The following is a 55,566-nucleotide window of genomic DNA, read 5'->3' as shown; positions in this document are numbered from 1 at the left end:
TTTGAAGCGATGTTCGGCAATGCACAACACGGCACGCACCCCCGGCAACGAGCTAGGCGCCATGCCAGATCGAATCACTATGCCAACGGGGACGATGATCTGGAGGCAGCCTACAGCGGCGCGCAATACTCCGCTCCTGGACGAGACCACCATGCCAAGGTTGTGATCGAACTGGCTGATGCCTATCGTGGGGCGCAGCGCGCGCTCTCGCTGCAAATGCCAGCCATCGATGCGCAAGGCCATGTCGCACTGCAATCTCGAAATCTGAACGTCTCTATTCCGAAGGGTGTGCGGGCTGGGCAGCATTTGCGACTCACCGGCCAGGGAGGCGCAGGGTTGGGAGGCGGATCCGCCGGTGATCTGTATCTGGAGATTGTCTTTCGCGAACATCCGCGTTTTCGCGTTGACGGGCGCGATATTTCCCTTGACGTGCCGGTGGCACCCTGGGAGGCGGCACTCGGCGCAGAGGTCACCGTACCGACGCCCGATGGCTCTGTCGAAATGACCGTGCCCGCGGGATCCACCGGCGGCCGCCGGCTGCGCCTTAAAGGAAAGGGAATTCCGGCGAACCCGCCGGGCGACCTGTACGTGGTGTTGAATATCGTACTGCCACCAGCCGACACCGACGATGCAAAGTCGGCTTATGACACGATGCGGCAGGCGTTCAACTTTGACCCACGCGAGAATTTTCACGGGTAATGGACCATGAAAGAAACGATGTCTACCTTCGTGGAAGGCGAGATTGTCGAAGAAGAGGTTGAGTTCACGTTCGTCGAACTGTGTCGAGTCAGCGGCGCATCCGAAGAGCAGCTGACGACGTGGATTTCAGAAGGCGCGTTCGAGCCGAGAGGCGTCCGGCCGGAGGAATGGCGGTTTAGCGGCACAGCGCTACGCCGTGTGCGGTCCGCCCACCGGCTCGCACGCGATTTCGAGATTAATCCCTCGGGAATTGCCCTTGTTCTGGATCTTCTCGATGAAATCGACGCCATGCGGGCGCAGCTCAAACGCATGAACCAATAGAGCGTCAATCGACTGCTGTCTGCGCATGTTCAGAAAAGCTACCATAACTGAATGAACGGCCTTTCTCGCGGTCAGCAAGATGGCGACCAAAAAGCTGACAAGCGGGATAGCTTATGTTGCGAGTGAGTAAATATGCTCGGCATGAGTTAATGCGACGCCACGGTCTTCCATGGCCCTTAGCGATCGGATGCATGAGTTCGATGCCACTCAACAAGGATGGGGGCAGAACGAAAATTCTAGAGTGCGTCGCTTGATCGCCCGATGATCTTGCTCAAGAGCGTTTCTGGCGAGTCTTGATCGGTGTGTTCCGCTCGGCATTGAGAGCATCCAGCGAGGCCAGGTTCGCACCACATTTTTCGATTGTCGCCGTCTCTGGCTCGCCATGTTGGTCGACTTACTTTTCGAAGCAGTGCCGCGCCGCGGATTCGTGCTCGCACGGTCGCCTGCGCGGCGATGCGCGTATGATGTCTATGCGAGATTGAAGCAATACGTGTCCGTACATAGACCGTTCACAGTGACTGCCGCCTGCAATAATTTGCCCCCGACTCGATTCAGCGTTTTCGTACGGATCAAGTCCAAGCTGCAGCGTACCGTGTCTGCCGACGACAGCTGGCCACCGATGCATGCCGCAGACCGGCGTAAGGGGTTGCATCATGATGCACTTTTTTCTGGCCAACAATCGCGAGGAGTTGATCGAACGGTGCCGCGCAAAAGTCGCGCAACGACCCCTCCGGTCAGCGACCTCCCAGCAACTCCAAAACGGCGTGCCGCTGTTCCTGGACCAGCTCATCCAGACACTGCGGACGGAACAGACATCAAAGCCAATGGACAGCCGCAGGATTTCAGCGCCTTCGGGCGGCGGGGCGTCGATATCCGAAATTGGGCAGGCGGCTGCCCTACATGGACGGGAACTGATGGCGCTCGGGTTTTCGGTCGATCAGGTCGTGCACGACTATGGTGACCTGTGCCAGGCGATGACCGATCTCGCCTACGAGCGCGACGCGCCATTTCAGATTGACGAGTTTCGTACCCTCAATCGGTGTCTGGACAACGCGATTGCCGATGCGGTCACCGAATTCAGCTACCAGCGGGATTTTGCCGTGGCAGACCGGCAGGCCAATGAAATGCATGAACAGCTGGGTTTCTTCGCCCATGAATTACGTAACCTTCTGCAGACTGCGACGCTCGCGTTCACCGCCGCCAAAACTGGCGATCTGAGTCTCTACGGCGCCACAGGGACGGTACTGGGACGAAGCCTGGACGGACTACGCGATCTGATCGCGCAGTCTCTGGATGAGGTCCGCACGGCATCCGACGCCTCTGCGCAATCCCGAACGTTTCCGGCTGCCGACTTCATCGCGGAAGTCAAACTGGCGGCCGACCTCGCCGCGCAGGTTCGTGGATGCGTTTTAAGGGTGTCGGCGGTGGACCCCCGACTCGCCGTCAGAGGAGATCGTGACCAGCTTTACTCAGCGTTGGCGAACTTGCTGCAGAACGCCTTCAAGTTCACGCACCCCCATAGCGAGGTGACGCTGGACACGTATGCCGTGTCGGATCGCATCCTGATCGATGTGAAGGATCATTGCGGCGGTCTTCCGCCTGGCAATGCGGAACGCATGTTCCTGCCGTTCACCCAGAACGGCGAGGATCGAACCGGGCTCGGGCTGGGACTGTCTATCGCGCGGCGCAGCGTCGAGGCAAATAACGGAACTCTGAGTGTGCGCGACGTCCCGGGCACCGGCTGTGTTTTTACGATCAGCCTGCCCCGGTACGCTACGGCGGCAAGGTAAGGGCATTCGACCTCTAGGCACCGAATCTGGCAAACAGCAAGATCCTTGTCTAAGGGGATACCACGACGGCGAGTGTCGGACCGGTGGTTCAAGCATTTATGCGGAGCGGCCAGACCACCGGTCCCACGATGGCGAGAAAGATCCACGCGATCGCTGGATGGACGTGTTACCCAACGTTTTTGCAAGGCGTCCGCATAATGGACTATTCCTTGTCAGATTCGGTCGGTTCCCTCACTACAATCAATAGCAGTCTTACCACTTGGACGTGGATCGAACACGACATGGCTTCGTCTAAAAAAGTCGACATCGAGGTCGATGGTCAGGCCGATTCGTGGTTTGCGAAGCTCGGACCCGGACTCATCACCGGCGCAGCTGACGACGACCCGAGCGGTATCGCCACCTATTCGCAGGCGGGTGCGCAATTCGGCTTTAACATGCTGTGGACCGTCCTGCTGACCTATCCGCTCATGGTTGCCATTCAGGTCGTGAGCGCCAGGATCGGTCGGGTGAGCGGCCATGGTCTGGCGACAAATCTGCGACGCCATTATCCGCCGTGGCTGCTGTACGGCACCGTTGTCCTGCTGCTGGGGGCGAACACAATCAATATCGCAGCCGATCTGACGGCCATGGGCGCGGCCGTCAATCTGCTCGTCGGCGGCCCTACGCACGCATACACGGTCGGATTAGGCGCGTTTTCGCTCGCGTTGCAGGTGTTCGTACCGTACCGCGGGTACGTCCGCGTGCTCAAATGGCTCACCCTGGCCCTGTTCGCCTACGTCGGCGTGATTTTCGCGGTCCAGATCCCCTGGACGACCGTGGCCCTACGCACTGTACTTCCGCACGGTTCGTCGAACGCTGATTACATCACGACCGTGGTCGCCGTATTCGGGACCACCATCAGCCCGTATCTGTTTTTCTGGCAGGCCTCGCAGGAGGTTGAGGAACTGCATGCGAAGAAGGGACAGCAGGCGCTCACCAAAATGCCGTCGCAGGGCCCAGCAAATCTGAGCCGCATCCGCCTGGATACGTCGATCGGGATGGCGTTTTCCAATCTCGTTGCGTTTTTCATCATGCTCACGACTGCGGTCACGCTGCATGCCCACCACATCACTGACATCCAGACTTCGGCACAGGCCGCCTCTGCGCTGAAACCGATTGCCGGGCAGTTTGCATTCCTCCTCTTTAGCCTCGGCATCATTGGCACGGGGCTGCTCGCGCTGCCCGTACTGGCCGGCTCGGCAGCGTACGCAATGGCCGGCACCTTTCGGTGGAAGAATAGTCTCGCGCTCGAACCGCAACTGGCGAAACGATTCTACGGCATCATCGCGCTCGCGACGATCGTGGGTCTCGCACTCGACTTCACATCGATCGATCCGATCAAGGCACTCTTTTGGAGCGCCGTCATCAATGGCGTCGCGGCGGTGCCGATCATGGTGCTGATGATGCTGATGGCGTCGAATGCGAAGGTCATGGGCACGTTTCTCACGCCCATGCCGCTGCGGATGCTCGGATGGCTTTCAACCGGGGTGATGAGCGCCGCCGTAATCGCGATGGTCGTTTTCATTTGAGAGGTCATTCAGATCGGCACCCGGTAGCCGAAAAATTCGTGATCCTCGTTGTAGCCACCCTGGCCCGCGCCAAGATCGGAAAAGCGTGCGCGAACTCGACGGCGGCAGTCCACTTGATCGTTTTGAAGCCGAGTTCATTTTCGCAACGCAGCCGCCACGACGCGCCATGCAACAGGCTCAGCCGCGCGCCGTTCATCTCGTAGGCCAGGATCGCCCGTTCGTGCCTCATGTCGGCGATGCTGTGCACGTCATAGTAGCGTGCACCGTCGGCGCCATCCGCCAGTGAATAGAACACCGCTTAACGGGCATCGGCGGCAAGCTTTACGGCTTCACCGGACCGAGGAGATGAGCATCGGAACGCCGCCCCACCTGGCAACGCCTGACCATCCCTGAATGCAGAAATGGGTGGTGATTTGTTCTGCTTCGGCATGGCTTTCATCTCAGCATAGGAGAGCTGTGCCGGCTTTTCGACCAGCCCATCGATTCTCAGCCAGTAATGCGTAAATCCGTCCTCCACGAGCCGGTCAACTCGTCCGAGGCTGACATCGTGCCGTTGGGCTAGAAGCACGGTAGGAACGTGGGCAACCTGCTCAACGACCGGCCGAGCGCCAGTGTGCGCCCCGCAATGCCGTGATTTCGTCGAGCACGTGAGGGAGAGCGCAATGCCAAGTGCGTTAATCAGAAATCCTGTGTGAGCTGCCGAGCGTCCGAACGCGCTTCCGCTGCACCGCTAGAGCGCCCTTCGCTGGACACGTGGCGCTTTGCAGTTCGCCGACGTCTTCTGCGATTCATATCCCCGCGCACCGGACCTCTTCGCAACCGTCCAGATCTCGCTGCACCGTGGCCATGGCAGCGTCCGGCCACCGCGACGATAGATGGTCATGCGCGCCTAGTTCCGGCATCAAGCACCTATCAATCCAGGCCTCATCCGAGCAAGAAGGTCTCCGTGCGGATCTATCTGGGAATCCCATTGCTTTCGCGGTCGTCGCTCCATACGGCCTACTATGCCGGCGCGCGGCAATCATTGAGCCTGGAAATCGACAAGCCGACGCCAATATTCATCTTGCCGCCCCTCGGGACTCCCCTCCTGCTGCCAAAGAACGTAGGCCCGCTCCCGAAGATGCTGATCAAGAGCTTGATGCCAGTACTCTTCCGCATGCCCTTCAGGGCGCCCGTCGCTCTCCCAGAGCAGATACGCGCGCTCCCGTACGGCCTGATCTAAACCGAGTTTCGTTTCCGAGTTTTTCTCCAGGTCATCGCCGTAGGGAGCCATCTGCCCACCCCGACTAGTATGCATCCTTGCCGTCAGAGTGCCGAGCTCAGCGTCGGGGACAAGCCGACCGTGGGCCGCCGCTTCCAGTGCCTTGGCACGATACTCGGCGTCGTCAGCAGCCTTGCCTGACTCACTCAAGGTAACCGGGTACGTGTGCAGTACGGTTCCGCTGCGATTTAATACGTCAACCAATCGATCCTTCATGACCGCCTTCATGGTGTGTGTCCGTTCGTTGTAACTGTCCGGACTGGTTTGCGGAGTCGTTCTCGATCGCGACGCTGTCGAGCGTCGCGGTTATCCTGCTGTGAGCACGCGTGCCCTATCGAAGACAGATGGCTCACGCGAGCGACAACGCCGTGGAGTCGACCGGCAATGGAGGGATGACATCGTCTGGTTGGATGAAGGCGACTCGAGACTTGGGAGTCACCGGTCGAGCCGGCGAGTTCGCCCTGTCAAGCGGCAACCGGCTTTGCTCGACCCAGTCCTCCTCATCGTCCACCCTCACGCCGAGTACCGGACCGTTACCGTCCGCTATCGTCGAGGATAGCGCGGTGATTTGCTATCGGCCTGCACTGAGTTCCTGCTGCAGCCGCACCCGAGCGTCTTCTTCTAAACGCGTCTCTTCAAGTTCCTGAAGTACGCCGTCGAGGTCGACCGGTCGGATGGTGGCCTTCACGCAGCCGGTCAGTTGGACATCGACATGAAGATCGCCTGCTTCAAACAGCGACCAGATCTCCGCTCCATACTCAGCGCCCAGAATTTGCGGTGCAAACCGACCAAAGTAGCTAGCGAGGTTATCAACGTCGCGCTTGAGCATCGAAGCTGCTTGGTTGTTGCCTGCGGCATCGACGGCCTGAGGCAAATCTATAATCACCGGGCCTTCAGCCGCCAGCAGGATGTTGTATTCAGACAGATCCCCATGGATGATCCCGGCGCACAGCATTCGCACAACCTGGTCGAGAAGCAGCGTATGCATTTCAAGCGCGCGCGCTTCAGTCAGATCGACGTCGTTCAGGCGCGGCGCGACGTTACCCGATCCGTCGAGCACGAGTTCCATCAGTAACACGCCGTCTGTACAGATATACGGTTGCGGCACTCGGACGCCCACGTTGGCGAGCCTGAACAGCGCGTCGACTTCGGCGTTTTGCCACGATTCTTCTTGTATCTGGCGGCCATAGCGCGTTCCTTTCTCCATCGCACGCACCTGCCGGCCGCTCTTGACTTTGCGGCCGTCCCGATAGGACGTTGCTTGCCGAAAGCTGCGCTGCTTCGCGTCTTTGTAGACCTTGGCGCAACGCGTCGAGTCGCCACAGCGCACAACGTAGACGGTTGCCTCTTTGCCGCTCATCAACTGGCCGATGACTTCGTCGATGAGTCCTTCCTCGAGAAGCGGTGCTAGCCGTTTCGGTACTTTCATACGGGCCCCGGGCGCGGCTTGCGGTGCGCGCGTTCGAGATTCGTGGAATCGTGACCATGCGACACGAGCAGCGTGGTTTGCGGCTTGTAACGCTCTTCGGCCGGGCGAAGCGTTAAGGATCCGTTAGCGAGACGCCGCAGACTTCATCCCGACGATGTCGCGGTGCTGTTCCGCGAGCCGGCGAGACCGACCTCGTCACTTGAAGCTTTTCCCAGGCGTAACCGTAGCTGTTTGCGTCGGCAAGATCGCCCCGGCCCGGAATCGAAGCCAGCGGCGCTCGCAGCATTGTGAAATCACTGACGCTTCGAAGCATCCTTCTTCAGCTTGCCTAACGGTGGTTTGACCGCGCGAGGGCGGTTCCGGCGAAGGGGTCATTCTTCCAGACCGCACCGGACTGCGTTGCCGGTTGGGCGGGTGCGCCCCACGGAAGCTCGAAGTGCCCGATGCTCTGTCCCGCGCTGATGGCCTGTTTTAGCCATTGAGGCGTCTCACCTTCGCCGCTCCATGTATCGCCGCCCGCGTTTCCGTAGCGACCCATATCCGATCCCGCAGGCCTCGTCGCCAGGAAGGAAGCGAGGTCATCCGGGCTGATACCAAAGTCTTCCATGCGGTGGCGGAGATACGCAATCATGCTGTCCCGTTTCCGTTCGTCCATCAGGCATTCCTGTAAAGTAATTTGCCGGTGCCCCTCTCACCCCATCCAGGCGGCGAGGTGCAGTGCGAAACCGCGCGTGTCTGCGGGCACTGGATGACGACGTGTTACAGATGCTGGACAGCCGCCGCGTAGGACTCCGCAGCTTCCTTCAGTTGCCCGGCCGCGGCCTGGACGCACGTCGGCAGCTCGCGGAGCGCGAGCAGGGTGTCCGCGCCGTCCAGTCGTCTGCGAAGCTCAATGACGAGATCGATCACACTGGCGTCGCCCACCCGCCGGCGATTGCTTTGTCTGGTGCTCACTATGGAGCAGTCGACGAGGCGATCAATCTTGCGGAAGTAAGCCTGGGCCGCTACGCGATGCCTCGCATACAGCGAGGCAACATTTGACTTTGAAAGACAGTCTTTAACAACCTCGGCATTCATGTTGAAATGAAGCTGCAACGCGTCGGCGGCATCCGCCCGGTGGAAACAGGCAACCTGATCGAACAGCGTCTCGCCGTCCCTGTCGATCAGATCGATCCACACCTCCCCGTCTTCAAGTATCTGGCCGGCGCGATGAATTACCCGCTCATCCTCGTTCGCGCAAGCGAGCATCCGGTGGCCGTCGACATCATCAACCGGCATCTCGAACACCTCCACCAGTTCCCGCTTACCGCGACTTGCATCACCAATAACGCCATCTCTTCTCCTTGCGATGCAAAAGACCCTTCGTGCGTTGCAGGCCGTGTCGACTTAACCGCGGCTGTCGACCCAGCCGCGCGCCCATGCGGTGGCGTGTCCCACCGCCTGTGTTTCACTATCGAAATAGTCGAGCGCATCGAAATGGTAGGAGACCGGTTCCTCACTGCAGGCGTCACCTCTTGTGAGCAGCAAATTCGCAGCGAACCAGCCGTCAGGTAACCGGTGGGCGGACGGCGAGATTAAATAACCGTCGTAATGGTGAACGTGTTTATGATTTTGCATAAGCGCTAACGACCGCACGACATCAGATCGTACAGGCTATATAAATTGAAAATGGGGCGAGACGGATCGTGTCGAAAGACAAATAACGCGCACGTTGAAATGCGGCGATCAGATCGGGAGCGCATGGCTCCGCACGAATGCTAGTCAGGCTGACAGGCAAAGGGCCGGCAGGCCGGCCCTTGAACTATCTTACTGCGGCGAGATATTCGCGGCCTGCATACCCTTCGGGCCGCGCTTTGTCTCGTAGCTCACCTTCTGGTTCTCGGCGAGCGTCTTGAAGCCGTCGCCGCGAACTTCCGAGAAGTGAGCGAACAGATCGTCGCCGCCAGCATCGGGAGTAATGAAGCCAAAGCCTTTGCTATCGTTGAACCACTTGACAGTACCGGTATCCATGAGAATTCCCTGAAATTAAAATAACAGCTCCGGTGCGGAGCGACAAAAACTTCAAGGAAGAAGAGAGGACAACGAGTACCGCGCAGACAAGGCGGAAAATGGTGATCAGCAATCGAGCTTCTTGAATATTTCGAGGCCCACAGTATAGCGCCGCACGGGGACTGTCAATGCTTTTCGTCATGAGCTCTCTAATCAGGCTGCCCGTCGGCGCAAATATATGTCAGGCCGCGACAGCCTTCCGACGAGCGCAAGGGCATCGCAAATTCCAATATATGGTTGAGCGAGGCTGAAGACTGATCTGCCGACGGCTCGAGGCAAATGTCATCACTTGCTTACCCGTTGTCCATTCCCTTCGCACCGGACCTTCCCGGACAGGGGGAATCACTGACTCTGGAACTCGAGAAACCGACGCCAATGTTCGTCCTGTCGCCCTTCGGAGTTGTGGCCTCAGTCCTGCCAGTGCGCGCGCAACGCGTCGATGGTCGCACGGCTTACGGGCACTGTGCGTTGCTTCCGACGCTTCCGCCCGAAACACTCAGTGGTTCGCATATTGACGAACTGAATTACGAAGTGAGATACAACGATTCAACGAACAGGATGCGCGCGCGCAACGAAGACCGTCACATCGTCGTGACCGCGTGCGTAGTCACGGTACAGCACCGCTGCAACGAGCGCTGGGTGATGGACGGCCAGCCCCGGATAGCGCGACAGATCCCAACGAGACACCAGCCCGTCCGAGTGCAACACGATGAGCGCCCCTTTCGCACAGGGCACCTGAAACTGCTGGACCCGACGATACGCCTGTCCGATCACGCCGTCATGCGAGGCGAGGTGCTTGTGCGACATTTCTGCCCACACGCTTGCTGCAACATTCCCAATGCCCGCAAACTTGACCTGCGACTCTTCCCGCTCACATATCGGAAACCTCGCCACGCCCACCGCCGCGCCAACCGTTGAACGCAGCGCATGGTGAGCGCAATCCACAATGCTTTCGAGCGGTGCGGCGCCGCTGGCCTTTAGTATTTTCGCCGCCTCGGTCGCTGCGCGATTGGCCATTGGTCCGTGACCGAGGCCGTCCGCGATGAGGACGGTGAAATTGTCGTCATCGGCGTGGCATGACCACGCGTCGCCGCTGACGAACTCACCGCGCAATGGGAGATTGACAACGCCGTAAAGTACGCGCGCATCCGTTACGGGGGCTTCCTCTGGACGCGTTGGCCGATTCCATAAAACGAAGCGCAGAACGGGGCCATGCCCCGGCGCAGTCCAGACGTCGAGTTCGTCCGACCACCGCTTCAGTTGTGATAGACGGGCCTGCATATCGGCTGCGCCCGGTCCGCTATTGATAGACAACACTTCAACCCCGTAGCGCAGCGCACCCGGCACTTTTGTTTCTGCGAGAGGACGCACCAGCAGCTCTCCATGCGCCTCACTCCTCAGTAAATGAGTCGCGCACTCGGTCACGAGCCGTGCAAGTTTTTCGAGCGCTGTCTCGCTAAAGCCGAGACCCCGTGCGAGGTTGCAAATTGAGCGGCACGCCACGCCGGAGTGAGTCGCTTCGGTGATTTCGTAGCGCTGCTGGACGACCACCAGTTCGACCTCTGACATTATCTTTTGAGCCCCTGAAACGCATCTTCGACAAACGGCTGTTGCGAGGGCAAAAACGCAATCGCTCCGGTGTTCTGGCTGGGTCCAGGTCGGCGCAGATCACGCCAAAGCGGCCCCCTCTCATGCGGAAATCCCGTATCAACCCAATGAATCGTACCTCGGCGTCCCGTAAGGCTGTTTCGCAGTAACGGTTCAACACCTGTGCAACGTCGACGACGCCCGCGTCTACGTTGCGAGCATGTCGGCCGGTGGCGCAAATTGTGGTTGACCACCCCTCGGACGAACTTGAGGTCGCACCCACCTCCAGGAACAGAGCCGTAGGCCGAAGCCGGACACTGAAGGGTCGGCCTCTTGGAGAAAAAACTCCAAGAGCGGAGCGATTAAAGACCGGCGCCGCCGGCCGGTAAGTTTCGCATCATGCGGGCGAACGTGGCAGATGCACGGTGAAGCGAGTTCCCTGTTCGGACGATTCCACGCTTATCGTTCCCTGATGCGCGGTGGTAATACAGCGGCAGATGTAAAGGCCCAGGCCGATACCGGCAGCCGTTCCGCTTCGGTTAGGCGAACTGGCCCGTGTCAGCGGGTCGAACAGCGTCGGAAGCGCGTGCTCCGGTATCGGATCGCCTTGGTTGGAAACGACCACGGTTACCTTCCCATCTTGACCTTTGGCTTCGACGACAATCGGGCCCGAGCCATATCGAACCGCATTCGTCAGCAGATTGACCATCAACTGTCCAAGCCGGCTGCCGTCCCGTCGGCCCTGGAGTTCGCCCGCAAGACGCAGGTCGATGCGCGCATCGGGGTAGGACGCGCGCACCTCGTCCGCCGCGTCGACACAGATGCGCCCCATGTCCTGTGGCGCAAAGCTGACCGGCATCGCGTCACCCAGACGGGTACGCGTGAAGATGAGCAAGTCGTCAATCATCTTTTTCATCCGCATGGCCCCGCGCTGTACGAATGCGACCGCTCTCACGCTGGCTGGAGACAGGCTTTCGTCGCGCAGCAGTACTTCGCCGGAATTTAGTATCGCGCCAAGGGGCGAACGCAGATCGTGTGCAAGCACGCCGGCAAACAGGTCCCGAATGCGCTCAGTCCGGTACGCGTAGTGCCGCACCGATTCGGCGAGCACCTGATCAATCGCCTCGTTGAAACGGATCATTTCCTGAAACGCCGATTCGCCGTCCGGAGAGGTTCTCAGCCAGCGACGCAGCACCGTCGCACGCAGGGCGCGAAACTCCGCCACCACAGCATTGATGCCGAAGCCATGAGAAAGGCGATCCTCTGCGTGTAGATGCGCCACCCGATCGAAGCTGTTTTCCAATTCGCGCCCGTCGCGCCGCGACTTGCTCTCCTGCTCCTTGGGGCTCTGCGTGTCGCGCATGTCGGCGGCAATCGAAGTCAGGATGTCGGCGGCCGAATCGCGCAATTGGGTCTCAGAGAGTTGGCTGCCCTCTTGGCTGAGCGCAAGCGCGTATTCTGCCCAGTCGTCGATCAAACCAGGAAGATCGCCTTCGATAAAATCTGCCAGGCTCATGGATCCCCCAAATAGGTCTGCGTCATGCCACATGGCGGCCACCGTGAGCCGCGGGAAGGAACGCCAGTCAATCGACACCGGGCGGCAGCCCCGGGTCTGCCGGTCTGGCTGGCGAGCCCGCCCAACGGCGAGATTGTAGCGCCGTCAGCCGTGGCCGTGCCGGTTCGCGTGTCGGCAAAGGGAGGGCCTGCCTTCAGCAGGCAAACATTCGAATTAAGGTGATCAGCTCGCCCGGCGGTCGGCCTTGCTGCACTTAACCGTCGAACTCATCCGCGGTGGCTTGCCGGCGCACCTCGGGCTCGTCCAATGCGGTATGGGCGACGATCGCGATACTGTCGGTACGCAGTTCCTGTCGCAGCACACGAGCGGCGTCGAAGCCGTTGCGTTCGGGCATCGAAATATCCATCAGGATGACGTGAGGGGTCCACGCGGTCCCGATCAGGTTCGCTTCCCGACCGCCGAAAGCCGTGCGGCACTGCATGCCCTCAAGCGTCAGGTAAGCGGCCAAGGCACGGGTATGTCGTCGGCACCGCAGTGCAGAAGCCACCTGTCCCCATTTGCGCTCGCGTAGCCTTTGATCACGTCATTATCCTTCTGAGGAATCCGGTGGAAATCGACCGCGGGACGGTCCTGACGGCGATTGGCAAACTGGCAAACTGTACTTGGAGCGACTTGTCGAAAATCTATTTAGTATCAAACTTTCAAGCGTCGTTGTCCGGCGGGCCGATGAGAAGGTCGATTGCTGCCTGTCCGGCACACTCGGCAATGAGATAGGACCAGGGGCTCGTGAACGGGCCGTTGTGAAGTGGGATGCGACGGCCAGCCGCGCCAAGTACGCTCAGATTGCTGCCTCCGAAAATCTGGAAGCTGACGTCGTAAAGGTCCTCCGACGAGGCTGCCAGGGTCACGTGAATTTCGAATCCGCGGTAAGGGATGATGCGAAACATGAGGCGGTCCTCGAAATGGATCCGGTGCCTCGATCGGGAATGGAGTGATGGAAACCTTGACAGCGTTACACATTCCGGATGGCCCCCTTCCGGACAAAGTCGTCGATCCATTCGCGAGCCCACGTCCGCGCGTACACAATGGCATCCTCGCGCTCATTGAAGCCGGCCAAGTCACCGCTCATGATGATTCGAGCCTCTTGCCCGTCGACGGCCGGCGTCGTGATTTTTGCATGCGCCATATACTCGCCGTCCGCCCTACGCGGCGTCGGATCGATGCCGAAACTCGTTTCGATCAGGTTCATCTCGTTCTCCGCTAGGTCGACCTACCGCCACGCCGTAGAGCGGCTAGACGATGAAGCTGTGTCAGCACCGATCGGTCCCGACTGGCCCGCAGCGAAGCAGAAGAGCGCCGATTTGATTTGCACCGGTGGGTGCTGACCTGCCCGAACAACGAAGACGTTCACATCGTCATGTTCGCGTGCGAAGTCGTGGTTAAGCACCGCAGCGATCAAGGCCGGGTGGCGCAAATACAGTCCAGGATAGCGCGAGGAGTCCCACCGACTTCAGTCCCTGGTCCCACCCGAACGGAGATGCCTCACCAACGGTTCCGGCGCCGATGCCGCTGGTCGACCGCCTTTTCCCGCGCAGCGCGTTAGTTCGATACGCGTTATCAGGCATCTGTTCGTCTTCCATGTCTCGATCGTTAAAGATAAGTCGCGTTGCTTTCCGGCGCCAAACCGAGGTGGCGGCACGCCGATTGCGCCGGTCGCATGCCGTATGCGCGATCGCGTTCCATATCGATACGTGCTAGTCGAGGTAGTCCGCGACCTCACCGCATTCCACTATGCACATCGGAGGCAAGCATGGCCGACAACGACCCCGCGCTCGACCCCGTCGACGCTTTGAAGACCGAACGAGCTGGCAGTACCTATGAATTTCCAACGAGCGCAAGCATGGCTTCTGGCGAACACAATCAAGCCTCCGCGAAAAGCGACGATCACAGTTTTCGTCAAGCATCCAAGTCGTGGGACGCGAGCGGCGACGGTTCGTCGTCGCGCGATTTACGCGCGAGCGCGAAGGACAGATTAGCCAACGTGCAGGACGCCATCAGCCAAAAGTACCGGATCGCCTCCAACACAACCGACGATTTCATGCATGAGAACCCGTGGAAAGCCATCACGATGGCCGCACTGGCTGGCGTGGTCGTGGGCATGCTGGTTTCGCGCTGAGCATGACGTTTCCCGTTCGATCAACATTCATCCACAGGAGAAGAGCATGAATGTTCCCGCTCCCGAAGAGCAGATCCGAGCACTCGCCTATCGGCTTTGGGAAGAAGCCGGCAGCCCGGATGACCGCTCTGGCGATTTCTGGGTGATGGCACAGGAGCAACTAGCGAACGAACCGGGCATGGGCAACAACACACGTGACCAGGCGTCTCCCGGCGGGGAACGAAGCGGACCCGCTTTGTGATAGCGCGGCCCAACCCATGCCGGGCCGCTAGCCCCACGAGCGCGCGGGCTGCTTGACGCCTCAACCGCAACACCGGCTGAGCGTCCGTCAACCATTCTTGAGGACGGAAGCACTGTCGATGGAGCTAGGTCCGTTTCCGGATCGCTTATTCGCGCTCGATGAGAAGCATGTGTACCGTCGCAGGTGGCTGCGCGCGATATTTCGATAGGACGCGCACGGTTAGCTAACAGGTGCGTCTTTCCAAATGCACGTTTCGATCGGGTTAGTCTGCGAAGTCGCGCATTCGGGATGATTGCCCAGATCTGCGCTCGCCGACAATCCGGCAATCGATACGTGCCGGTTCGTTTCGTGGGCACACCCTTTGCTCGATTGACCCCGTAACCGAGGCATTGAAGCCAACGCTCGGTTCGCCCTTGTACACCGGCGGCTTTGCCGCATCACGCCAGCGCGCATTCGGCGCGCTGAGGCTCGAAACAGCAAGACTGCAAGTGACGCTGCGGCGCTCCTCCCAGTCGTTTCGGGCACCCACATTTCATGAATCGACAACTGCGCAGTCCGCACAAGGACTTCGCTCGTCCCTACGAAAAGGAGCTTCTCCATGTTCGTGCACAACAAGCGCTTGCAATACACCGTTCGCGTTGCGTCTCCGAATCCCGGACTTGCCAATTTGCTGCTCGAGCAATTCGGCGGGCCGCAAGGCGAACTCGCCGCCGCTTGCCGTTACTTCACTCAGGCCGTCGCCGAAGACGACCCGGGCCGCAAGGACCTGCTCTTCGACATTGCCACCGAAGAACTCAGCCACCTCGAAGTGATCGGTTCGATCGTCGCCATGCTGAACAAGGGCGCCAAGGGCCAGTTGGCCGAGGGCGTCCAGTCCGAAGCGGAGATGTACCGCTCGCTGACCGGCGCGGGCAACGACTCGCACATCACCTCGATTCTCTATGGCGGCGGCGCGCCGCTGACGAACTCGGCGGGCGTGCCGTGGACCTCGGCGTATATCGACACCATCGGCGAACCGACCGCCGACCTGCGCTCCAACATTGCCGCCGAGGCGCGCGCGAAGATCGTCTACGAACGCCTCATCAACGTGACGGACGACCCCGGGATCAAGGATGCGCTGGGCTTTCTGATGACGCGTGAAATCGCGCACCAGAAGTCCTTCGAGAAAGCGCTGCATTCGATCCAGCCGAATTTTCCGCAAGGCAAGCTGCCGGGCAATCCGGAGTTCACGAGCGTGTACTTCAACATGTCCAAGGGCGACGACGCGCGCGGCCCGTGGAACGAAGGAGGCGACTGGCAGTTCATCGAGGACCCGCAGCCTGCGGTCGACGGCGGCGACGGCACGGCCACCGTGAACGTCTCCGAGCAGGACATCCAGACACTGCAAGCGATGGCGTCGCGCACGGCATCGGACCCGGCCGCGGACCCGACCACCGGCGCGGATCTGGGCGCCGGCAAAGCGAACCAGGTCTGATATCGCTTTGAATTGAAACTCGCAGTGCGGGGCGGCGACCGCTGCCCTCGCCCATTACGCAAGGATACGAAACATGAATACCGTGACATCCAAGGGAACCGTCGTCGTGCATAGAAGCCCGATCGACTGGATTGCAGGCGCGCTGGTCATCATCGGCGCCTTGAACTGGGGGCTTGTCGGCCTCGCGAATGTCGACCTCGTCGCGGCCCTCTTCGGCTCGGGCACGGCGGGCGCACGCATCGTCTACGTGCTGGTAGGACTGGCCGGCATCGTCATGTTGATCCGCGCTTTCGTCACGACCCGTCCTCACGGGCTCGCGCAGCGCTAAAACGTCCGGAACCGGCGCGATCCACCGGCTCTCATCCAGGAGAAATCATGCTTCTACCCACGCTAGCCCTGCCGGGCCTCGACCTTCCACGCGCCAACGTCGAGACCTGTCTGCGCCTTACGCTGAGCATCAACGACGCGTTCAGGCAGTTCAGCGAACTCAATCAAAAGACGATCGACACCGCGCTGGCCGGCGAGCGCATTCAGTACCGCACCGGCGTTGCCTATCAGCCCGCATTGCTGGCGCGCTGGCCGAGCTATGCGCTGAATTACGCGGCCGAAGCATTAACGACCGTGCAGGCCGCCGCGGCGGACGTCATGGAGACGCTCTGCGCGCCATCCGGCCAGCCGGCGCGCCTCGTCGGCGACGACAGCGTTGTGACCGTTCTGGACGCCGTCGCACCGCGCCCGAGTGTGATTCTCGATGCGCAAGGCGAAGTGGTGAAACGCCTGACGCCTTGAACGTCTCAGGCGACCTTCTTCAACTTTCAAGGAGCAAAGATGACAAACGAACCCTCCGATCCCGTCGAACGGGCCGACAAGCGGCGCGAGGACCTGGGCGCCGGCGATATCGAGCAGAAGCCCGACGGTTCCATACGCCAGCGCGAACACGGCAGCATGGACGCAAGCCTGGTTCCGAAAGGCAAGGGTCATCCCGAAGAAGGCGCTTATACGCCCGAACACGATCACAAGGACCCGGATCTCGAACCGATTCCGAACGAACTTCCCGTTCGCAACGAGGCGCCTGAAGGCGGGCCGCACGCACACGATCAGAGGCACACATGAAAGCACTCATCTGGCACGGCAAAAAGGACATCCGGTATGACACTGTCCCCGATCCCGCGATCGAACACGGGCGCGACGCGATTATCAAGGTCTCGACCTGTGCGATCTGCGGCTCGGACCTGCATCTCTTCGACGGCTTCATGCCGGGCATGGAATCCGGCGATGTCATGGGCCACGAGTTCATGGGAGAAGTCGTTGAAGTAGGTCGCGACAACACCGCGTTAAAGGTGGGCGAGCGGATCGTCGTGCCCTTCACCATTACATGCGGCGAGTGCGATCAGTGCAAGCGCGGCAATTTCTCCGTGTGCGAGAGGTCCAACCGCAACAAGGACGCGGCGGAGAAGCTCTTCGGGCACACGACCGCGGGCCTGTTCGGCTATACCCATCTCTTGGGCGGCTATGCGGGCGGGCAAGCGGAGTACGTGCGCATACCGTTCGCGGACAAGACGCATATTAAGATTCCGGACGGGCTCACTGACGAGCAAGTGCTCTTTCTCGGCGACATCTTCCCGACCGGCTGGCAGGCCGCGGTCAACTGCGAGATCGAGCCAACGGATACCGTCGCGATCTGGGGCGCCGGCCCCGTCGGGCAGATGGCGGTGCGCAGTGCCGTGCTGCTGGGCGCGAAGCAGGTGGTGGTCATCGATCGTGTTCCCGAGCGTCTGGCCATGGCCCGCGCGGCGGGCGCCATTCCGGTGAACTTCAAGGAGGAAAGCGTGCTGGACCGACTGCGCGATCTCACGCAAGGCAAAGGGCCCGAAAAGTGCATCGATGCGGTCGGCATGGAGTCGCACGCAACGCGCTCGTTCGATGGCATCTACGACCGGATCAAACAGGCCGTCATGCTCGAAACCGATCGTCCGCATGTGCTGCGCGAGATGATCTATGTGTGCCGGCCGGCGGGCGTGCTGTCCGTTCCGGGCGTCTATGGCGGACTCATCGACAAGATTCCATTCGGCGCGGCCATGAACAAGGGGTTGACCTGGCGGATGGGCCAGACGCATGTGAACCGCTGGAGTGGCGATCTGCTCAGGCGTATCGAGGAAGGCCAGATCGACCCGTCGTTCGTCATCACACACCGGATGAAACTCGAAAATGGGCCGCAGATGTATGAGACGTTCAGGGACAAGGAAGATGGTTGCATCAAGGTAGTTTTGACACCCTGACCTCTTTTACCTGGGCGGCGAAGTCACGGTCACGGCCATGGCGATGTTATTAGCGCCGAGGCGAAGGTGTGCCACCGCGACGCGCCCAGCCTTCTTTGATTCAATGAGAACCGGTGATTCAAGCGGTTCAGCAGGCGGTCAAATATGCTCGTCATCGTTTCTTGGCGGCGATCAGGCACTCTCGTTCCTAATCACGATCGCCGCGTTCGGTAGCTATCGATTCTAATCTGAGCGACTTCGACATAGCACGTGTCCTTCCCTGCGAGGTCTCAGCCGGGAAGCGACGCCCCGCTCCGGCCGGCGCCTCGTCGTCAAGTCGCGCCGTCCTGCAAAGCCTTCTTACGGGGCGGCGTCATCTACAAGTCGCCGCTGCCGAGTTCGCAGTGCTTGTGTAAGTGCGTCGCGCCGACGTCGCGAGCCGCTTACGTTGCAAGCGGGAATGTCTTCCACAGACATCAGCGGAGGCCCGGGCTCGCAGAAGGGTGGCAAGGACGCGTCGCCCCGACCGGCGCTCAGACCAGAGACCGCGGTTCGGACGTTCGGTGCTGGCAAGCCGCCGAGCAACTTTTCCACAGCCATGGCAACGGAGAGCAGCCTTATATCGCCTCGAACCGGACCGTCGAGAGCCAATCCGACCGGGAGGCCTGAGGCAGTACGGCTAGCCGGCACTGTGATACCTGGTATGCCAGTGACGCCGCCCGGCCGGCGATCCTGATGAAGTGCCGAACTTGTCGGCATTGAAGCTGTTTCCACCGCGTCACGCGCGCGCTTCGTACCAAGTTCCGGCGAGAGAGCGAAAGCGCGTAGGCCGCACGAGGCGCTTCGTCGACGCTTTTAATATTGACCACCTCAAGAAATTCAACGACGGGCTCGGCATCAAAGATACGGAGCCTGGGGCTGACCAGGCGGAGAATATTGACCGTCGGCGAGAATGCGCTTCTTTGCCGTCATCTCAATTACAGCGCAACGAATCACAATGATCTGATTGGCCGCGCCCTGTTCGATTGGAGAATAGTCTTTCTCTGGGCGAAACTTGTCTAGCGCCTGGTTCTGGTGGCGAATAACGGCTTCCGTGTCGTGATCGATGGACGCGTGGCAACGGGCGATTACGCTGTAATACTCGAGACTCGTATTCTGTCCTTTGGGCGCCTTGAGCAAAGACACAGGTCTGTCCACTTCGATGGTGATGTGTCCGTTCTCGCGCAGCTTCTGGGCGAAGCTACCAAAACGAGAGCAGTGAATAAGAAATGCATCGCCCGTAAAGGTGAAGCTCTGCGCGAGCACGTACGGAAAAGGCGTGTCGTGTACGGCGACTCGACAAATGAGTTCATCTTTCAGGAAAGCGAGAATCGATGGCCAGTCTGTCCATGCGAGATCGCTTCGACGCATTTGAACGTTAAGGAAGGATGGGGTCATTGTGTATGTGGTTCATTGAAAGCAGATGATGTCGTCTCGCGCCGGACCTGTGCCTATCCCTGCAATACGGCTTCCGGTTCGTCGCTCGATATGCGCGATCAGACCGCGCAGCGAAGGGGGCAAACTGGCATTCAACGGTCCCGCGAAGGAAGGGAACCAGCGAAGCGACGTTTCATCGAACACCGGAATGGCGCCCGACGCCTTGTTGGGGAACAGGGCGAGGCTGTCGCACTTGTTGAGATAGATCTCGTCTACGGCGTGACGACTTGCCGCATCGGCAAGCTGCGAAACGTCTAGTGCGCCGATGCGCCGGGGCCGCCCGCTGCCCGTGCCGTATTCGTCCGTCAGCATCCGCAGCGCGATTCCGAGCTCGAACGGATCGCCGGATGCAAGAAGCGCACGCGGATCGAACCTCGCGCGTTCGGCTTCGCGACCGGTCCCCTCCTTGGCGGCCCGGGCACAGTAGGACGCAGACGCCATGCCACCGAATTCAGAGGGAAAAGGCCCCGCACCCACGCGCGACACGATCGCTTTCGCCACGCCGATCGTCTTGCGGTGAAAGTGGCACGAGAGGTCGCCACCGACGTAGGCGAAGGATGCACTCGTATGGCTCGACGTGACATAAGGCTGATCGCCTAGCGACACGTCGAGTTGCAACGACTGCGCGCCCTCGAAAAGCACCCGCTTGCCCGCTCTCACCAGTCGCGTCAGGAATAGGTCGTCCATCGTCACGAAAGGCAAGATGCGCGTCCACGCCGCCCGAAGTCGATGGAAGGTGGCGGCGATATCGGCCTCATGCGCTTTGGAACAAGGTGCCGACAGGCGGTCGTACGCTGCCATCTGTCCGAAGGCGAGGTCGACGTTCTTGTGCAAGTCGCGAAGTTGAACGACGGTACGGCATTCGGAGCGCATTCTGAGCGCTAGATCTGCATAGCACGGACCGATGCCGTTTCCTGTCGTTCCGATGTCCGATCCGTGTAGCACGTCCATGCGGACATGCACGGGCTGGACGACGATGCAACGGCCGCTGATGAGCAGCCGTCCGTCGAGCTTCAGGCCGGCGCGTTCGAGCGCGTCAATCTCGCCGGCCAGCTTCTCGAGGTTCACCGCGCAGCCCGAGCCGATATAGAGCAGCTTGTCAGGGTGAAATGCGCCAGATGGCACTTGCGCTAGCTTCGCGCTTCCCAGCGGCGTCCGGACCGTATGCCCCGCGTTGGCACCGCCGTTGAACCGAGCAATGATGTCGTAGGCGTGAGCCAGATGGTCGATGATCTTGGCCTTGCCTTCATCGCCATACTGAAGGCCGACGAGAACGTCCGCGTAACCGCGCATCATAGTCATCTCAGTCTTCGACGACGAAGGTCGCTTCCACTTCCACCGGCGCATTCATCGGCAGGCTAGCGACGCCGATTGCGATGCGCGCATGTTCGCCACGCCCGCCGAAGAGCTGATTGATCAGTTCCGACGCCGCGTTGATGATCGTCGGTGCATCGGCGAAGCCTGCAGACGTGACAACATAACCGCCGACTTTCAGCACCTTCGAGATGCTTTCGAGGTGGCCGTCGGTCGCCATGTGCGCCCATCCAAGCACGTTGAGCACGCAGAGTCGCGCTGCGCTGCGTGCATCCTCGACGGACACCACTTCCGGCACGGACCCGGTCCACTGTGCCTTGCCGTCACGAACCGGCAATTGTCCGGAAATGACCAGCAAGTTTCCGTGTCGATTGAATGGTTTGAACGCTGCACGGACCGGTGTATGGACGGGCAAGCTGAGACCCGCTTCCTTAATGCGATCGTAGATTGACATCTTCTCTCCTTGACGCCGCCGGAACGGGGCGGCTCAACATCATTCTGGAGAGGACGCGGGCGTCATGCTCTCGCGGATAGGTCGCGCTGTATCGCGTAAATGCCAAGTTCACCACTCCGACATCACCCTGAAAAACTCGCTGGGGCTTCGTCCAAGCGATTTGCGGAACATCGCGCTGAAGGCGCTCGGGCTGTCATAGCCGAGCACCGACGCGATCTCGGTGACCGAGCGGTTCTCGGCCAGCATCTGGACCGCTGCTAGCAATCGCGCCTGTTGACGCCAGCGCGTGAATGTCATGCCCGTCTGATGCGGAAAGAGCCGGATAATGGTCCGCTCGCTTGCCCCGACAACTTTGCTCCAGGACTCGAGCGAGGTTTCTTCTGCTGGGTTCGCGATAATCCAGCGGCATATACGCGCGATGCGCTCGTCTGCCGGCATCGGCAAGTGCAACGGCTCGATCTGTAACGGCTTCACCTCGCGATAGAGCAGTTCAACGACGAGCCCGTCTCGTCCTTGCTCGTCGTAGTCGACGGGCATCGCGACGATGGCCGCGATCAGTTCCCGAAGAAGCGGAGAAATGGAGACAACACAACAATTCGACGCGTCGAGCGGTGTGCGTTGCGGCGGGAAGTAGAGCGTGCGCATTTCGATCTTGCCGACGGCCTGCATGCAGTGCCTGACCCCTGGCGGAACCCAAACGGCCCGTTGGGGCGGCACGACCCACGAGCCGCCGTCGGCAGTGACCAGTATCGATCCCGCGTAGGCGTAAATGAGTTGACCTCGGACGTGCGCGTGATAGTCGATAAAGAACCGGTCCGGCAGGTCACGGGCCATTCCTCCGACGGGCCGCGCGATTGCCTGATAATCCTCACGGTCCTCGCTCTTTCCGAACATGGCGTTTCCTCGTTGATCGTTGTCACGTGCGCGCGCGCCGGCCAAACCGAGTCGCGGTACGGTTGAAGACGATCCACGGACCGGATCGATCATTCAAACACTCATCTGTTTCTCGAGGTACAGCATGCCGGTTTACCGCTCATTCGATCAAGAGGCGCTCGACGATCAATACAACGTCCGCGCGGGCATTCCAGACCATCTCGAAGTGTTCGCAAGGTGGAAAACGGAAAGCAAACGCTTTCGCGCGGAGCACACGGTCCGCGAAGACCTTCGCTACGGGAACGACGCGCAGCAGGCGTACGATTTCTTTCCTGCCAGGACGAACGGGCGCCCCGTGCTGGTGTTCATTCATGGGGGATATTGGCAGTCCCTCGACAAGTCGGATTTCAGCACTGTCGCCCGGCCGTATCTAGATGCGGACATCAACGTTGCCCTGATCAACTACCGGCTGGCGCCTTCCGTGCGCATGGCCGATATCGTGTCTGACAACATCGAGGCCATCGCGAATCTGTATCGAAACGCGGAGGAACTGAGCTTCGATCGCAACGCGATCTTCGTATCCGGAAGCTCTGCGGGCGGACATCTGACCGCCATTCTTGCGGGGACGGACTGGGAGAGCCGCGGCCTGCCGAACGATGTCCTGAAGGGCGCCTGCGCAATCAGCGGTCTGTACGATCTCGAACCTATTCGTCTTTGCTACCTCAATAAGGTCGTGGGACTAGACGACGCGGAGGTACGCGCGTATAGCCCGAAGTTTCATCTTCCCAAGCGGCCGTTGCCCTTCATCCTGACGGTCGGCGGCGACGAATCGGACGAGTTCCATAGGTTGCAGGCTGAGTATCAGACGCTGTTGAACAACCGTGGGCTGAACGTGCGGGTCGTCCGACAAGCCGACGGACATCATTTCGATGCGGTCGATCGTCTCGGCGAACCGGCCGCGGCACTATCAAAGGCCGTTATCGAAATGATCGAATCGTAAGCGTCAACAATCATCCCACCAGGCATGCGGCCGAACGACATGGTATTTGGCCGTCGGCCTGCGTTGGGCGATTGGAATCTCGATTGCCTGCAGCTTCCATCTGGGTTGGATCATGATCTGACAGTCCCAGCGTCACGGCCACGAAACTCCCGCGCATCGCGTGGCATGAGTCGATCGGTGTGACCCATGTTACTGGTCCCGGCGGCGCACGAATCTTGCGCGCGACGCATGCGACGCCTCGCGCGGACCTTCGTCGGCTTTCGCAGGCGAGCGTCTACGCAGCCCTGGTGGAATCGCGTGAAGGCTACCTACGCGTGCGCCCTTGTTTCGTCAGAAACGGAGGGGCACTTTCGAAGGCCAATCGGACATTCGGACGTCTTGCTAGGGTTGGCATCGAACGGCGCTTAGTGGCCGGCTTGACTCGTTCGGTCCTCGCAGGACGGGATGCGGTCTGGGGTTGTCAAGTGAGCAGAGTGATCCCAGAGTCAAAGCAGCGTACCCGACCTTTCTGGCGCGATCCGCTCCAACCCTCGAAAATCGACCATTCTGTTAAGCAATAGCTGTCGTTTGCGACGTCTTTCGCTTAACTTCGAAAAAACTCCTGCCGTAGAGACCTTGATCGAACGGGCGCTCCGAGCAGAAATCGATCCGGCACGATCGAAAAAATTATTGTAAGACGTGGCTATTAAGATAATTCGGATTTTTCATAATAGCTGCGAATTCATTTTCTCTATTGATGTCGCTTGAGCTTCGTATAACGTGTCGCGCGGCTGCCCGGCCCCGCAACTGCCCGCGCAGAGCCATTGTGAAGCAGTTAGCTGCTCGTTGTTACTCAGATAGGGACTTCTGACTATGAAGTCAATAGTCGCGTAGCGATGGTCAGGGCGCGAGGTCGCAGACGATTGGTTGCGTTTTTATCTTCAGTTTGGCATCACGCGAGAATAGCCCCTGCGAGCATCCAAGAGTCTCGTAGGCAAATGTAAATACGACGACATCCGCTTCGACCAAGGCGATCAAAATAATTATATGCAGACACTAGCTGAAGTTCGACTCCTAATCGATGATTGATCATGTTAGTTATATTAAATCAAACACCGAGGTTGAAGCTGACTGAATCGGTGAGGGTTTCGTGAGAAACATCGCGTCCTTGCCGGAGTTGTGACGCTTAAGGATCGCCACGGCCCACTCAGTAGCGACCCGTCGCTCGCACGTCTCACGGACTGCAGATGATAAGACCGACGACGTGCCAATAACGTGACGCGATGCCATGGCGCCTGAAAGGCCATGTTGTGCACGGCCGCTGAAGACGCGGTGCCGGCCTGATATGGTTGTGACAATTGCTTCGTTCGGAAACTTTCGCGCGGGTCCCAGAATGAGGTCTTCGGCTTTCGCCCGGAGTTCCGACATGACGCGCCCGTGTCCCTTCTCTGCCATCTGCAATCGGTGGTGTTGTTGATCAGAAAGCAGATTTCTCCCTCCGGGCAAGCCAGACAGCACGATCAGGCGGGGTCGATCCTTGGGCCGCTAAGTCCGGGTCAATCCATTATTCGCCGGCGCCGCGGCGACGCGAAAGTCGGTGCATTGCGCGACGATACGGCGTGCGTCACTATGCGCGAACGCATCGGCTTCAACGTCCGACTGTACAAGCTGATTCCTTATCCCAACGCGCCGCGCCACCACCTCCGCTGCATCCGCAAAGTTAATTCTCGTCCGGCTCGCCCGCCGTGCTCCTGCACGTTCACCCTATCGACGACCGGTCCCATGCACTCCGACTCACCTGTATCCAGGCTATCCATGTCCTTTACTTCTGACGCAATCCGCTTCATCGACGCGCTCACACTGCGAAACTGGCTGAATGACGGCGATGAAATCGCCCTGCTCGATGTGCGCGAGCCCGGTCGCTTCGGCGAGGGACATCCGTTTTTCGCCATCCCGCTGCCGTACAGCCGACTCGAACTCGGCGCGCCGCACCTGCTGCCACGCAAGAGCGTGCGCATCGCGCTCGTCGATGATGGAGCACATGGAACGGAGGACGCGGACGATGGCTTTGGGCACGCGTCGATCGCACGGCGCGCCGCCACGCGCCTGCGCGAACTCGGTTATGGCGACATCGCTATTCTCGACGGCGGTGTCGAAGCGTGGCGCGAGGCCGGCTACACACTTTTCCGCGGCGTCAACGTGCCGTCGAAGACTTTCGGGGAACTGGTCGAGCATGCTTATGGCACGCCGAGAATCAGCCCGGCACAGTTGCAGCGGTGGCGTATCGAGCGCGGCGGCTGTCCGCTCGCGCTGATCGATGGCCGCACGCGTGACGAGCATCGAAAGATGGCCATTCCCGGCTCGGTCTGCGTGCCCAACGGCGAACTTGCGGCCTGGATCGACGCCTTCGCGGGCGCACCGGACACCACGCTCGTGATCCACTGTGCGGGCCGTACGCGCAGCATCATCGGCGCGCAGACGTTGATCAATCTCGGCATCCGGCGTGAAGTGTTCGCACTGGAAAACGGCACGCAGGGCTGGGCGCTCGCGGGCTTCGCGCTTGAGCACGGCAGCACGCGCAGCTATGCAGACGTGTTGTCCCCCGGTCCTGGCGGGCTGGAACGCAAGGACGCGCGCAGCCGCGCGCAGGCGCTGGCCGAACGCTTCGGCGTGCGCACGCTCGACGAGGCCGCCGTACTCGAATGGCGAGACGATCCGCGTCGTACGACTTATCTGCTCGATATACGAACGCCCGAAGAATTCGCTCGCGATGGCCTGCCAACCGCGACCCACGCGCCGGGCGGCCAGCTCATTCAGGCGAGCGATCAGACGGTCGCCGTGCGACGCGCGCGGCTGCTGCTGATCGACTACGACGGCATTCGCGCACCTGTCGTCGCGCATTGGCTCGTGCAACTCGGCTTCGAAACCGCGCTGGTCGATGCAGCGACCGCTACGCGCTGGCACTCACTGAATCACGCACCTACGAGTCCGGCTATCTCGCCGTTCCCTGCGCCGCTCGTGTCGAATGCCGTCGTGCTCGACTTGCGTCCGAGCGTGGCGCATCAGGAAGGCCGCCCCGCCGGGTCGCACTGGACCATTCGACCGCGCGTGTTCGAGACACTGCGTCAGGCGCATGCCGATCGCGAAACGCCGGTCGTTCTGTTCGCGGATCGGGCCAGCCGCGATGCCGCATTGCTCGTTGCGGGAGATCTGCGTGACGCCGGCTTCGAAAACGTGACGAGCGCATTCGATGGACTGGACGCATGGGAACGGGCAGGCTTGCCCGTCGAACGATTCGCGATCGTTCTGCCGCGCGAGGCGCGCATCGATTATCTGTTCTTCGTGCACGACCGTCACGATGGCAACCTCGATGCAGCGCGCGCCTACCTCGAATGGGAGACCGGCCTGATTGCCCAGTGCGAGCCGGATGAGCTGAGCGTTTTCCGCATCGGCCATGCCGCCGTTCGAAACGACCAGCCGGAGGCCGAAGCGCGCGCCGGGAAATGAGTCTTCGCTTACGGCCGCAGATCGGACAAGCTGTTCACTTGATCTGAAGCACCGCCTGCCGGACATCGATGCGACGCGGAATGACCTTGGTTTCGAAAGCCAGATTCGCCGAATCCTGCTGCGCGTTCAGCACGTCGTCAGCAATCGGATAGCTCACGCCCCATTCGAGACGCGAGATAGCGCGGTCCCAGACTTCCGGCGGCACGCCCGTGTTGCCCGAGAGGAACCGCGCGGTGTCCTGAGGATGCGCCAGGCTTTCCCTGGTTTGACGATCCAACTGATCGAACAGCAGGCGTAGCGCGGCGGGATATTTCTGCGCGAAACTCCGCGTGGAAATGTAGAAACCGTATTGCGGCACCGACAGTTCGCCGATGGTCAGAATGGTCCGCGCGCCCGTGCTCAGCTCGGTGTCCGCATAACGCGGATCGGGCACGGCCCACGCGTCGACGAAGCCGCGCTCGAAAGCCGAACGCGCATCGCCATAGGACAGGTAAGCGAACTCAGCCGAGTCCGGGTCCATATGCGCGTCCCGCATTGCCTTCAGCACGAACAGGTGACCTTGCGAGCCCTTGGCAAAGGCGATTTTCTTGCCCTTCAGATCGTGCAGGTCCTTTACCGGTGAATCCTTCGGCACAACGATCGCATAGCTCTTCACGAGCTTCGGCGCGTTGGCCACATAGACGACAGCAGGCGCTGCGCCGGCCTGCGCCATGATAGGCGGAGTCGAACCGACCGTGCCGACATCGACATCGCCGGCATTGATGGCTTCGACGAGCGGCGCGCCGTACACGAATTCGTGCCACGTCACTTTCACATGATGCGGCGCGAACGCCTGCTCCAGTTTGCCCGATGCCCGCAGCGCCACCAGCCCGTCACCTTTCTGGATACCGATGCGTATCTGAGTGGGATAGCCATCGTCCGCGTGCGCGGTGCACACAAGCGCAAAGAGCCCCGCCGCGAGCATAGGTTTGAGCAATCGTTTGAGAAATCGGACCATCATCAGGAAGCGAAATGAGGATTGACGGGACGCGCAAGACCGTAATGGCCGCGCAAAGTAGACGCTTCGTATTCGCGCCGGAACAGACCGCGCTTCTGCAGGATAGGCACGACTTGTTCGGTGAACACGTCGAACTGCGCGGGCAACACGGGCGGCATGACATTGAAGCCATCGGCGGCGCGGCTCTCGGTCCAGTCCGCGATCACGTCGGCGATCTGCTCGGGCGTGCCGGACAAGGTGAAATGCCCGCGCGCCGCCGCGAGCTTGCGCAGCAGGCCGCGCAATGTCGGCCGCTCGCGTGCGACCAGCTGCGTGATGACCGCCGCGCGGCTTTGCGCCGCCTGCACCGTGGCCGGGTCGGGGAAGTCATCGACGGATAGCGGCTGGTCGAGCGGCAGCGCCGAAAAATCGTGGCCGCCGAAACGGTTCGACAGACGCCCCAGCCCGACGCTCACATCGGTTAGGGAATCGAGTTCGTCCAGCAGTGCGCTCGCTTCGGCTTCGGTCGATCCGATCGCGGCGCTGATTCCCGGCAGGATCACGATGTCCTCTTCCCTGCGGCCCAGCGCCTTCGCGCCGGCCTTCAGTTCGGCGTAGAAGTCGATTGCCGACTGTTTGGTCAGATGCGCGGTGAACACCGCTTCTGCATAACGCGCGGCAAACGCCTTGCCGGTCGCTGACGATCCGGCTTGCACCAGCACCGGATGCCCCTGCGGCGGACGAGGCAGATTCAACGGCCCGGCCACGCGATGAAACTGGCCCTCGTAGCCGATGCGCCGCACGCGGGCCGGATCGAGAAAGCGGCCGCCCGCCGGGTCATCGACGATGGCGTCGTCGGCCCAGCTATCCCACAACTGCGTGACGACTTCGAGAAACTCGTGCGCACGCGCATAACGTTCGGCGTGCTCGATCTGCTGCGTATAACCGAAGTTCGGCCCGGCACCGCCGACCCACGAAGTGACGATATTCCAGCCGATGCGTCCGCGCGAAATATGATCCAGCGAAGCGAACTGGCGCGCCAGATTGAACGGCTCGGTATAGGTGGTCGATGCCGTGGCGATCAGCCCGATCCGCGACGTCGCCTGCGAGAGTGCCGCAAGCGTGGTGACCGGTTCCAGCGCGCCCGAGGCGACAAACTGTGCGCCGTCGCCGAGTGCCAGCGCGTCGGCGAAGAAGATCGAATCGAACCGGCTTTGTTCGGCTTTCACCGCGAGATCGCGGAAATAATCGATATCCGTCAGCGCCTGGCGTGTGGCGCCGGGATGACGCCAGCCAGCTTCGTGATGTCCGCGTCCGTGAACGAAGAGATTCAGATGCAGTGGTCGGGGCATGGTGAGGTCTTGTGTGGTTCGTCGATACGGGAGAATGGCGGCATCAGCATACAAACCAGCGGCCAAAAGCCAAACCAACGAATCGATCTAACAATTCCGGGAATGGCGCAGAAGCGGCCCGTCCCGTGTTATCAGCGCAGTGCGATTGGTTAGCTCTATCCATCGTTTCGCTGCGCGTTCTGGCGTTGATAGCATCGCGCGTTCACTCATCCCAACACGTGCTCACATGTTCGATTCACATCGCTCATCTGTCTTATGGTCAGGAAAGCTGCTCGCCCTCGCGCTCGCATGCTGCGCGCTCGCCCCGACGCTCGCCCGGGCTGCCGATGATCCGACTACCCTGCGCGTCGGATTCGTTCCTGGTCCTTACGCGGACGAATTCCGGCAAGGCGTCGAACCGCAACTCGTCCGGAAGGGTTACACGGTGCGCTACGTCGAGTTCAGCACGGGGCTCGAAGCGAATCAGGCCGTCTATCGGGGCGAGATCGTGGCGGATGTCATGCAGCACAGCATCTACCTCAAGTCATACAACGACCGCAACGGAACCGATCTGGTGGGCGTGGTTCAGGTGCCCACGCCGCCGATGGGGCTGTTTTCGAACAAGCACCGCGCGCTGTCGGAGGTCAAGAAAGGCGCGACCGTCGCCGTGCCCAACGACCCGGTCAATCTCGAACGTGCGCTCAAGATCCTTCAGCGCATCGGCTGGATCCGCATTCGTCCGAACCCGAATCCCGTCGATGTCACGGAACGCGACGTGATCGACAATCCGGCGGGCATCCGGCTGGTGCCGCTGGAATCGGCGCAGGCGCCGCGCGCGCTCGAAGATGTCGATTTCGCGGCGATTCAGGGCAACTTCGCGGTATCGAGCGGACACGCGCTGTCGAGCGCGCTCGCGCTCGAACAGATGAGCTCTCCCTACGTGAATCAGGTGGTGGTGAAGGCCGCGAATCAACATTCGAAGCAGACTGAGGATATCGTCGCGGCGTATCGCTCGGATGCTTTCCGGCAGGCGATCACCGGCAACCATGCATATGACGGGTTCCGCCTGCCCGACTACTTTCCGCACTGAAGTCGCACCGAAGCGAATCGGCGCGCGATCCACACCGCGCGCCTGCCTGGTTCAATCGTGCACTTTCGGGAATCCGTGCCGCTCCGCCAGCAGCGCAAGAATACGGCGCGTGTCCGTGACGAAGCGCTTCTCGCCCAGCGTTTGCGCGTCGTCCGGCGCGGGATATTCGGTGCCCAGCACCAGCACGGGCAGGCTCTGATGCTCCTCGCTCAGGGCTTCGACGGCGGCGCGGCGCGGACGCCCGAAGGGCACGCGGCGGATATCGAGCCGGCTGGTCCGCGCGGTATCGCTCGCCAGCAATCCTTCGATGGGCGCGCCGTCCGGACAGGTGAATACTTCGCCCGGGCGCTTCGGATCGGTGAAGCCCGGTTCCAGCAGAATCAGCAAATCGCGTTGGGTCATGATGGTGGCGTTCGTGGTTGAGACCGCACTAGCGTAGTCACGACGCGCATCGATGGAAACGAATTGCATCTGATATTGAAATCAGATGTGCGAATGAGGACCACATCGTGCATCCGCCGGCGCTTTCGTGCGAGTTGGCGGCGCATCAAGGCGCGAGCGCCATCGAATAACGTTAGCTGAATTACTTTGTTCTTGCGCGATATATCGCTCGCTAGACTACGCGCTGCCGGCCGCTCGCCGGTCCATCGCGGTACAGATATGCCGCTTTCTCCCGGAGTCTCCACTTGTCCCGTATCGAACCATCGCGTCCTCCGATCATTGTCGGAATCGGCGGCACCACGCGCGCTGAATCGTCGACCGAACGCGCGCTCGGGTTTGCGCTGAAGGGCGCTCAAGAGGCAGGCGCGCAAGTGCGCTTGTTCGGTGGCGCTTTCCTGCACGGACTGCCGCATTACGCGCCCGAAACCTCGGTATTGACCGATGCACAGCGAGAACTGATCGAAGCCGTCCGCTCGGCCGACGCGCTGATCATTGCCACGCCGGGCTATCACGGCGGCATTTCCGGCATGGTCAAGAACGCGCTCGACACGCTGGAAGAATTGCGTGACGACACACGTCCCTATCTCGACGGCCGCGCGGTGGGCGCGATCGTGACTGCTTACGGCTGGCAAGCCGCGGGCACGGTGCTCACGTCGCTGCGTTCGATCGTGCATGCGCTGCGCGGATGGCCGACGCCCTTCGGCGCCGCAGTCAATACACTGGAAACTCGCTTCGAGAGCGCCGACTCCTGCTCGGACCCGAAAGTAAGCGAACAACTGCTGACGGTGGGTCGGCAGGCGTCGGCATTCGCGCTGGCCTTCAGCGCGCACTGAGCGCGCCGTATCAGTCGGCCGACGCTTCGGCACCCGACTTGCGATAGAGGCGATGCGCGAACGCCGCATTGTCGAAGTCAGCGGGAACCTGACCGTTCATGCGGGCCTCGTGTGCATCGAGATCGTCGATGAACAAATCCTGACTGATGCGCCGCACGACTGCCGGAATGTCTCGCTTCATGCACGGCACGTCACCCACCGGCACGCCGCGGCTCACAAAGCCCGCCGGATTGAATACATGGATGTTACGCAGAAACGGCGCTTCGCCCGGCTGCTTCTCCACGTATTCGAGCGCATCGCCGAGATAGGGATGCGCGCCGAGCGCGTCGTCACGCTCATCCGGCGATGGCGTGTAGCGATCGCGCCAAAGCAGCACATGATCGGCGATGCGGGCGAGTTCAGGCCGCGCGTGGAGATCGACGGCATAGCCGGTGCCGGCAATCACGAAGTCGAAGTCGAACGCACCGTCACCGGTGCGAGCATGCACGCGATCGCCCTCGACCCCGGCTTCGTGCCACGGTGCGCCCAGATGCAGATGAAAGTTGGCGTGACGCGCGACGCGCTCGACGGCGTCGGCGGGCGCGGTGGAACCGGCGCGCCGGAAGCGCAGCGCCTGCCGCCAGCGCACCGCGTCGGGCAGCGACGGGAAGTTGTCGTACGCGCCGGGGTAGGCACGCGCCCGGCTGACTGGAACCGCCGGCAGGTCGGCACGGCGCACGAACAGATGCACGTCGCGTGCGCCGGCTTCGAGCGCGGTCGCGGCGGCATCAAAAGCCGAGGCCGCCCCGCCGATCACCGCGACGGACTTGCCCGCGAGCGCGGCGAAATCGATGGCATCCGACGTATGCGCGAGATGCGTCGCCGGCAGCGCCTGGAGCGGCGGCGCGATATTCGGCCGTCCATTGCCCCACACGCCGTTGCCGAGAATGATCTTGCGCGCCGTCTCCACGCGATGTTCGACACCGCTTGCCGTGCGCACCATGAGATGCAGCCGGAAGTGCGCGCCTTCCGGCTCGATCAGCGTAAGCGTGGTGCCGTATCGAACCTGAAGGCCAAGGAAGGTGCGATACCAGTCGAGATATTCAGCCCACTGAGTGCGTCCGATCCGCTCGATATCCGCATACGACGCCTCACCGTGCCGCGCTTCGTGCCACGCCTGAAAGCTCAACGCGGGCAGTCCGCCTTCCGGCCCCGGCAGAATCTTCGGCGTGCGCAGGCGATTCATGCGCGCGTAATGGGTCCATGATCCCGCTCGCGCTTCGTCGGCTGCGGCATCGATCACACTGACCTGGCCGATGCCCGCGCGCCGCAGCGCAAATGCGAATGCCGCACCCGTCTGCCCGCCGCCGACGATCAGCACGTTATGGTCGATTCCCTCTCTCGCCACGACCCAGTTGTCCGGATCGGGGCCGATGAGACGCAGCGTTTCCCGTGCGCCGATATCATGATCGCCTGCTTGCGAAAGTTTCGTATAACTCATGTATGGAAGACTCGTTCAGGCAAGAACATCCGAGAACACGCGCGTCGCAAAGCGATTGCTGTCCGTGCTCGCATTGATGACGCCGACCGTCTTGAGATCGTCGGCGTACAGCGATATTTCCTTCTTGAATGCATCGCCCGTCGGATGATGATGGTGCGTATGGCTGCGCAGCATCGCCGCAAGTTGCGCCACGTTGGCGCTGGGCGCATTCGGCGCGAAGATGGCCGCCGCTTCGTCGGGATGATTGGCGGTCCATTCGGTGGCTTCGAGCAGCGCCTGCGTCAATGCCTGAGCCGTCGCCCGGTCCTTGCGCACCAGTGAGCCCCGCACGCCGAGCACGCAGCACACGCGGTTCGCATACTCGCCGCACAGGTTGTTCGACACCTCGTAGAGATGGTCCGACTCGCGCAGATTCCAGATGGTCGGATCGCCGTCGGCAATGGCCTGCACTTCGCCTTTTTTCAACGCTTCGCCGAGCAGCGGCGCGGGATACTGCCGCCAGTGCACGTCGTTCTCCGGATCGATGTTGATCTTTTTGAAGCTGATCGCGAAGAAGTTCTTCGCCGGGCTCGCCATGTCACTCACACCGATGGTGCGCCCTTTCAGACCCTGAAGATCGACGATGCCGGACGACTTCGATGAAAGTACCCGCATACAGCCGCCATGGATGCCAGCGGTCAGCTTCACATCGAAGCCCTGTTCGAGCGGCTTGATCCAGCGCAAGGCCATGCCCACACCCGCATCCGACTTGCCGGTCGCGATGGCTTCCAGCAGTTGATCCGTCGAGCCGGCGAAATTGACCAGTTCGACATCCAGCCCGTGCTTGCGGAAAAAGCCTTCTTTCACCGCGACCGGCACCGGAGCGGTACAGATGCCGCCCGCGTTCCACGACAGCTTGAGCTGCTTCAGTCCTTCGTCGGCTGCCGCGCGCGTGGCGGGCAGACCGAAACTCTCTCCGGCAAGCGCGAGACCGCCCGCGCTCCACGCAGTTTTTGCGAGCCAGGCGCGTCTTGACGGATCTTTCAAAGCGGAGTGCATCGTATGGTTTCCTTATGAGCTTTCAGGTGTCGAGACCGAGTTGCGCGAGCACTTCGCGCCGCAATGCGACGAGTTTCGGATCGTCGCGATGACGGGGATAGGGCAGATCGTTGCGGACCTCCGTGAGAATGCGCGCCGGACGCGCCGAAAACACGATCACGCGATTGGCGACGTAGAGCGCTTCCTCAACGTCGTGCGTGACGAGCAGCACGGAGAAATTCGCGCGCTGCCACAGGCGCACCAGTTCGCCCTGCATACGAATGCGCGTGAGCGAGTCCAGTTTGCCGAACGGCTCGTCGAGCACCAGCAGGCGCGGATCGTTGACGAGCGCGCGCGCCAGCGCCGCGCGCTGCGCCATGCCGCCAGAAAGTTGATGCGGATGCGCATCCGCGAAGGCGGACAGGCCGACCAGTTCCAGCGCCGCGTCGATGCGCGCACCCGCCTCGCGGCGCGTGCCTTGCGCCTGCGGCCCCAGACCGACGTTCTCGCGCACCGTGCGCCACGGAAACAGCGTCGGGTCCTGAAAGACCACGACTCGTGAGGGATCGGGACCGGTGATCGGCGCACCGTCATCGTGCAGCGTGCCTTCGAGCGGTTGATCGAGGCCCGCGACGAGCCGCAGCAAGGTGGACTTGCCGCATCCGCTCGGGCCCAGCAGCGCTACGAATTCGCCCGGCTCCACGGACAGACTGATGTCGCTGAGCACGGGCAGCGTTTCGCCCTTGAGCGCAAATGCATGACTGACATGCCTTGCGTCGATGCGCGAGCCCTGCGCCTGCTGTGTTCTGACCGCCGCCGCGCTCACCATTTCAACACTCCCTTTTGCCAGCTCAGCACCCGGTCGCGCACCTTGAACAGCAGCGTGATCAGCCCCGAGCACATCAGCGCCATCACGAGCAGCGCCGCGTACATGTTCGAATACGCAGCCCAGCCCTGCGCCCATTGCAGATACCAGCCGAGTCCGGCCTTCACACCCATCATCTCCGCGACGATCAGCACCGAGAACGATGCACCCAAGCCCATGAACAGGCCGACGAACACATTCGGCAGCGCCGCCGGAATCGCCACGCGCAAGATGAGAAACGAAGGCTTTGCGCCGAGCGTGCGCGCCACGTCATAGAACGCCTTGTTGACGCCCGCCACGCCCGACCAGGTGAGCACCGTCACGGGGAACGCCGTCGCGAGCGCAATCAGAAAGACGCTGGCGGAAAAGCTCGACGGAAAGAAGAAGAAAGCCAGCGGCAGCCATGCGGTTGCAGGCAGCGGACCGATCAGCCGCAATACCGGATGCAGCCAGTAGCCCACCGCTCGCGACCAGCCGATGGACACGCCCGCCGCGAAACCGGTCAGCGCGCCGAGCACATAGCCATAAGCGAGCAGAACGAACGAGTGACCGACGCTTGCGGCGAGCCGTGGCAGGTCGTCGAAGAACACCGCGATGAGCGCTTGCGGAGGCGCGAAGAACGGACGCGGCAACCATTCGAGCTGGGCGGTCGCTGCTTCCCAGGCGGTGATGCCTATGGACAGCGCGAGCAGCCACGGCGCGGCATCGATCCATTTCGATGCAAGCCGCGTACGCGCCACGGTTCCCGCGACAAGCAGCGCACAGGCGATCGCCAGCGCGATCTCGAGAATCAGCAGTTCGCGTGTATGGGGCCAGTCGTCGAGTGACGGCCACCACTGGATGAGCGCTGCGCCGCCCAGCCATCCAAGCGTGGCGAGCGCGGCGATAAAGGTCTTGCGCGGCGCGAGCGGCGCATGCGAAGCAGCCTCATGCGTCTGCCCGATGCTGTTCGCATCCAGCGTCTGAGTGCGTGTGGACATAGTGAAGAGATGGAAGGCCGACGAGTGAACCTGCGCAGCGTAGCGATCCGATAAGCGGATGTGAATCAATCAATTGGACTATCGATATGCTTCGGCCGCGCGAATCGTCATGAATAGCGCTCACACGGTCTTCAGATCGCGACCCGAGAAAAACCGATCGTCCGGCACGACATTCAATGCAATCGTCAGCCGATTGGCATAGTTGAAGAACGCGGATATCTCGAGCACTTCCGTGATGGCCTGAGCGGTGAATCCGAGCGTGCGCAACTCGTGCAGGTCTTCTTCTCTGATACCGCCCGCGTCGGTGCTCAATCGCTCCGAAATCTCCGCGAGCGCGTGCTCTTTCGGTGTGAGGCGGACGTGGTGATAGCCCTGCGCGATACGTTGCGCGCGCACGGTGTCGCCGAGCACGCCCGCCAGCGCCTGGGTGTGATTGAACACGCAGTAGCTGCACTCGTTGACTGCCGACGTGACGACGGCGATCAGTTCTCGTTCCGCCGCGGTCAGATGACTGCGATGCGGATCGAACAGGTGTTCGTAAAACGTCACCAGCCGATATGCCGTGTCGGGATTGATGGACAGTGCCGCGAGCCAGTTCGGCACGAAACCGTATTGACGGCGGAACTTCGCATAGATCGACTTGACATGCGGCGGCAGGCGTTCTTCGTCGGCGACGCCGAAGCGTGAGACCGGTTCCTGATCCCGTGCGGCGAGGGACGGATCGAATGATGTGGTGTCTGAAACGAGTGTGGACATCGTCGGGCTCTCCCGGAATAAGGGCAAAAGCTCAAGTTAATGCACACGACATGCCCGGCTTCGACCGATTTTTCATAAGCTATCCGTAATTTATGAACATCGCATAAGTCGAATAGCTAATCGCAAATCGATATTGGATCGCACGATCGGGCGCGGCGCAGAATCGAGCGCAGCAGCTATGCCTTTTTTCCCCTTTTTCCCAACGTGGACGGCGATACGACGGAAGTTACAGGCGTCGGAACACGACGAGTATTTCCCGTTCTCGCATAAAGGAGTCTCGATGAGCGCCGTACTCGAACCCGCTGTCGCGCGGGCATCCTCTCATGATTCGACGCATCTGCTGTCCGATCCCTTGCTCGACGTCATCGGCAAGCGTGCAGCGGCTTACGATCGCAAAAACGAGTTCTTTTCCGAAGACCTGAGCGACCTGCACGACGCGAATTTTCTGCGCGCGAGCGTGCCGGTCGAGTTCGGCGGGCTCGGCCTGACGCTGCCGGAATTGCAACGTGAGCAGGCGCGGCTTGCAGCGCGTGCGCCATCGACAGCGCTGGCGCTGAACATGCATCTGTATTGGGTCGGCGCAGCGCTTCATCTGTACCGGCGCGGCGACCTCTCGGCGCAATGGATTCTGGAGGAAGCGGGCGCGGGCAAGGTGTTCGCGGCCGGCCACGGTGAGCCGGGCAACGATCTGGGTCTCGCGTGGTCATCGGTGAAAGCGACGCCGCTGCCGGATGGCGGATATCGCTTCGATGGCCGAAAGATTTTCACGTCGCTGGCGCCGGCCTGGGACTGGCTCGGCGTGCACGGTATCGATGAAACGGACCCCGCCGCACCGAAGATCGTGCATGCGTTCATCCGGCGCGATGCGGCCGGACATCGCACGGTGCAGACGTGGGACGCCCTCGGTTTGCGCGCTACGCGCAGCGACGACACGTTTCTCGAAGGCGCCATCGCGCCACGGGCGCAGGTGCTACGGGTGCTGCCTGCGGGCATTCCCGACGATCCGTTCGTCGACGGCATCCTGGGCGCCGTACTGCCCGGTCTGGGCGCGGTCTATTACGGCATCGCCAAACGCGCTTTCGATCTCGCCGTGCAGACTGCGAAGACGCGAAGTTCCCCCGCCATCGGAGGCAAGACGTTTGCGTATAAACCACTGACGCAGCAGGCCGTCGCGCAGGCCGCCATCGAGCTCGCGAGCATCGAGGCGCTGATCGAACGTGCGGCGCAGCGCTGGTGGAACGGGTACAACGAGGATGAATTGTGGATCGCGCACTTGCTGGCGGCAAAACAACATGCGGTGGATGGCGCTTTGCGCGTGGTGAACCTTGCGTTGAAGATCGCGGGCGCGTCGTCACTGTCGCGCAATGGTGAACTCGAACGGCTGTATCGCGACGTGCGCGCGGGCGCGTTTCATCCGCCTAACGCCGATGCCGCCCATGAGGTCATCGGTCAGGCCTGGCTCGGCGTGCTGGGAAAGGTGTGATCGACACAGCGTGCGGCGCACCGGCGCCCGCACGCGCTATGTACTGCCCTCACTGACCGTTGCGTGATGCGCGTACGCCGACGATCGCCCGAAGAATGACCGGCTGACCGCCGCGCAACGACACCGCGCCGAACACCGAACGCGCATGCACACCGGCCTCGCCGAGCACCTCGACCAACAGGTCAGACGCACCGTCGAGCACCTTCGCGTGGTCCTCGAAAGCAGCGTCCGCATTGACGAAGCCCTGCACGTCGAGCACCTGACCGACATGATCGAGCGAGCCGAGTTCGTCGCGGAGCACGAGCAGCAGTTCGATCGCAGCTTCGCGCGCGAACGCGATGCCGTCGGCGACCGTGAGCGTCTCGCCGAGCCTGCCTTTGGGCGGCTTGTCTCCGACCGCGCCGCTGGTGGATTTGCCCGAAACGAAAATCAGATCGCCCCAGCGCGTGGCATTGCGATAGTTCGCTCTCGGTTCGTTCGAGGTACGGCGCGGTTCGATCAGGCGGTTCAGTCTTTCGTCGGCGCTCATGTCGCTCCTGTGGCTTCGGACGTGTTTCGGATCGCGGGCGTGCTCGGCCCGGTCGGGAATCGTACGCAACAGTTGCAGGCAACGTAACCATCGAAGCGAGATATCGATATGAGCGGATGCGGATCGAATCGGCCCTTCGTAAACGCCGCCCGGCAATAACAAACCATACAAGCTCTCAGATGACGAACCCGAACACACTAATCGATGCCGCCGCCGACCTCGCCCGCGGCTTCTCGGAAGCAGCGGCGGAACACGACCGCAGCGGCGCGCCGCCCGCCGCGCAATTCGATGCGCTCGAAGCCGCAGGTCTGCTACGCGCCAACATCAGGCGAGAACGATGGCGGCTTCGGCGCGGGACTCGCGGTGTCGCGGGCGATCGTCGGCGAAGTGGCGCGCGGCGATCCGTCCGTCGCGCTGATTCTCGCCATGCACTACTGCCAGCACGCGATCATCGCGCGGGCCGAGCACACCGGCTCCGGCGACTGGCCGCCCGCGCTCGCGCATCGGCTGAAGGACGCATCCGTGCGCGGCCGCGCGCTGCTGAACGCCGCGCAGGTCGAACCGGGACTCGGCTCGCCTTCTTACGGCGGCCTGCCGGATACCATCGCGCGGCGGCACGGCGACGGCTGGCGTCTGTCGGGGCATAAGGTCTATGTGACGGGCGCGCCGCTGCTGTCGTGGATCAACGTGCTGGCACGCACCGATGAAGAAGTGCCGCGCCCGGGTCTCGTGCCGCGCGAGGCGCCCGGCGTGCATATCCACGAGACATGGGACCCGGTCGGCATGCGTGCCACCGCGAGCCAGGACGTGGTGTTCGAGAATGTGTCGCTCGATGCCGATGACGCCGTCGCATTGCAACCCGCGCATCTCGGCCTGCAACGCGATCCGCACGTCATCGCGTGGTATCTCAATCTGGTTGCCTCGGTGTACGACGGCGCGGCGCGGGCGGCACGCGACTGGGTCGTATCGTTCGGGAAGGAGCGCAAGCCGTCGGTGCTCGGCGGCGCGGCGCTTGCGACGGTGCCATCGGTACAGGAAGGCATCGGTCAGATCGAGTTGCGGCTTGCCGCAAGCGACTGGCTGCTGCGCTCTCACGCCGAAGCGCTCGATGCGAATCGGGCACCGGGCACGCTTGCCGCCGTCGTCAAACACGAAGTCATCGACAATTCGATCGCGGCGGTCGAAGCGGCTATCGATCTGGCGGGCAACCATGGACTGGCGCGGCGAAACCCGCTGGAGCGGCATCATCGCAATGTGCTGTGCAGCCGGATTCATGCGCCGAACAACGGCCTCATTCGCATCAATGCGGCCAGGGCGGCGCTGGGCGTTTGAGCGAGCGCCGCGTCCTCGTCAATGCGCGCGGCTCAGCAGTTCATAGCTGGCGTCGTCCGCGGCCCCCGAACGCTGACCGCGACGCCAGCCGACCGCCTGTCGATAGCTTCCGATGAGCGTTCGCGCCGCTTCTTCCACGTTCGCGCTCGCCACCGTCTGCGGCGCGACATAGAGCGCGTCTTCCGGGCAATACAACTCGCACATGAAGCAGGTCTGACAATCGTCCTGCCGCGCGATGACGGGCACGTCGCCCGACGATGACGCGGCGTCGAAGACATTGGTCGGGCAAGCGCGCACGCAGATATTGCAGCCCGTGCAGCGTTCCGTATCGACGATCTCGATCATGCGGCCACGTCCTCCCTGATTTCATTGCCCACGGCATGAGGCGTAACCCAGACTTCATCCAGCCCGCCGCTCAGCAGGCGATGACGCTGGGCCGGATCGGCCGCCGGATGATCCGCGCGACGAGCCATGCCGCGTGTCTCCGTGCGGGCCAGCGCACTGCGATACATCCAGCGCGACACCGCGAGCATGGCAACCGCCTCGCGGGCGCGCACCGCCTCTTTTCTTTCCGATGCCGACGCCGCGCGCACCTGTCGCCACAGCGCATCGAGCCGGGACAAGGAGTCTTCGAGCTGATCGACGCGGCGCGTCCAGTTGCGCTGCGTGGGCAGCACCTCGGCCTGAACTGCCCGCACGAGCGCGGCGGAATCGATGGCGGCATTCGACGGACCATCGTGCAAGGCCGCGCCACCGGCGCGCAGTACCGTTCGCGGCGTGCGCAGCGCACCCACGGCGCGCGCGTGATCCGCCGCGCCCGCGCCCGCCCAGAAGCCCGACGACATCGCCCAGGCGGCATTGTGGCTGCCGCCGCCGGTGAAGCCGCCGCAGATGAGTTCGCGCGTGGCGGCATCGCCCGCAGCATAGAGACCGGAAACGGACGTGGCGCAGTCGGCGTCGATCACATGCAGTCCGCCGGTGCCGCGCACCGTGCCTTCGAGGCGCAGCGTGACCGGAAAATGCTGCGTGAAGGGATCGATTTTCAAGCGGTCGAACGGCACGAAGAAGTTCGGCTGCGAGCGGCGCATCCACGCGCGAATATCCTCGTCCGTGCGATCGAGACAGGCGAAGACCGGCTGCGTTTCCAGCGTCTTCGCGATCACCCCGCGCCCATGCGACGATCCCGCGCCGGGAATCGCCGTGCCGCTTGCATCGTAGAAAGTGGCCCAGTTATAGAACAGCGATTTCGTCACCGATGAAAAGGCCGGTCCCAGCCCGTACGCATTCGAAAACTCCATGCCGGAACATTCCGCCCCGGCTTCGGCGGCCATCAGCAGTCCATCGCCCGTCAGCACGTTGCAGCCGAGCGCATTGCTCATGAAGGCACAGCCGCCCGTTGCCATGACCACACTGCCCGCGCGTATGCTCCAGGTCTCGTCCGCCTGCCTGTGCACGCCCGCCGCGCCCGCCACCGCACCATGATCGTCGACCAGCAGTTCGAGCGCCGGACTATGGTCGAGAATGCGCGCGCCCGCTTCCTTCACGCGGCGTCGCATCAGGCGCATGTACTCGGGACCTTGCAGCGACGTGCGGCGCGCATGGCCCGCTTCGTCGACGGGAAACGGATAGCCCCATTCCGCGAGGCGCTCGCTGTTGAGCCAGGTCTGCTCCAGCACGCGGTCCATCCACACATGTTCTGCAAGTTCGCCGCCGAGCGCATAGCGGCTCGCGCGGGCGCGTTCGCGTGCTTCCCGGTCGCGCGGCACGTACCAGACGCCCGTGCCGGACGGCGCGGTCGCCCCCGACGTGCCGCAGAAACCCTTGTCGGCCAGCACCACCCGCGCACCGCGCGCGGCGGCACTGATGGCGGCCCACGTGCCGGCCGGACCGCCGCCGATCACGAGCACGTCGGCTTCATAGTGCCGCTGTGTATCCGATAACCCCATCGATATCCCCGCGCGCCGCGTCATGCCTGCTCCTTCCATGCGGCGAGCCGCCGTTCCGCCAGCAGCACGCCGTGATTGAACGCCAGCCCCAGCAACGCCAGCGCGACGATGCCCGCATACATCTTCGGTATCTCGAAGGTGAATTGCGAGTAGTTGACGAGATATCCCAATCCCGCTTTCGCGCCGACCATCTCCGCGGCAATCAGCACGAGAATCGAATAAGCGCCCGCAATGCGAATGCCAGTGAACACCGAGGGCACCGAAGCGGGCAACACGACCTTCACGAACAACTGCAAGGGCTTGAGACCCATGGAACGCGCCGAGCGAATCAGCAACGAGTCGACGTGACGTACGCCGCTCACCGTGTTGAGCACCACCGGCCAGATGCACGAATACACCACCATCGATATCTTCGACGTTTCGCCCATGCCGAGCACCAGCACGAACACCGGCAGCAAGGCCAGCGGCGCGGTATTGCGGAACAGTTCGAGCAGCGGATCGAGCACTTCGGCCAGTGTCCGATACCAGCCGATGAACAAGCCCAGCGGTACACCGAGCGCCACCGCAATGGCGAAACCGCTCAACGCCCGCGCGGCGCTCGCGAACACATGCACCCAGAGCTCGCCGGATAACGCCATCTCGTACAACGCCCGCAGCACGACCGAAAATGGCGGCAGAAATGTTCGATCGACCCAGCCCAGACGCGGCAACGCTTCCCACAAAGCCACGAAGACGACAATGGCGATGCTCGATCGCAAGGCGCGCGGCAGAGCCCACGCAAAGCGAATCGGCGTCGCGACGACGATACTCATCGACACTCCTCGGGTTGGAATTCAGGCCGCCTGCGCGACCTGCAAATGGACCGCGCCGCGCCGCGCGCGGATCAGTTGCCCGATCTCGTGCCGCAGCCGCACAAATTCGGGCGTCGCACGCACGTCTTCGCTGATATCGCTCTTCGGCACAGGGACCGGCAGCACATGTGTAATGCGGCCCGGCGACGCCGCCATCACCAGCACGCGCTGACCGAGATAAATGGCTTCGTCGATCGAATGCGTGATGAAGACGATGGTCGTGCCGGTGCGCTTCCAGATGCGCAATAGCTCGTCCTGCAAGGCCTCGCGCGTTTGCGCATCGAGGGCGGCGAACGGCTCGTCCATCAACAGCACGTCCGGTTCGTAAGCCAATGCGCGCGCAATCGCGACACGCTGCTTCATGCCGCCCGACAACTGATGCGGGTATCGGTCCGCGAACGCATGCAGGCCCACCAGTTCCAGAAAGCGCCGCGCCCGCTCGTTGCGCTCTCTCTTCTCGATACCTTTCGCTTCCAGCCCGAACGCGACGTTGCCGAGCGCGGTCTTCCACGGAAACAACGCGTACTGCTGGAACACGATGCCGCGATCCAACCCCGGCCCTTCGACCTTGCGGCCATCGATGAGAATCTCGCCGGCATCGGCCTGCGTGAGTCCGCCGATCAGATCGAGCAGCGTGGTCTTGCCGCAACCGCTCGGTCCGACCAGCGTGACGAATTCACCCCTGGCCACATGGAACGACACGTTTTCGAGTATCGCGAAGCGCTCGCGCTGGTTGACCTGATATCCTTTCGATACGTTTCGGATACCTATCGATGCACTCATCGAAGCGACTCCCGATGCATCAGTGGCTCGCCACTGCCTGATTGAACGGATTGAACTGGTTGGAGTAGACCGCCTCCGGTTTCACCTGACCGGCCTTCAGTACGCCATTCTTCACGTACCAGTCGATATAGGTCGTGAAGTCGTCGGCCGCGATCACGCCGCCTTTTCCGCCGACTCCCGGCGACTTCCAGTAATTGACGATCGACGTATCTTCATTACGATGCCGCGCCTCGACGATCTTCTTCAGACGCGCCACCACCTGATCGCGCGGCGTGCTTCGCGTCCATTCGATGGCGCGCGCGGTCCCGTCCACGAACTTGCGGACCGTGTTCGGGTTCTGCGCAATGAAGCGATCGGTGAACAGATAACTCGCATAGCCGTAGGAACCGAACTGCGCATAATCGGTCGTGAGCAGGCGCGCCCCGCCATCCGCCAGCAGTTTGTCCTTGATGATGTCTTCGAGAAAGATGGCATCGAGTTGATTTTGTTTGAGCAGTTGCGCGAGATTCACGGGCGGCGCGGGCACGAAGGTCACCTTGTCGATATCCGCCTGCGACAAGCCCGACTTCTGCAGATACGCCGTAACGAGATACTGCTGATAGGCCCCCGGCGTATTCACGCCGATCTTCTTGCCGATCAGATCGCGCGGCGCCTTGATCGCGCTGTCCTGAAGCACGAACAGGCCGCCGTTGGTCTCCTTGTCGGTGCCGACGTACGAGATCACCGCCTTCACCGGCGCATGCGCGGCGACCAGCTTGACGATCGATCCGTTGAAGGCGCCGCCGAAATCGACATCGCCCGTCACAGCCGCCTGAATATCCTGTGGACCGCTGATGGTGTTGCCGACCCACTTGAGTTTGATCGGCGCCAGATAGCCCAGGTCTTCGGCAAGCTCGGGATACAGCACCTTGCTTGCCCAGCCCTGATAGCGCAGTTCGGTTTTTTCGGGTGTTTGCGCGTAGCTCGCCGCGCTGGCCGCGAACGCGGCCACGGGCAACGCAACATGGATGAATCGCCGGATAACAGTCACGCGTGCGCCTCCGATCAGAACACGCCGTCGTGTTCGAGCGTGATGCGATGGATGCGCCGTTTCGCCGTCCCGTAATCGCGCGCGGCATAGTGCTGGACCTGACGGTTGTCCCAGATGGCGACATCGCCTTGCTTCCATTCGAAGCGCGCCTGCACTTCCGGCGTTTTGATCAGGTCGTAGACATAGTTCAGCAGGCTCTGACTCTGCGTTTTGGATACACCGAGAATATGGCTCGTATGCCCTTCGTTGACGAACACCAGCTTGCGTCCGTTTTCCGGATGCGTCTTGATGACCGGCACCTCGATGGGCGGATATTTCTGCGCGGCGTCGCGCACGCGTTCCAGGCCCGCCTCGACGCTGTTCTCTTCCGCGCCCTCGGGAATTTCATAGCCGCTCAGGAGATCGGCGAGCGCGCCTTTCTTGGGTGAGGCGATGAAGGTATTCACCGCGGTCAGCTTTTCGAAGTAGCGGGCCAGATCGGCATCCAGCAGGTCGAAGACAGCCGCCGACGAGGCCCAGATCGTGTCACCGCCCCCGCCTTCCGGGATCTCCTGCGCATGGAGGACGGTGGCCTTGGGCGGTTGATGCTGCCACGAGACATCGACGTGCCAGTTATCCGTCCCGCCCGAACGGGTCTTGTCGCCGCCGTGAGCGATGACCTCGATCTCGGGAAAACCCGACACCGCCGGCAGATAAACGTTCTTGCGGATCGGATTGCCGAAGATGCGCGCGAGCGCCACATGCTGTTCGGACGTGAGCGCCTGTTCACGAAAAAAGATCACGCCATGATCGACCAACGCCTGCCGCAGCGTCTGGCGGTTATCGTCGCTGAGCGGTGCGGACAAGTCGACATTTTCGATGACCGCGCCGACCAGCGGCTTGTAACGCCGTACGCGCAGGTCCTGATGATGTTGCGTTTGCGGATTATCCAGCACCGTGCTCATAGGTTTCTCCGTGGTCGTTGTGTCGTTGAATCAGACCATCGGGCAGCAGTGCTTCGCAACGAAGCATTTTTAGCAAGCGTATGAACGATTGATCGATGACGCTTTTCACCACTCCGCTCGAATGCTTCGTCCAATGCGTTATTTACGGACCGCGTGCGGATGTCCTATGTTCTGAGGTTGCGCGCCGCGTTCCGGGACCCCGACGTGCCGCCTCAGCAAGCGGCTTGCCGACCACTGCAAGGCCCCGCACAGCAGCAGATAGACGAGACCGACGATCAGGAAAATCTGCGCGGGATACACCATCAAACGATTATTGAGCTGGTTGGCGAGAAACGTGAACTCGGGCACGCCGACGATATACGCAAGCGACGTGTCCTTCACCAGCGAGACCCATTGATTGACGAACGAAGGCATCATCACGCGCACGGCTTGCGGCAGGATCACATGACGCAGCGCCTGCCACTTCGTGAGGCCCAGCGACAACGCCGCCTGCCGCTGCCCTTCTCCAATCGACACGATGCCCGTCTGTACCGAATGCGACAGATATGCGCCACCGATCAGCGCCAGTGCGCAGATGACGGTGGCCAGACCCGGCACATTCACGTGCAGCAAAATGGGCATCAGGAAGAAGGTCCAGAAAATCAGCATCAGCACGGGAATCGCCCGAAAGAATGCGACCAGCGCCGTCAGCGAAAGATGCGCGATGCCCCGGGTCATGGCCAGCGCAATGCCGCCTGCCAGCCCGATCATCGCCGCGAGCAGCGCCGATGTGATGGCCAGCACAATAGTCAACGCCACGCCGCCGAGCGGTCCCGCCGGAAACGCGCCGATCAGCAGATAGCGCACCGTATCGATACCGATCATGCGTGACCTCGCTGCAAAGCGCGCGTGCCGGTGCGCTGCCAGACCACCAGCGCCACTTCGATCAGCGCGATGGTCAGCACGTAAAACACGGTGGCGGTGCCGAATGCCTGGAACGTCTTGAAGGTTTCGGTATCCACCTGACGCGACATATACGACAGTTCGCCGACGCCGATCGCCATAGTCAGCGACGAGTTCTTCACGAGGTTCATGTATTGCCCCGCGAGCGGTGGTGTCGCGATACGCAGCGCCTGCGGCAGGATCACATAGCGCAACGCCGTATAGCGGCCCATGCCGAGCGCGGCGGCCGCTTGCTCCTGCGCGTGGCTCACGCCGCGCAGGCCGGCACGGAATTCCTCACCGATGAACGCGCTCGTATAACACGTCAGGCCGATCCATCCCGCGAACAGTTCGAAGCTCGGCCATCGCAGAGTCAGCGGACCTGAACCGATTGCATGCGGCGTGTTGAGCCACGTCATCCAGTCGGACGGCAACAGTGCGGCCGCGCCGAAGTACCAGAACAGCAGTTGCACCAACAGCGGCGAGTTACGGAAGACGAACACATAAAGCGCGGCCATTCGTGCGATGGCGGCATGGCGCGCCGTACGCGCGACAGCCAGTATCAAACCGAGCAAGGTCGCACACAATGCAGCACACGCAGACAAGGCCAGCGTGATAACGAAGCCCTGTTCGAGCCACGCGAAGTACTTGGGTTCAAGCCAGTCGGCCATAACGAAAACGCAGAAAGCCCGCGCCTCGAATGAGCGAGGCGCGGGCAATGGAAGGATGAATCGGCGGCTTAGCTGCTCTTTTGCGGATCGCCGATCTTGTAGAGACGTGGCAAGGGCGCGGCGCTTTTCGGACCGAACCAGGCATCGTAGATCCGGGCGGCCTGACCGTCGGCCTCAAGCTTCGTCAGCGTGGCGTTGACGGCATCGAGCAGGCGCGTTTCGCCCTTCGGTACGCCCACGCCTTCATAGTCGTTGGAGATGGTGAAGGCGGGAATCTCGTAGTTGGCTTTGTCCGGCACGCGTGCCAGCAGCGCCACGAGCTTCGGTCCGTCCTGCGTGATCGCCTGTACGTTGCCCGTGCGCAAAGCGGCGAACGCGAACGGCGTATCGTCATAAGCGACGATGGTCGCGTTCGGAAACTTCGCACGTACCTGCTGCTCGTTGGTGGTGCCCTTGTCCGCGCCGATGCGCAGCGAGTTCAACTGATCCGGCGACTTCAGCACGCCCTTCTTTGCAATGAACTGCGTGCCGGATGCGAAGTACGGCGTGCTGAAATCGACTTCCTTCTTGCGCTCGTCGGTAATGGTGAAGTTGGCGAACACCAGATCGACCTTGCCCGACTTCAGAAACGCGATGCGATTGGCCGGATTGGTCGGCTGCACTTCGAGCTTCACGCCGAGACTTTTGGCGACCGCGTTCGCATAATCCACATCGAGGCCGACGATCTGATTGTTCTTCGGATCGACGAAGCCGAAAGGCGGGTTGCTGTCGAATGCGGCGACCCGCAATACGCCGGCTTTCTTGATGTCATCGAGACGGTCGGCGTGCGCCGCATTCGATGCCGTTGCAAGCAGCACGCTCAGCAATGCCGGAAGCATCACGCCCCAGGTTTTGATCCTCATATCGGTCCTTTTTGTATGTTGCCGGCACGCCGTCGAACGACGACCGCGCATGGCGAGAGCTGCACTTTATCGGTGCATCGAAGGCAAAGGAACGAAGATTTAGTCAGGTCGAAAGCGGAGAAGGAGATTTGGGAGGCGCGTTTGACGTGCCCCATTCGGGCCGCCAGGTTATGACCTCCATGAATATGCAATGCAGCAAATATTGGTTAGCAACCACGCAAGTGATCATTAAGCTCGGCGCTCAACCGCCGACCTTCGCGCGCCTGCGCCATCGATCATGCTGAAATCCGCCGAAAAGGCCGCTGACTGGCTTCTCTCCGGTCTGGAACTGCGCAGCACCTTGTTTCACGTCGGACAATATTGCGGTGTCTGGCGTGCTTCGACAGCGGGACATCAGCGCGCCAGTTTCCATCTGGTGCTGGAAGGTGCGTGCTGGCTACATCTTCCGGCCAGCTTCGGCCGGGCCGCCAGGAGCACGCGGCTCGTTGCGGGCGACGCCGTGTTTTTCATGCACGACACCGCGCATTGCCTCTCACCGGACGAACACGCGCCGGCCGATGACGCATTTGCCGTGCGCATCGGCGCAATGACGCCGCTCGGTGCAAATAGCGAGCCTGAAGCTGGTGTTGCATTGGCCTGCGGTTTCTTCGAGTTTCGCTCCGACCTGGGCGACGCCATCAGCGGATTGCTGCCCGAGCACATCATCGCACGCCATGACGATGTAAAACTCGCAGGCGCGCGCACCACCTTCGAGTTGATCCGCGCCGAAGCCGCGCGGGCGCAGGACGCGCCCTCACCGCTGATCAATCGGCTCACCGACGTCTTGTTCTTTTACGCACTGCGCGCCTTCGCCAGCAGCGACGATTTCGCGCCCGGGCTCTGGTCCGTGATGCGTCGCGCCGAGTTCGCCCCATTGGTCAATGCGATCATCGAGAAGCCGGGGGACGACTGGAACACGCACACGATGGCGGCGCTCTGCCATATGTCGCGGGCCCGCTTCTGCAAACAATTCGCCGAGGCATGCGGCCAGCCTCCGGCGCAATTTCTCGCCTTGCTGCGCATGAAAGTCGCGGCAGAGATGTTGCGCCACGGCGAGAGTACGTCGAACGCGGCGGAACACGTGGGCTACCAGTCCGAATCGGCATTTGCGCAAGCGTTCAAGCGCATCACGGGCTTGCAGCCGGGAGCATGCCGTCGCGCGCGCGGACGCGAACAGGCTGATGCGGCCGAGACGCGCGTGCATTGACCGGCGCGAGACGAATCCGCAGAAACACGAGACAGCTTCGCATTGCCCTCGCCGCCACGATCTTCAACAATGCGTTCATTGTGATCGCCCGTCCCGAGGATGCCATGTCCCGATTGCCGCTTCAAACCATCGATACCGCACCAGAAGCAAGCCGTCCGTTCCTGCAAAAATCACTGGCGGCAAACGGCTTTCTGCCGAATTTGGTTGCCTCGCTGGCCAACGCTCCGGTTGCGCTCGAAACCTATCTGACCGTCGGCGAAATCAATGGCCGCAGCGGCCTGACGCTGGCCGAACGTGAAGTCGTGCAGATCACGGCCGCAGCCATTCACGGCTGCGGGTTTTGCGTTGCGGGCCATACGGCGGTCGCCCTCAAGAAGGCGCAGTTGCCCGAAGCATTGGTCGACGAAATTCGTTCACAAGCTGAGCTTTCCGATCCGAAGCTCGACGCGGTCGCAAGCTTCACGCGTGAAGTGATCGCCACGCGCGGCGCCGTCTCCGACAAGGCCTTCGCCGCGTTCAAAGCAGCACGCTATACCTATGCCAGCGCACTCGAAGTCATCCTCGGCGTGAGCCTCGCCACGCTCTGCAACTTCGCCAACAATCTGGCGCGCAACGAGTTGAATCCGCAACTCGAGGCCTATCGCTGGGAACCGAAGGCGCAGACCGCATGAATTCGCTCGCTGCGTGGCTCGAGACGCATGCCGAAGCGCTCGACAGCGATCCTTCGCGCGCCTCCGAAGTGCTGCCGCAACTGGTGCGCGCGGGCGCAGCCGCAGTCGGCGTGCCGGAAACGCTGGGCGGTGCGGGCGGCACCATTGCGGATGCCATCGATATCGTCGCGGCAGTCGCGCAACGCTCGCTGACGGCGGCGTTCGTGTTGTGGGGGCATCGCACCTTCATCGAATATGTACAGCGCAGCGACAACGGCGTTCTGCGCGAACGCACGCTCGCGCCATTGCTCAAAGGCGAGATTGCGGGCGCGACTGGCTTGTCGAATGCGATGAAGTACTTGTCGAATATCGAAGCCTTGCAGATGCGCGCCACGCGCCGTGCCGAAGGCTTCACGCTCGACGGCAGCCTGCCGTGGATCACCAATCTGCGCCGCGAGGGTTTTATCGCCGCGGCCGCCTTCGAGCATGAAGACGGCACGCCGCCTTCCATCTTCGCCATTCCACACGATGCACCCGGCGTGCAACGCAGCGACGATCTCGATCTGATCGGGCTGCGTGCGAGCAACACGGCGGCTTTGCAAGTCAGTGAGGTGTCGCTCGATGCGAGCTATCGCCTCACTGCCGATGCGCGCAACTGGCTGTTACACGTGCGCCCCGCTTTCCTGGGCTTGCAGTGCGGCATGTCGATCGGATTGGCCAGGCGTGCCTTGCAGACCACGTCAGAAGCGAGCGCGGCGTCGCGTGATTCGATCCGCGCGGAAGTCGCGGAAGCCGAGGCAAAACTCGGCGAACAAAGCGCGCACCTCAGAACAGGCGTACTGGATGGCACGTTTCTCGAACGGCCCGCCGCGCTGTTCCAGTTGCGTATCGATCTCGCCGATACGGTCACCCGCGCCGTCTCGCTCGAAGTGCAGGCCAGCGGCGGACGCGGCTATCTGCGCGGCCAGACCGGTACGGCACGACGCGTGCGCGAGGCTTCGTTCATTCCGATCGTCACGCCCAGTCTCGTTCAGTTGAAAGCGCAACTGACGCAGCATCGTCCCGTGAGCGTGGCGTGAAGCCGGGCGCGCAGATCGTCGCGAATGGCGTGAGCTTGCGGTATCCGCACCGCAGCGTGCTCAATGGTGTCGACTTGTCGGTCGCGCCGGGTGAGATCGTTGCGCTGCTCGGTCCGAGCGGATGTGGCAAGTCTTCGTTGCTGCGGACCATCGCAGGACTTACGCGCGCCACGTCCGGAACCGTGCAGGTGGATGGTCAGGCGCTCGGCGGTCCGCGCTCGGATGTGGCGCTGGCGTTCCAGGACCCATGCCTGTTGCCGTGGCTCAGCGTCGAACGCAACGTCGCCTTCGGCCTGACCTTCAGGCGGCAACCGCATGTGGCGCGTGCGGATCGCAAGGAACGCGTGACGCGGGCGCTTGCCGCTGTCGGTCTCGAACATGCGCGTGCCCTGCTGCCCTCGCAGTTGTCCGGCGGCATGGCGCAGCGCGTGGCGCTGGCGCGCAATCTCGCCCGCGAACCGCGCGCCTTGCTGCTCGACGAACCCTTCGGCGCACTCGATGAAATCACCCGCGCCGACATGCAGCAGTTGCTGATCGATGTCATTCACCGCACGGGCGCATCCGCGCTGCTGGTCACACACGATATCGACGAAGCCTTGCTGGTCGCGGATCGAATCGTGTTGCTCGGCAGTCGCGGGACGCTCGCCGGGAACTGGCCGGTGGACTTGCCGCATCCCAGACAAACGCAGATTCGCTCGCTCGGCGAATTGCGCATTTCAATCCTTCAGGCACTGCAAAACTCGATGAAAGAGGCAGCCTGAATTCAGCGGGGAAACTGATTCGATGTGCCAACTACCGATGTCGCGCCGAGAGTGGCTCAAGCTCGCGTCGCTGTTCACCGTGACGGGTGCTGCGCCGCTGCTGCAATCCTTGAATGCACGCGCGGCGACCGAACCGGACGCGCCTGTGCGCATCGGCTACTTGCCGATCACGGATGCCGCGCCGTTACTGGTCGCGCACAACAACGGCTATTTCGACGCAGCCGGCATCAAGGCGGACAAGCCCACTCTGCTGCGAAGCTGGGCACAACTCGTAGAAGCGTTTCTGTCCGGGCAGGTCAACGTCGTCCACCTGCTCTCGCCGATGACGGTCTGGGCGCGATACGGCAGCAAAGCGCCCGCCAAGGTGGTCGCATGGAATCACGTCAACGGGTCGGCGCTCACGGTCGCGCCCGACGTGAATTCGCTCTCCGATCTTGGCGGCAAAACCGTTGCCGTGCCCTTCTGGTATTCGATCCACAACGTCGTCTTGCAGGACATGCTGCGCGCGCAGGGCCTGACGCCCGTGCTGAAACGTACCAGCGCGCCAGGTCCCAAGGAAGTGAATCTGATCGTGATGCCGCCGTCCGATATGCCGCCCGCGCTGGCATCGAAGCAAATCGCGGGTTATATCGTCGCCGAGCCGTTTAATGCTGCCGCCGAACAACTGAACGTCGGCAAGGTGCTGCGCTTTACCGGCGACGTGTGGCGCAATCACGCCTGCTGCGTGATCTTCATGCACGAACAGGATCTGACCCAGCGCGCCGCCTGGTCGCAGAAGGTCGTCGATGCCATCGTCAAGGCGCAATCGTGGACGCGCGCGCATCCCGAAGAGGCGGCCAGGCTTTTATCGAAGGAAGGCGCGAACCACTACACGCCGCATGCCGCGCCGCTGCTCGCGCGGGTGCTGGCGCCGCAGCCGAGCGAACAGGAGCGCTATCTCGGCGACGGCGCCATTCAGCATGCGGACTGGCATTCGAAACGCATCGATTTCCAGCCTTATCCGTATCCGAGTTATACCGAGGAACTGGTGCGACGCCTGAAGACTACGCAGGTGGATGGCTCGAACCCGTTCATTGCAGCGCTCGATCCTTCGCATGTCGCGAGCGATCTGGTCGATGACCGCTTCGTGAAAAAGAGCATCGAGGCCGTAGGCGGCATGGCGGCATTCGGCCAAAGCGCTGACTATTCGCGCAAGGAGATCATCGTTGTCTAGCGTGCTGGCTCGTGAAACGCCGGTTGCAGCGAAGCACGCGCCGCGTGGCAGCTTGCGCTGGCGCGCGGCCGTGCTCGGTGCAAGCGGGGTGGTTGTGACCGTCGCGCTTTGGTGGCTCGCGGTCACATTGCTCGCCGGCCACAACGCGATGGCGGCCCAGTTCGCGCCGGTCAAGGCGTGGCAGGCGCTGCCCGCGTTGATCAGTGAAGACCGCTTGTTCGAGCATATCCTCACCAGTCTGAAGCGTATTGCGGTGGGTCTGAGCTGGGCGATGTTGATCGGTGTGCCGCTTGGCTTTGCGATCGGACGAATTCGCTGGCTCGAACAGGCGTTGTCGCCGACCCTACAGTTCCTGCGCATGATTTCGCCACTTTCATGGATGCCGATTGCGGTGATGTCGCTGGGCGTCGGCGAACATGCCGTGTATTTTCTGCTGGCCTTCGCAGCGGTATGGCCGCTGGTGATGAGCACGTCGGCAGGCGTCGCCCATCTCGACCGGCGCTGGGTGCAGCTCGGCGAAAGCCTGGCTGCCACGCGCGCCGAAATGCTCTGGCACATCTATGTCCCCGGTATCGCCGCGCATGTGCTGACGGGCGTGCGGCTGGCGATCGGCATACTGTGGATCGTGCTGGTGCCGGCCGAAATGCTCGGCGTCAGCGCCGGGCTCGGCTACCTGATTCTCGATACGCGCGACCGTCTGGCGTACTCGGAACTCACGGCCGTCATCGTGGTGATCGGCGCGCTTGGGTTCCTGCTCGATTTGACTGCGCGCGCCGTGGCCGCAAGGCTGCGCGGCGATGCGTGAACCGGGTCGATCTTCATCATTTGCAATCAGACTGAAAAAAGACTATATTCAGTCCGAATGCAGCGAATTTTTGGAGTCGACATGCACATCGCCGATCACATCAAACCCATCAGTTATCTGAAAAGCGAGGCCGCGCAGATCGTCAAGGATCTGACGGATTCAGGCGAACCGCTGATCATCACGCAGAACGGCGAGGCCAGGCTCGTGGTTCAGGATGTCCGGAGCTACGAGGCCACGCAGCAGACCATCGCCCTGTTGAAAATACTGGCTATCGGTCAAAAGCACATCGATCAGGCGGAGCATGAAGACGGCGACACGTTTTTCTCGGAGCTTGACGAACTCGATCGTGAGCAAAAACTTCGCTGATGCAACGAGCACTTCTGAAGTACAGAATCCTTCCGACCGCTCGAATCGGCATCGATGAGGTACGCGCCTACGTCGTCCGGACCTTCGGATGGGAGTCGTGGCGTGAAACGTCGGCGCAGTTGCAAGAGACGATCGCAACCATCCGCCAGTTTCCCGAAAGTGGCCATGTGCCTGCCGAACTCGAAGCATTCGCGGACGGGCGTTACCGACAAGTCATCTCCGGCAAGAACAGAATCATCTACCAGGTGATCGACGGAACGCTCTACATCCACCTTGTCGCCGACAGCCGTCGGGATCTGCAAGGTCTCCTTCAACGAATCGCGCTTCGATTGATGTAGCGTCCGCAGCCTTTCAGGAAGACCGCGCCGGCCTGATGCGCGATCAGCCGCGCATAGGCACCTTTGCGCGCCGCGCGCGGCGGCGATCATATCGGCTGCCGCGCCGCCCCGGACTAAGGTCTGATGCGTCTCGCGGGGCAGTTCGCATCGGCTGCCTGCGGCGATGCGCCGGCACGCATCAACCTGCAATCCGCCTGAACGCCTGCGCCAGATCTTCGATCAAATCGCGCGGGTCTTCGAGTCCGATATGCAGACGCACCACCGGCGCGTCGCCGTGCGCATAGCTGTGAACCGCGAGTCGCGAGGCCGGAGCGATCAGCGCCAGACTCTCGAAACCGCCCCACGAAGCGCCGATGCCGAACAGTCGCAAGGCATCGACGAATGCGACGGCATCGGTTTGCCGCGCGCCACGCAGCGAAAAGGACACGAGTCCGTTCGCACCATGAAAGTCGCGCTTCCACAACGTGTGTCCCGGATCGCCGGGAAGCGCCGGATAAAAGACCCGTTCGACGACATCGCGAGCGTCGGCGAGATAATGCGCGACCTCGAGCGCGTGCCGCTGATGCTGAGCCAGCCGCACGGCAAGCGTACGCAGGCCGCGCAAGGCAAGCCAGGCATCGTCGGGGCTGACGAACAGACCAAGCGAATCATGTGTCTCGGCCAGCCGCCGGGCAATGGCGTTGTTGCGCACGGCCACCGCGCCCTGCATCAGATCCGAATGGCCGCCGACATATTTCGTGATCGCCTGAATCGAAATATCCGCGCCCAGTTCGAGCGGACGATATAACAAGCCCGCGCCCCACGTGTTGTCGGCCGCCAGCAGAGCGCCGTGCGCTCGCGCAAACGCCGCCAGTGCGGGAAGGTCGATCACCTCGTACAGAAACGACGACGGCGATTCCACATAGATCAGCCGCGTATTCGGACGCACCTTGTCGGCCGGCAGGCCCGCGCCGGCGCTGATGTACGAAAACGATA

At 61.8% G+C, this 55,566-nt stretch carries 59 protein-coding genes and 2 pseudogenes (2 of these 61 only partly in view); 25 read left to right on the top strand and 36 right to left on the bottom strand.

The genetic code is table 11. From position 1 onward, the window contains the following. Both PQR08_RS23610 and PQR08_RS23605 read left to right on the top strand, forming a co-directional pair. Nucleotides 1–699, top strand: the 3' portion of a protein-coding gene (locus PQR08_RS23610; protein WP_250487456.1) for a DnaJ C-terminal domain-containing protein. Its footprint begins 318 nt before the window's first position; only the last 699 of its 1,017 coding nucleotides appear in the window; its start codon lies off the left edge, out of view; the stop codon is at nt 697–699. Between the two features lie 6 nt (nt 700–705). Then, a complete protein-coding gene (locus PQR08_RS23605) occupies nt 706–1,020 on the top strand; it encodes a chaperone modulator CbpM (protein WP_250487455.1) in 315 nt (104 codons plus the stop codon). 111 nt (nt 1,021–1,131) lie between these two features. Here the strand turns inward: PQR08_RS23605 and PQR08_RS23600 are convergent. After that, nucleotides 1,132–1,414, bottom strand: a pseudogene (locus tag PQR08_RS23600) (IS6 family transposase); the annotation flags it as partial. Between the two features lie 259 nt (nt 1,415–1,673). Here PQR08_RS23600 and PQR08_RS23595 point away from each other — a divergent pair. Together PQR08_RS23595 and PQR08_RS23590 are read left to right on the top strand one after the other, a co-directional pair. Continuing rightward, nucleotides 1,674–2,810 carry a sensor histidine kinase gene (locus PQR08_RS23595; RefSeq protein WP_250487454.1) on the top strand — a complete coding sequence of 379 codons (1,137 nt, stop codon included), beginning with the start codon at nt 1,674–1,676 and terminating at the stop codon, nt 2,808–2,810. A gap of 281 nt (nt 2,811–3,091) precedes the next feature. After that, nucleotides 3,092–4,378: an NRAMP family divalent metal transporter gene (locus tag PQR08_RS23590; RefSeq protein WP_408162466.1), complete on the top strand. Its 1,287-nt coding sequence runs from the start codon at nt 3,092–3,094 to the stop codon at nt 4,376–4,378. A 4-nt stretch (nt 4,379–4,382) separates the two neighbouring features. Here PQR08_RS23590 and PQR08_RS23585 read toward each other — a convergent pair whose 3' ends face one another. The 12 genes from PQR08_RS23585 to PQR08_RS23530 all read right to left on the bottom strand — a co-directional run bounded on the left by PQR08_RS23585 (nt 4,383) and on the right by PQR08_RS23530 (nt 13,469). Next, nucleotides 4,383–4,673, bottom strand: coding sequence for a molybdopterin-dependent oxidoreductase (locus PQR08_RS23585; protein WP_250487452.1), 291 nt, complete (start codon nt 4,671–4,673; stop codon nt 4,383–4,385). A 726-nt stretch (nt 4,674–5,399) separates the two neighbouring features. After that, on the bottom strand, nt 5,400–5,867 hold the full coding sequence (locus PQR08_RS23580; protein WP_250487451.1) for a DUF2934 domain-containing protein: 468 nt from the start codon (nt 5,865–5,867) through the stop codon (nt 5,400–5,402). Nucleotides 5,868–6,210: 343 nt separating this feature from the next. Further along, nucleotides 6,211–7,068 carry a PA4780 family RIO1-like protein kinase gene (locus PQR08_RS23575; RefSeq protein ID WP_250487749.1) on the bottom strand — a complete coding sequence of 286 codons (858 nt, stop codon included), beginning with the start codon at nt 7,066–7,068 and terminating at the stop codon, nt 6,211–6,213. 328 nt (nt 7,069–7,396) lie between these two features. Beyond that, on the bottom strand, nt 7,397–7,723 hold the full coding sequence (locus PQR08_RS23570) for an H-NS histone family protein (protein WP_250487748.1): 327 nt from the start codon (nt 7,721–7,723) through the stop codon (nt 7,397–7,399). A gap of 104 nt (nt 7,724–7,827) precedes the next feature. Further along, nucleotides 7,828–8,355, bottom strand: coding sequence for a hypothetical protein (locus PQR08_RS23565; RefSeq protein WP_250487747.1), 528 nt, complete (start codon nt 8,353–8,355; stop codon nt 7,828–7,830). 99 nt (nt 8,356–8,454) lie between these two features. Next, nucleotides 8,455–8,685 (bottom strand): hypothetical protein, encoded by a 231-nt coding sequence (locus PQR08_RS23560; protein ID WP_408162463.1) that lies wholly within the window; start codon nt 8,683–8,685, stop codon nt 8,455–8,457. 189 nt (nt 8,686–8,874) lie between these two features. After that, on the bottom strand, nt 8,875–9,078 hold the full coding sequence (locus PQR08_RS23555) for a cold-shock protein (RefSeq protein ID WP_025527573.1): 204 nt from the start codon (nt 9,076–9,078) through the stop codon (nt 8,875–8,877). Nucleotides 9,079–9,663: 585 nt separating this feature from the next. Continuing rightward, nucleotides 9,664–10,686: a SpoIIE family protein phosphatase gene (locus PQR08_RS23550; RefSeq protein WP_250487745.1), complete on the bottom strand. Its 1,023-nt coding sequence runs from the start codon at nt 10,684–10,686 to the stop codon at nt 9,664–9,666. Between the two features lie 415 nt (nt 10,687–11,101). After that, the gene (locus PQR08_RS23545) at nt 11,102–12,220 is read right to left on the bottom strand and encodes an ATP-binding protein (protein WP_408162462.1); all 1,119 of its coding nucleotides are present in this window, start codon (nt 12,218–12,220) and stop codon (nt 11,102–11,104) included. 253 nt (nt 12,221–12,473) lie between these two features. Beyond that, nucleotides 12,474–12,728 (bottom strand): response regulator, encoded by a 255-nt coding sequence (locus PQR08_RS23540; RefSeq protein ID WP_250487743.1) that lies wholly within the window; start codon nt 12,726–12,728, stop codon nt 12,474–12,476. A 193-nt stretch (nt 12,729–12,921) separates the two neighbouring features. Beyond that, on the bottom strand, nt 12,922–13,167 hold the full coding sequence (locus tag PQR08_RS23535; RefSeq protein WP_250487742.1) for a hypothetical protein: 246 nt from the start codon (nt 13,165–13,167) through the stop codon (nt 12,922–12,924). A gap of 65 nt (nt 13,168–13,232) precedes the next feature. Next, complete coding sequence (locus tag PQR08_RS23530) at nt 13,233–13,469, bottom strand: hypothetical protein (protein ID WP_250487741.1); 237 nt, start codon at nt 13,467–13,469, stop codon at nt 13,233–13,235. Between the two features lie 561 nt (nt 13,470–14,030). Between PQR08_RS23530 and PQR08_RS23525 the strand changes: the two genes are divergently transcribed. From PQR08_RS23525 to PQR08_RS23495, 7 genes are all read left to right on the top strand, one after another. Then, entirely contained in the window at nt 14,031–14,396 is a 366-nt protein-coding gene (locus tag PQR08_RS23525; protein ID WP_250487740.1) for an ElaB/YgaM/YqjD family protein, read from the top strand. A 46-nt stretch (nt 14,397–14,442) separates the two neighbouring features. Further along, entirely contained in the window at nt 14,443–14,637 is a 195-nt protein-coding gene (locus PQR08_RS23520) for a DUF2934 domain-containing protein (protein ID WP_250487739.1), read from the top strand. A gap of 598 nt (nt 14,638–15,235) precedes the next feature. Next, nucleotides 15,236–16,111 carry a manganese catalase family protein gene (locus PQR08_RS23515; RefSeq protein WP_250487738.1) on the top strand — a complete coding sequence of 292 codons (876 nt, stop codon included), beginning with the start codon at nt 15,236–15,238 and terminating at the stop codon, nt 16,109–16,111. Nucleotides 16,112–16,184: 73 nt separating this feature from the next. Next, nucleotides 16,185–16,439, top strand: a complete 255-nt coding sequence (locus tag PQR08_RS23510) for a DUF378 domain-containing protein (protein ID WP_250487737.1) — start codon at nt 16,185–16,187, stop codon at nt 16,437–16,439. Nucleotides 16,440–16,486: 47 nt separating this feature from the next. Next, on the top strand, nt 16,487–16,900 hold the full coding sequence (locus PQR08_RS23505) for a hypothetical protein (RefSeq protein WP_250487736.1): 414 nt from the start codon (nt 16,487–16,489) through the stop codon (nt 16,898–16,900). 39 nt (nt 16,901–16,939) lie between these two features. Beyond that, a complete protein-coding gene (locus PQR08_RS23500) occupies nt 16,940–17,224 on the top strand; it encodes a hypothetical protein (RefSeq protein ID WP_250487735.1) in 285 nt (94 codons plus the stop codon). Beyond that, nucleotides 17,221–18,390 (top strand): zinc-dependent alcohol dehydrogenase, encoded by a 1,170-nt coding sequence (locus tag PQR08_RS23495; protein WP_408162458.1) that lies wholly within the window; start codon nt 17,221–17,223, stop codon nt 18,388–18,390. Before PQR08_RS23500 ends, PQR08_RS23495 begins: the two co-directional genes overlap by 4 nt. 876 nt (nt 18,391–19,266) lie before the next feature. Here the strand turns inward: PQR08_RS23495 and PQR08_RS23490 are convergent. The 4 genes from PQR08_RS23490 to PQR08_RS23475 all read right to left on the bottom strand — a co-directional run bounded on the left by PQR08_RS23490 (nt 19,267) and on the right by PQR08_RS23475 (nt 22,507). After that, a complete protein-coding gene (locus tag PQR08_RS23490; RefSeq protein WP_250487864.1) occupies nt 19,267–19,806 on the bottom strand; it encodes a pyridoxamine 5'-phosphate oxidase family protein in 540 nt (179 codons plus the stop codon). Nucleotides 19,807–19,818: 12 nt separating this feature from the next. Continuing rightward, nucleotides 19,819–21,141, bottom strand: a complete 1,323-nt coding sequence (locus PQR08_RS23485) for an adenylosuccinate synthetase (RefSeq protein WP_408162456.1) — start codon at nt 21,139–21,141, stop codon at nt 19,819–19,821. Nucleotides 21,142–21,148: 7 nt separating this feature from the next. Next, complete coding sequence (locus PQR08_RS23480) at nt 21,149–21,613, bottom strand: RidA family protein (protein WP_250487862.1); 465 nt, start codon at nt 21,611–21,613, stop codon at nt 21,149–21,151. A 108-nt stretch (nt 21,614–21,721) separates the two neighbouring features. Further along, a complete protein-coding gene (locus PQR08_RS23475) occupies nt 21,722–22,507 on the bottom strand; it encodes an AraC family transcriptional regulator (RefSeq protein ID WP_250487861.1) in 786 nt (261 codons plus the stop codon). A 124-nt stretch (nt 22,508–22,631) separates the two neighbouring features. Between PQR08_RS23475 and PQR08_RS23470 the strand changes: the two genes are divergently transcribed. Next, on the top strand, nt 22,632–23,486 hold the full coding sequence (locus PQR08_RS23470; protein WP_250487875.1) for an alpha/beta hydrolase: 855 nt from the start codon (nt 22,632–22,634) through the stop codon (nt 23,484–23,486). Nucleotides 23,487–25,280: 1,794 nt separating this feature from the next. Continuing rightward, nucleotides 25,281–26,972 (top strand): rhodanese-like domain-containing protein, encoded by a 1,692-nt coding sequence (locus tag PQR08_RS23465; RefSeq protein WP_250487860.1) that lies wholly within the window; start codon nt 25,281–25,283, stop codon nt 26,970–26,972. A gap of 34 nt (nt 26,973–27,006) precedes the next feature. On the opposite strand, the gene PQR08_RS23460 is transcribed toward PQR08_RS23465, so the two are convergent. Then, complete coding sequence (locus PQR08_RS23460; protein WP_250487859.1) at nt 27,007–27,948, bottom strand: aliphatic sulfonate ABC transporter substrate-binding protein; 942 nt, start codon at nt 27,946–27,948, stop codon at nt 27,007–27,009. Nucleotides 27,949–27,971: 23 nt separating this feature from the next. After that, nucleotides 27,972–29,300, bottom strand: a complete 1,329-nt coding sequence (locus PQR08_RS23455) for an LLM class flavin-dependent oxidoreductase (protein WP_250487858.1) — start codon at nt 29,298–29,300, stop codon at nt 27,972–27,974. Nucleotides 29,301–29,526: 226 nt separating this feature from the next. On the opposite strand from PQR08_RS23455, the gene PQR08_RS23450 reads away from it, so the two are divergent. After that, a complete protein-coding gene (locus tag PQR08_RS23450) occupies nt 29,527–30,369 on the top strand; it encodes a MetQ/NlpA family ABC transporter substrate-binding protein (RefSeq protein ID WP_250487857.1) in 843 nt (280 codons plus the stop codon). 51 nt (nt 30,370–30,420) lie between these two features. On the opposite strand, the gene PQR08_RS23445 is transcribed toward PQR08_RS23450, so the two are convergent. Continuing rightward, on the bottom strand, nt 30,421–30,771 hold the full coding sequence (locus tag PQR08_RS23445; RefSeq protein ID WP_408162453.1) for a DUF3088 domain-containing protein: 351 nt from the start codon (nt 30,769–30,771) through the stop codon (nt 30,421–30,423). 284 nt (nt 30,772–31,055) lie between these two features. Between PQR08_RS23445 and PQR08_RS23440 the strand changes: the two are divergent. After that, nucleotides 31,056–31,640: pseudogene (locus PQR08_RS23440) on the top strand (NADPH-dependent FMN reductase); the annotation flags it as partial. 13 nt (nt 31,641–31,653) lie between these two features. Here PQR08_RS23440 and PQR08_RS23435 read toward each other — a convergent pair. From PQR08_RS23435 to PQR08_RS23415, 5 genes are all read right to left on the bottom strand, one after another. Beyond that, nucleotides 31,654–33,123 (bottom strand): NAD(P)-binding domain-containing protein, encoded by a 1,470-nt coding sequence (locus PQR08_RS23435; RefSeq protein ID WP_250487853.1) that lies wholly within the window; start codon nt 33,121–33,123, stop codon nt 31,654–31,656. 15 nt (nt 33,124–33,138) lie between these two features. Then, complete coding sequence (locus tag PQR08_RS23430) at nt 33,139–34,161, bottom strand: ABC transporter substrate-binding protein (RefSeq protein WP_250487852.1); 1,023 nt, start codon at nt 34,159–34,161, stop codon at nt 33,139–33,141. 22 nt (nt 34,162–34,183) lie between these two features. Beyond that, entirely contained in the window at nt 34,184–34,969 is a 786-nt protein-coding gene (locus tag PQR08_RS23425; RefSeq protein ID WP_250487851.1) for an ABC transporter ATP-binding protein, read from the bottom strand. After that, the gene (locus tag PQR08_RS23420; RefSeq protein WP_250487850.1) at nt 34,963–35,985 is read right to left on the bottom strand and encodes an ABC transporter permease; all 1,023 of its coding nucleotides are present in this window, start codon (nt 35,983–35,985) and stop codon (nt 34,963–34,965) included. The genes PQR08_RS23425 and PQR08_RS23420 overlap by 7 nt, the downstream gene beginning before the upstream one ends. A 120-nt stretch (nt 35,986–36,105) precedes the next feature. Continuing rightward, the gene (locus PQR08_RS23415) at nt 36,106–36,741 is read right to left on the bottom strand and encodes a peroxidase-related enzyme (protein WP_250487849.1); all 636 of its coding nucleotides are present in this window, start codon (nt 36,739–36,741) and stop codon (nt 36,106–36,108) included. A gap of 280 nt (nt 36,742–37,021) precedes the next feature. Between PQR08_RS23415 and PQR08_RS23410 the strand changes: the two genes are divergently transcribed. Further along, nucleotides 37,022–38,224, top strand: coding sequence for an acyl-CoA dehydrogenase family protein (locus PQR08_RS23410; protein ID WP_250487848.1), 1,203 nt, complete (start codon nt 37,022–37,024; stop codon nt 38,222–38,224). Between the two features lie 49 nt (nt 38,225–38,273). Here the strand turns inward: PQR08_RS23410 and PQR08_RS23405 are convergent, their stop codons facing one another. Continuing rightward, on the bottom strand, nt 38,274–38,753 hold the full coding sequence (locus PQR08_RS23405) for a RidA family protein (protein WP_250487847.1): 480 nt from the start codon (nt 38,751–38,753) through the stop codon (nt 38,274–38,276). A 288-nt stretch (nt 38,754–39,041) separates the two neighbouring features. On the opposite strand from PQR08_RS23405, the gene PQR08_RS23400 reads away from it, so the two are divergent. Next, nucleotides 39,042–40,085: an acyl-CoA dehydrogenase family protein gene (locus PQR08_RS23400; RefSeq protein ID WP_408162450.1), complete on the top strand. Its 1,044-nt coding sequence runs from the start codon at nt 39,042–39,044 to the stop codon at nt 40,083–40,085. Nucleotides 40,086–40,103: 18 nt separating this feature from the next. Here PQR08_RS23400 and PQR08_RS23395 read toward each other — a convergent pair whose 3' ends face one another. From PQR08_RS23395 to PQR08_RS23355, 9 genes are all read right to left on the bottom strand, one after another. Next, nucleotides 40,104–40,430 carry a 4Fe-4S dicluster domain-containing protein gene (locus tag PQR08_RS23395; RefSeq protein ID WP_250487845.1) on the bottom strand — a complete coding sequence of 109 codons (327 nt, stop codon included), beginning with the start codon at nt 40,428–40,430 and terminating at the stop codon, nt 40,104–40,106. Next, on the bottom strand, nt 40,427–42,055 hold the full coding sequence (locus PQR08_RS23390) for an FAD-dependent oxidoreductase (protein WP_408162448.1): 1,629 nt from the start codon (nt 42,053–42,055) through the stop codon (nt 40,427–40,429). Before PQR08_RS23390 ends, PQR08_RS23395 begins: the two co-directional genes overlap by 4 nt. Further along, nucleotides 42,052–42,843 (bottom strand): ABC transporter permease, encoded by a 792-nt coding sequence (locus PQR08_RS23385; protein ID WP_408162446.1) that lies wholly within the window; start codon nt 42,841–42,843, stop codon nt 42,052–42,054. Before PQR08_RS23385 ends, PQR08_RS23390 begins: the two co-directional genes overlap by 4 nt. Before the next feature lie 21 nt (nt 42,844–42,864). Then, entirely contained in the window at nt 42,865–43,665 is an 801-nt protein-coding gene (locus PQR08_RS23380; RefSeq protein WP_408162444.1) for an ABC transporter ATP-binding protein, read from the bottom strand. Between the two features lie 19 nt (nt 43,666–43,684). Then, complete coding sequence (locus PQR08_RS23375) at nt 43,685–44,695, bottom strand: ABC transporter substrate-binding protein (RefSeq protein WP_250487841.1); 1,011 nt, start codon at nt 44,693–44,695, stop codon at nt 43,685–43,687. A gap of 14 nt (nt 44,696–44,709) precedes the next feature. Continuing rightward, nucleotides 44,710–45,639, bottom strand: coding sequence for a TauD/TfdA dioxygenase family protein (locus tag PQR08_RS23370; protein ID WP_250487839.1), 930 nt, complete (start codon nt 45,637–45,639; stop codon nt 44,710–44,712). A 138-nt stretch (nt 45,640–45,777) separates the two neighbouring features. Then, a complete protein-coding gene (locus tag PQR08_RS23365; RefSeq protein ID WP_250487838.1) occupies nt 45,778–46,503 on the bottom strand; it encodes an amino acid ABC transporter permease in 726 nt (241 codons plus the stop codon). Then, nucleotides 46,500–47,231, bottom strand: coding sequence for an amino acid ABC transporter permease (locus PQR08_RS23360; protein WP_250487837.1), 732 nt, complete (start codon nt 47,229–47,231; stop codon nt 46,500–46,502). The genes PQR08_RS23365 and PQR08_RS23360 overlap by 4 nt, the downstream gene beginning before the upstream one ends. Nucleotides 47,232–47,299: 68 nt before the next feature. After that, entirely contained in the window at nt 47,300–48,109 is an 810-nt protein-coding gene (locus tag PQR08_RS23355; protein ID WP_250487874.1) for an ABC transporter substrate-binding protein, read from the bottom strand. A gap of 301 nt (nt 48,110–48,410) precedes the next feature. Between PQR08_RS23355 and PQR08_RS23350 the strand changes: the two genes are divergently transcribed. From PQR08_RS23350 to PQR08_RS23315, 8 genes are all read left to right on the top strand, one after another. Next, on the top strand, nt 48,411–49,379 hold the full coding sequence (locus PQR08_RS23350; protein ID WP_250487836.1) for an AraC family transcriptional regulator: 969 nt from the start codon (nt 48,411–48,413) through the stop codon (nt 49,377–49,379). Nucleotides 49,380–49,483: 104 nt separating this feature from the next. Continuing rightward, nucleotides 49,484–50,050: a carboxymuconolactone decarboxylase family protein gene (locus tag PQR08_RS23345; protein WP_408162476.1), complete on the top strand. Its 567-nt coding sequence runs from the start codon at nt 49,484–49,486 to the stop codon at nt 50,048–50,050. Continuing rightward, on the top strand, nt 50,047–51,108 hold the full coding sequence (locus tag PQR08_RS23340) for an acyl-CoA dehydrogenase family protein (RefSeq protein WP_408162440.1): 1,062 nt from the start codon (nt 50,047–50,049) through the stop codon (nt 51,106–51,108). The genes PQR08_RS23345 and PQR08_RS23340 overlap by 4 nt, the downstream gene beginning before the upstream one ends. After that, a complete protein-coding gene (locus PQR08_RS23335) occupies nt 51,105–51,869 on the top strand; it encodes an ABC transporter ATP-binding protein (protein ID WP_250487835.1) in 765 nt (254 codons plus the stop codon). Before PQR08_RS23340 ends, PQR08_RS23335 begins: the two co-directional genes overlap by 4 nt. A 22-nt stretch (nt 51,870–51,891) precedes the next feature. Continuing rightward, entirely contained in the window at nt 51,892–53,082 is a 1,191-nt protein-coding gene (locus PQR08_RS23330; RefSeq protein ID WP_408162438.1) for an ABC transporter substrate-binding protein, read from the top strand. Further along, nucleotides 53,075–53,887: an ABC transporter permease gene (locus PQR08_RS23325; RefSeq protein WP_408162436.1), complete on the top strand. Its 813-nt coding sequence runs from the start codon at nt 53,075–53,077 to the stop codon at nt 53,885–53,887. The genes PQR08_RS23330 and PQR08_RS23325 overlap by 8 nt, the downstream gene beginning before the upstream one ends. An 81-nt stretch (nt 53,888–53,968) precedes the next feature. Continuing rightward, nucleotides 53,969–54,253: a type II toxin-antitoxin system Phd/YefM family antitoxin gene (locus PQR08_RS23320; RefSeq protein WP_250487833.1), complete on the top strand. Its 285-nt coding sequence runs from the start codon at nt 53,969–53,971 to the stop codon at nt 54,251–54,253. Beyond that, on the top strand, nt 54,253–54,591 hold the full coding sequence (locus PQR08_RS23315; RefSeq protein WP_250487830.1) for a type II toxin-antitoxin system RelE/ParE family toxin: 339 nt from the start codon (nt 54,253–54,255) through the stop codon (nt 54,589–54,591). Before PQR08_RS23320 ends, PQR08_RS23315 begins: the two co-directional genes overlap by 1 nt. A gap of 178 nt (nt 54,592–54,769) precedes the next feature. Here the strand turns inward: PQR08_RS23315 and metC are convergent, their stop codons facing one another. Beyond that, on the bottom strand, nt 54,770–55,566 hold the 3' portion of the coding sequence (gene metC, locus PQR08_RS23310) for a cystathionine beta-lyase (RefSeq protein ID WP_250487828.1). It continues 394 nt past the right edge of the window; only the last 797 of its 1,191 coding nucleotides appear in the window; its start codon lies off the right edge, out of view; it ends in the stop codon at nt 54,770–54,772.

It is taken from the genome of Caballeronia jiangsuensis (assembly GCF_046030135.1).
Lineage (GTDB): Bacteria > Pseudomonadota > Gammaproteobacteria > Burkholderiales > Burkholderiaceae > Caballeronia > Caballeronia jiangsuensis.
The sequence above is the reverse complement of the archived record's forward strand: the minus strand, read 5'-3'. Positions and strand labels throughout refer to the sequence as shown.

Excerpts from the sequence above, each read along its gene's own strand:
- PQR08_RS23535 (WP_250487742.1), bottom strand. The coding sequence starts at position 13,167 with ATGTTTCGCATCATCCCTTACCGCGGATTCGAAATTCACGTGACCCTG.
- PQR08_RS23500 (WP_250487735.1), top strand. The coding sequence starts at position 16,940 with ATGACAAACGAACCCTCCGATCCCGTCGAACGGGCCGACAAGCGGCGC.
- PQR08_RS23545 (WP_408162462.1), bottom strand. The coding sequence starts at position 12,220 with ATGAGCCTGGCAGATTTTATCGAAGGCGATCTTCCTGGTTTGATCGAC.
- PQR08_RS23340 (WP_408162440.1), top strand. The coding sequence starts at position 50,047 with ATGAATTCGCTCGCTGCGTGGCTCGAGACGCATGCCGAAGCGCTCGAC.
- PQR08_RS23345 (WP_408162476.1), top strand. The coding sequence starts at position 49,484 with ATGTCCCGATTGCCGCTTCAAACCATCGATACCGCACCAGAAGCAAGC.
- PQR08_RS23380 (WP_408162444.1), bottom strand. The coding sequence starts at position 43,665 with ATGAGTGCATCGATAGGTATCCGAAACGTATCGAAAGGATATCAGGTC.
- PQR08_RS23505 (WP_250487736.1), top strand. The coding sequence starts at position 16,487 with ATGCTTCTACCCACGCTAGCCCTGCCGGGCCTCGACCTTCCACGCGCC.
- PQR08_RS23580 (WP_250487451.1), bottom strand. The coding sequence starts at position 5,867 with ATGAAGGCGGTCATGAAGGATCGATTGGTTGACGTATTAAATCGCAGC.
- PQR08_RS23525 (WP_250487740.1), top strand. The coding sequence starts at position 14,031 with ATGGCCGACAACGACCCCGCGCTCGACCCCGTCGACGCTTTGAAGACC.
- PQR08_RS23415 (WP_250487849.1), bottom strand. The coding sequence starts at position 36,741 with ATGTCCACACTCGTTTCAGACACCACATCATTCGATCCGTCCCTCGCC.
- PQR08_RS23350 (WP_250487836.1), top strand. The coding sequence starts at position 48,411 with ATGCTGAAATCCGCCGAAAAGGCCGCTGACTGGCTTCTCTCCGGTCTG.
- PQR08_RS23530 (WP_250487741.1), bottom strand. The coding sequence starts at position 13,469 with ATGAACCTGATCGAAACGAGTTTCGGCATCGATCCGACGCCGCGTAGG.
- PQR08_RS23590 (WP_408162466.1), top strand. The coding sequence starts at position 3,092 with ATGGCTTCGTCTAAAAAAGTCGACATCGAGGTCGATGGTCAGGCCGAT.
- PQR08_RS23465 (WP_250487860.1), top strand. The coding sequence starts at position 25,281 with ATGTCCTTTACTTCTGACGCAATCCGCTTCATCGACGCGCTCACACTG.
- PQR08_RS23475 (WP_250487861.1), bottom strand. The coding sequence starts at position 22,507 with ATGTTCGGAAAGAGCGAGGACCGTGAGGATTATCAGGCAATCGCGCGG.
- PQR08_RS23395 (WP_250487845.1), bottom strand. The coding sequence starts at position 40,430 with ATGATCGAGATCGTCGATACGGAACGCTGCACGGGCTGCAATATCTGC.
- PQR08_RS23355 (WP_250487874.1), bottom strand. The coding sequence starts at position 48,109 with ATGCTTCCGGCATTGCTGAGCGTGCTGCTTGCAACGGCATCGAATGCG.
- PQR08_RS23555 (WP_025527573.1), bottom strand. The coding sequence starts at position 9,078 with ATGGATACCGGTACTGTCAAGTGGTTCAACGATAGCAAAGGCTTTGGC.
- PQR08_RS23435 (WP_250487853.1), bottom strand. The coding sequence starts at position 33,123 with ATGAGTTATACGAAACTTTCGCAAGCAGGCGATCATGATATCGGCGCA.
- PQR08_RS23560 (WP_408162463.1), bottom strand. The coding sequence starts at position 8,685 with ATGCAAAATCATAAACACGTTCACCATTACGACGGTTATTTAATCTCG.
- PQR08_RS23410 (WP_250487848.1), top strand. The coding sequence starts at position 37,022 with ATGAGCGCCGTACTCGAACCCGCTGTCGCGCGGGCATCCTCTCATGAT.
- PQR08_RS23520 (WP_250487739.1), top strand. The coding sequence starts at position 14,443 with ATGAATGTTCCCGCTCCCGAAGAGCAGATCCGAGCACTCGCCTATCGG.
- PQR08_RS23370 (WP_250487839.1), bottom strand. The coding sequence starts at position 45,639 with ATGAGCACGGTGCTGGATAATCCGCAAACGCAACATCATCAGGACCTG.
- PQR08_RS23495 (WP_408162458.1), top strand. The coding sequence starts at position 17,221 with ATGAAAGCACTCATCTGGCACGGCAAAAAGGACATCCGGTATGACACT.
- PQR08_RS23605 (WP_250487455.1), top strand. The coding sequence starts at position 706 with ATGAAAGAAACGATGTCTACCTTCGTGGAAGGCGAGATTGTCGAAGAA.
- PQR08_RS23430 (WP_250487852.1), bottom strand. The coding sequence starts at position 34,161 with ATGCACTCCGCTTTGAAAGATCCGTCAAGACGCGCCTGGCTCGCAAAA.
- PQR08_RS23455 (WP_250487858.1), bottom strand. The coding sequence starts at position 29,300 with ATGCCCCGACCACTGCATCTGAATCTCTTCGTTCACGGACGCGGACAT.
- PQR08_RS23550 (WP_250487745.1), bottom strand. The coding sequence starts at position 10,686 with ATGTCAGAGGTCGAACTGGTGGTCGTCCAGCAGCGCTACGAAATCACC.
- PQR08_RS23390 (WP_408162448.1), bottom strand. The coding sequence starts at position 42,055 with ATGACGCGGCGCGCGGGGATATCGATGGGGTTATCGGATACACAGCGG.
- PQR08_RS23510 (WP_250487737.1), top strand. The coding sequence starts at position 16,185 with ATGAATACCGTGACATCCAAGGGAACCGTCGTCGTGCATAGAAGCCCG.
- PQR08_RS23365 (WP_250487838.1), bottom strand. The coding sequence starts at position 46,503 with ATGATCGGTATCGATACGGTGCGCTATCTGCTGATCGGCGCGTTTCCG.
- PQR08_RS23575 (WP_250487749.1), bottom strand. The coding sequence starts at position 7,068 with ATGAAAGTACCGAAACGGCTAGCACCGCTTCTCGAGGAAGGACTCATC.
- PQR08_RS23385 (WP_408162446.1), bottom strand. The coding sequence starts at position 42,843 with ATGAGTATCGTCGTCGCGACGCCGATTCGCTTTGCGTGGGCTCTGCCG.
- PQR08_RS23470 (WP_250487875.1), top strand. The coding sequence starts at position 22,632 with ATGCCGGTTTACCGCTCATTCGATCAAGAGGCGCTCGACGATCAATAC.
- PQR08_RS23420 (WP_250487850.1), bottom strand. The coding sequence starts at position 35,985 with ATGTCCACACGCACTCAGACGCTGGATGCGAACAGCATCGGGCAGACG.
- PQR08_RS23595 (WP_250487454.1), top strand. The coding sequence starts at position 1,674 with ATGATGCACTTTTTTCTGGCCAACAATCGCGAGGAGTTGATCGAACGG.
- PQR08_RS23450 (WP_250487857.1), top strand. The coding sequence starts at position 29,527 with ATGTTCGATTCACATCGCTCATCTGTCTTATGGTCAGGAAAGCTGCTC.
- PQR08_RS23320 (WP_250487833.1), top strand. The coding sequence starts at position 53,969 with ATGCACATCGCCGATCACATCAAACCCATCAGTTATCTGAAAAGCGAG.
- PQR08_RS23405 (WP_250487847.1), bottom strand. The coding sequence starts at position 38,753 with ATGAGCGCCGACGAAAGACTGAACCGCCTGATCGAACCGCGCCGTACC.
- PQR08_RS23425 (WP_250487851.1), bottom strand. The coding sequence starts at position 34,969 with ATGGTGAGCGCGGCGGCGGTCAGAACACAGCAGGCGCAGGGCTCGCGC.
- PQR08_RS23515 (WP_250487738.1), top strand. The coding sequence starts at position 15,236 with ATGTTCGTGCACAACAAGCGCTTGCAATACACCGTTCGCGTTGCGTCT.
- PQR08_RS23330 (WP_408162438.1), top strand. The coding sequence starts at position 51,892 with ATGTGCCAACTACCGATGTCGCGCCGAGAGTGGCTCAAGCTCGCGTCG.
- PQR08_RS23480 (WP_250487862.1), bottom strand. The coding sequence starts at position 21,613 with ATGTCAATCTACGATCGCATTAAGGAAGCGGGTCTCAGCTTGCCCGTC.
- PQR08_RS23570 (WP_250487748.1), bottom strand. The coding sequence starts at position 7,723 with ATGGACGAACGGAAACGGGACAGCATGATTGCGTATCTCCGCCACCGC.
- PQR08_RS23490 (WP_250487864.1), bottom strand. The coding sequence starts at position 19,806 with ATGACCCCATCCTTCCTTAACGTTCAAATGCGTCGAAGCGATCTCGCA.
- PQR08_RS23485 (WP_408162456.1), bottom strand. The coding sequence starts at position 21,141 with ATGATGCGCGGTTACGCGGACGTTCTCGTCGGCCTTCAGTATGGCGAT.
- PQR08_RS23445 (WP_408162453.1), bottom strand. The coding sequence starts at position 30,771 with ATGACCCAACGCGATTTGCTGATTCTGCTGGAACCGGGCTTCACCGAT.
- PQR08_RS23315 (WP_250487830.1), top strand. The coding sequence starts at position 54,253 with ATGCAACGAGCACTTCTGAAGTACAGAATCCTTCCGACCGCTCGAATC.
- PQR08_RS23360 (WP_250487837.1), bottom strand. The coding sequence starts at position 47,231 with ATGGCCGACTGGCTTGAACCCAAGTACTTCGCGTGGCTCGAACAGGGC.
- PQR08_RS23400 (WP_408162450.1), top strand. The coding sequence starts at position 39,042 with ATGCGCTCGAAGCCGCAGGTCTGCTACGCGCCAACATCAGGCGAGAAC.